Genomic DNA, 57,671 nt, shown 5'->3' on the forward strand with positions numbered 1-57,671 from the left:
ACAAATCGGCCGACGGTTCGGCCGCCAGCAATTCTTCGAGCTCGATGGCGGAGGCGCGGATCGCCTCGACCTCCTTCTGGAGTTCAGGGGAGGCGGCGACGGCTGCTTCGATCTCGCCCGCTTCGACGGGATCGTCGATTTCGCCGAGGGCGAAGGCGGTGAGTCTGGGATCATCTGGAGAAATATTCATCGGTATCCAAAGTTTGGAGATGAGATCTCAATCCCCGGCGGCGGTGAGGCGGGTCCGGAGGGTTTTGAGGGCGGTGTGAAGAAGGAAGCCAACGTTGCCGACCGAGAGCTCGGTGACGTCGGCGATTTCCTTGTAACTGAGTCCGTGCTGGAATTTCAGTCGGACCACGTCGCGTTGGTTTTCCGGGAGCGACTCCATGAAACGGAGCAGGCGTTCGTGGGAGTCGCGGCATTCGGCGGCCCCGGCGGGGGTTTTCCCTTCGTCGGACGGGGCGTCGACGGAACGTGGTTCGAGTGGAGTCATGCGGGATTCCTTTCTGCGATGGTCAATGGCCCGGTTGCGGCAAACCCGGAACAGCCAGGCTTCGAGGCGCCCTTCCAGCGCGGGACGCGGTTCGCGCCAGAGGCGAACGAATGTCTCCTGGACCACGTCGCGGGCCACGTCGCGGTCCCGCAGGATCGACGTGGCGTAACGCAAGAGCGGCGCGGCGTACCGGTCGACGACGCCCCGCAGCCATTCGGCATCCTCTGAATTGGATTCATCGTTCATCCGTGAAAAAGTTGCGGCCGGTTAATCACGAATGGACACGAATGGACACGAATGACTCTTCGAACTGATTCCAAGACATTCTTTATTCCCATCCATTCGTGTCTATTCGTGTCCATTCGTGGTTAAAAAAATTTGCGTGCTCGGAAACTGGCCGATCCGGTCCGTTCAATGAGGAAACGAATGGCGGCTGGTTGTTATTAGGAAAAAAATCGCGGAAAGTGCGATTCGCGAAATTCGCCGGGCCGATTGCGGCGGGGCGAAGGGGCGGATATCTTGGGGGATGGCTGGGGTAAAAGAAGAATTTCGGGTCGCGAACTGGGTGAACATGCTGATCGCCATCTGGTTGATTCTCGCGCCGTTCGCCATGGCGTTCACGGAGCTGGAACTGGCGATGTGGAACAGCGTCGCGGCCGGGGTCCTGATGCTGCTCGTCGCCCTCTTTGGAGTGATCAAACCGCTCCGGAAACCCGCGTTGATCTGGGTGAATTTCATCATCGGGCTGTGGCTGGTGGTCTCCCCCTTCGCCCTCGGGTTCAGCGAATTCATGACGGTGACCTTGAGCCAACTCGCGATGGGAATTCTGGTGGCGATCCTCGCCGCTGGGAGCGCCGTCGGAGCGCGGCGGGGGGAACCATGACCCTGGATCGCGCGGCGCGTCAGAGATTCATCAAACCGAAATCCGGACTGAAGAGACGTTTGTAAAAACGGACCGCGTAGTTGTCGGTCATCCCGGCGAGGAAGTCGCAGAGGAGCCGCATCCGCTGACGTTCGGTCTCGCAGGAGGCCAGTTGGCGAGTGAGGTCGGCGGAGAGGAAATTGATCCCGCCTTTCTGCGAGGGGTCGGCGTGACATTCGCTCAAGACCTCGAACATCCGCTTCAAGATGAAGTCCCCTTTGTATTCGAGGTGACGCAATTTCGGGGACCAGAAGACCAGCTCCCGGGCCAGAGCGGAATAGAGATCGGCCTCCTCCCGCACGACCTCGTCGACGGCGAGAGCGAACCGGTAGCGGTTGGTGCGGTCGCTCATGAAGTTCTTTGGGCGTTCCACCAGACGGCAGGCCTGGATGAATTGCCCGATTTTCCGTCCGAACCGCCCTTCGATCGCGTCGTCGCGCATCGCTTTCAGCAAGTATTCGACGTGGGCCTGTTGCCGCGCGTTCAGCGGGCGCTCGGCCGCCCAGGCCTCGACGTTTTCGAGGGTCAGGAAGCGGGCGCGGATGCCGTCGACGATGTCGTTGAGCGAATAAGCGGTGTCGTCGGCCCAATCCATCACCTGGCATTCGATACTGCGGAAACCGTTGCGGGGCTTTCCGGCCTCGAGTTGGCGATAAGCGGTGTCGTCGCCGAAGACGAAGGCGAGGTAGCGTTCCTGCTCGTCGTAAATGAAATGGTTGTCCGGATCGTCGAGCTCCCGGTGGAGGCTCTTGTACTTGAGAATGCCATCCATGAACCCTCGCGACGGATTCATCCCCCGCTCCCGCCCGTGGCCCGAGTAAATCGTCTCGGTGACGATCCGCAAAGTCTGGGCGTTCCCCTCGAAACCGCCGTGGTCGCTCATCAAGCGGTTGAGCGCCCGTTCCCCGGCGTGGCCGAAGGGCGGATGTCCGAGGTCGTGGGTGAGGCAGATCGATTCGACCAGATCGGCGTCGATGAAAAAGTCATCTTCGAGGACCGACTCCTTTTCCTGGAGAAAATGGCAGATCGACCGCCCGATCTGGGCGACCTCCAGGGAATGGGTCAGGCGGGTCCGGTAAAAGTCGTATTCGCCCGCGAGGAAAACCTGCGTCTTGTTTTGCAGCCGCCGGAACGCGGCCGTGTAGAGGATCCGGTCGCGGTCGATTTGAAACGGAGTCCGATAATCGACCTCCCGATTTCCGTCGAACGTTTCCAAATCGAAGTCGCTGTAAAAGCGGTTTTTCATCCCGACCTACGCTACGCAACCAGCCCCGGCTGTCGAGGAGAGGTTTTCTCGGGCGGAGGATCGTGTTGACCCTCTTTTTTCGGAAAAAACTGTTTCACCCGGTTGCATTTCGGGGGAAGCGGGCGATAGTGATTTCAAGGTTTCCGCAACCGTTTCAAAATCGCGCCGATCACGTAGATCTGAAATGAGTAGGGGTCAGAGGACGACGAAACACCGCTGTTCTGCATCGGAAACCTGTTTTTTTTTGTACGGATTCCGCCTGGTCGAAGTAAGTAGTGGGGTTGGCTTCGCCACCCCATCTTGTGACGTCCGAAACGCCCGGAAAACCCAACACCCCGACCGCGACGACCGACGTCACACTTCGATTTGGAACGGTCCCGCCCGCTGCGGTCGGGCGGCGGAGCCAACCCGACTACGGCAGACTGACGCCGATGGAACATCCGGCGAAAGCCGGTATGCTACAGGTAGCATCGAGTTTTCGCTCGATGACTTCCGTCAGCCCCAAAGGTCCAACTGTTCGGCGCGGCCAGGGACGCGGAAGAGATCGGTCCGCAACTCCGGCGAGGGTTGATTCAACCCGGCCCGGCGGGCGCTGATCTTGAATATCTGCCTGGTTTGCTCGGCGAAGATCCCCTCCCCGCGCATCCGCGTGCCGAAGGTCGAATCGTTGAGTTTTCCTCCCCGCATCCGACGGATCCGGTCGAGGATCTTCTCCTTCTTTCCCGGAAAATGACGCTCCAGCCAATCTTCAAAAAGCGGGGCCACCCCGTAGGGAAGCCGGACCATCGTGAAGGCGGCGGTGCGAGCCCCGGCTTCGGCGGCGGCGCTCAAGATCGCCGGTATTTCCTCGTCGGTCAGACCGGGGACCACGGGAGCCACCATCACGTTGACCGGCACCCCGGCGTCCGCGAGGAGCCGGATCGCCCGGAGGCGGAGTTCCGGACGGGAGGTCCGCGGCTCCAGGATGGCGGTCAACTCCGGCTTGAGGCTGGTCACGGAGATGTTGACTACCGCCAAGCGATGCCGGGCCATTTCCCCCAGCAAGTCGACGTCGCGGGTGATCAAATGATTTTTCGTGATCAGCCCGACCGGATTCCGGAATTCCGCCAGAACCTCCAGACAACGCCGGGTAAGGCCGAGCTTCTTCTCCACCGGCTGGTAGGGATCGGTCACCCCACTCATCACCAAAACCTGCGGTTCCCATTTCCGGGCGGAAAGCTCCTTGCGAAGCAGCTCCGGGGCCCGTTCCTTGACCATGATCCGCGACTCGAAATCGATGCCCGCCGAAAATCCGAGATACTCGTGAGTCGGCCGGGCGTAACAATAGATGCAGCCATGCTCGCACCCCCGGTAAGGATTCAGACTCGTGTTGAAACCGATGTCCGGACTGTTATTCCGGGTGATTACCGACTCCGAACCATCGCGGAGAAAAGAGGTCGGCGGTTTCCCCGGGGTGGCCGCTTCCTCCGGATCGAGTTCCACCCGCATCGGTTCGAACCGGTTGGGCAGGTTCAACGCCGCCCCTCGGCCCCGGATCGACGGCGGCATTGGTTCCTCGTGCATCTCAGAAATGAGTGATCGTTTGATCAGTTTGTCAACGGCGGATCGTTCGGAACGTGGGGGAGGCGGGACGCATCCGTGTGTTGGAGAAGGAAAAGGGGAACTTGGGATCGGCACGGAGGCGGACGCCCCCGCCACTTTGGGCGGTCCGCGCGGTGGAGAAAGGAACCTTTAGATCGGCGCGGAGGCGGGACGCCCCCGGCACAATTCCCCGATGCCGGGGAAATCGGCGGTTTCTTTAGCCCAACGGGCTTTCGCCCTCCAGCCCAGGGTTGAGCCGAGTGCAACGAGGCCTACCCTGGGATCCGCGTGTGCGTTCTCATGAACCGCAACGCGGTTCCGCCCGCTCGGGGGGGTGTTCGGTCGTCTTCCGGGCGCAACCGCCTTCGGGGTTGAATCGTGCGGGGGCGGATCCCCAGGGTAGCGCGTGCCGCGCAACCCTGGGCTGGAGGACGGAACGCCGTTGGCGTTCGCGGAATAGGCCTCGCCTCGACGGCGAGGCCAAAGTGGCGGAGGCGAGACGCCCCCGTGTGTTGCAAAGCGACAGGGAACTTGGGATCGGCACGGAGGCGGACGCCCCCGCCACTTTGGGCGGTCCGCGCGGTGGAGAAAGGAACCTTTAGATCGGCGCGGAGGCGGGACGCCTCCGGGACAATTCCCCGATGCCGGGGAAATCGGCGGTTTCTTTAGCCCAACGGGCTTTCGCCCTCCAGCCCCGGGTTGAGCCGAGTGCAACGAAGCCTACCCTGGGGGCCGCGTGTGCATTCTCGTAAACCGCAACGCGGTTCCGCCCGCTCGGGGGGTGTTCGGTCGTCTTCCGGGCGCAACCGCCTTCGGGGTTGAATCGTCCGGGGGCGGATCCCCAGGGTAGCGCGTGCCGCGCAACCCTGGGCTGGAGGACGGAACGCCGTTGGCGTTCGCGGAATAGGCCTCGCCTCGACGGCGAGGCCAAAGTGGCGAAGGCGGGACGCCTCCGTGGGTTGGCAAAGCATCAGGGAGCTTGGGATCGGCGCTGAGGCGGGACGCCCCCGCCACTTTGGGCGGTCCGCGCGCGGTGGAGAAAGGAACTTGGATCGGCGCGGATGCGGGACGCCTCCGCCACTTTGGGCGGTCCGCGCGGTTGACCGGTGCGCTTTCTTGCGTAACACTCCCCCTTTATGTCAGTGACAAGCCAACAACCAGGTCCGCAATCGGCCAAGCCTTCGGTTCGTCCGCTCAAGGGCGAAGTGATGGTGACCCGGCGGGTGCAATTCTGCGCCGCCCACCGCCTCCACAATCCCGACAAGCCGGAAAACTGGAACCTCGAACGCTACGGCGTTTGCAACAATAACCATTGGCATGGGCACAATTACATCCTGGAGGTGTCGGTAGTCGGAGAACCCGATCCGGAAACGGGTTACACCTTCGACCTGGGGGACCTCAAACGGATCATCCATGAGGAAATCGTGCTGAAATGCGACCACAAGAACTTCAACTCGGACGTCGACTTCATGCAAGGCGTGATCCCGACCACCGAGAACCTCGTTATTGCCTTTTGGAATCAGCTTGAGCCGCGAATCCGGCACGGTAGGCTTCACTCGGTCCGCTTGCGCGAAACCGAAAACAACTCCGCGGAATACCGGGGCGGTGCCGGCTTTTGAGATCGCCCCGGGCGACCAGCGAACGATGAATTCGACCAAGAAAAAACTTTATCTCCACGAGACAGAGGACGGATACGGCCTCCCGCTCAGCCGGGAATACGATCCGGACTTTTCGGTCACACCCGATTACCGGGAGAGCCTGCCCGACATGCAAAACGCCACCGACACCGCCATCCAGGGCGCCCGGGTCGGCATCCAGCAGGTCGGCATTTCCAACTTCCGCCTGCCGCTCCGCTACGAAACGCCGGACGGCCCTCCGGTGACTCTCGAAACCAGCGTCACCGGCACCGTTTCGCTGGAAGCCAACATGAAGGGGATCAACATGTCCCGGATCATGCGCTCCTTCTACGAACACAAGGACGAGGTCTTCACCCTCGGCCTCCTGGAAGAGATCCTCACCTACTACAAGAAGTCGCTCGGCAGCTTCGAGGCCCGGATCAAACTCCACTTCTCCTATCCGACGCTGCAAAAGAGTCTCCGCAGCGGGCTCGAAGGCTACCAATATTACCAATGCGCCTTCGAGGGGACGATCGACCGGGAAAACCGACTCCGGACGTTCATCTATTTCGATTTCGTCTATTCCTCCGCCTGCCCTTGTTCGGCGGAACTGGCGGAACACGCCCGAGATGTCCGTTCGATCTACGCCATTCCGCACTCCCAGCGGAGCAAGGCCCGGGTGGTCGCCCAACTCGCGCCGGGAGCCAAACTTTCCATCGAGGACATCCACCAGCATTGCCTCCGGGCGCTCCAGACCGAGACCCAGGTGATGGTGAAACGGGAGGACGAACAGGCCTTCGCCGAACTGAACGGAGCCTCGATGAAATTCGTCGAGGACGCCGCCCGCCTCCTTTTCGAACAACTCGACGCCGATCCCCGGATCCACGATTTCGAGGTCGCCTGCTCCCACCTCGAATCGCTCCATTCCCACGACGCCATCTCGGTGGTGGCCAAAGGAATCCCCGGCGGCTTCACCGCCAACTTCGACGACTTCGAAAGCCTGATCTGCTGAGTTCTGCAATTGAGATCGCCGCGAAAAAGCACAAAAGGCTCAAGAATAGGAAAAAAAGATCACACGGATCTGAGAAAATCGATCCTCCGGTGAACCAAGCTTTCCTTCAGTTAACGCTCTTTTTTGAGTATTTTGCGATTCTTCGCGGCTAATAACTGTTTTTAGGGTAAACACGAATAGACACGAATAAGAAAGAGCCGGGAAATCAGCCCATGATGGATGGCCGGTCGGAAGGCGGGATTGGTTCGCGCGAGCGTGAGACGACGCGGATGATCAGCCTGTTTTACCTGGCAATGGCGGTCGTCGCCCTCGGGCTCATCTGGTGGCGGGCCGACACGTTCGCCTTCCCTCCCCTCGCCTCACCCGGAACAAACTGGCTCGCCGCCACCGCCGTCACCGTCGGTCTGATCCTCGGCGTCCATCTGCTCAGCCGCTGGGCCTACCGTTGGTTCGCGACATTGCGGCACGGCGTGCGCGACATCCGCCGCTTACTCGGAAACCTCAACACCGCCCAAATCTTGATGGTCGCCCTGGCCAGCGGGATCGGCGAGGAGCTCCTTTTTCGCGGATGGCTGATGCACGAGACCGGCCTTTGGATCTCGTCGCTGATTTTCGGTTTGTTCCACGTCCCGCCCAACCGCAAATGGATTTCCTGGCCGTTCTTCGCCTTCGCAGTCGGCCTCCTCCTCGGCTGGCTTTACCTCTGGAGCGGCTCCCTCCTCTTCCCGATCCTCCTCCACGCCGGCATCAATTTCTTCAACTTGAAAATGATCCTCCGCGCGGACTTCCGCCCCCCTCGCCCTTCATAATTCGTCATTCGAATTTCGCCTCAGACCACCCGCATTTGCACGCTGTCGACCAGGCGTTCCGAGGCGAGAAGGTTGCTGACGACCACCAACCGGTCGTCCTTCTTGATCCGGTTTCGACTCTTCAATACCGCGATCGCCGCTTGAATGGTTTCCTCCGGGTCGGATTTCAAATCGAGCAAGAACGGCTCGACCCCCCAGAGCAGGGTCAACTGCCGCCGCACCATCATCGAATTGGTGAAGGCGAAAATCGGCGACTTGTGCGGCCGGAGCGCGGAAATGACCTGCGCCATGAAACCGCGCCGGGTGAAGACCAGCAATCCGGCGCTTTCCAATTCGTCCGCCATCACCACGGCCGCCCGTAACATCTTCGCTTTGTCCGAACCGAGCTCCAAATCCTCGGCGAATCCGGCGCCGCCGGAGCGCTCGATCCGCCGGGCCACCCGGTCGAGGACTTCCACGCACTCGAGCGGATAAACCCCGACCGTCGTTTCGCCCGACAACATCACGCAATCGCCTTGCTCGTAAACGGCGTTGGCCACGTCGGTGATCTCCGCCCGGGTCGGCATCGGCGCATGGATCATCGATTCAAGCATGTGGGTCGCAATGATCACCGGTCGACCGACCCGCAGGCAGGTTTTCACCGCCCGCCGCTGGATGATCGGCAACTCCTCGTAAGGACACTCGATGCCGAGATCCCCCCGGGCCACCATGAGGCAGTCGGAGGCGACAATGATTTCGTCCAGATTCCGAATCGCCTGCTGGTCTTCGATCTTGGCGATGATCGCCGCCTCCGATTTCAATTCCTCCAGATATTCGCGCAACAGAACGATGTCCGATTTGTCCCGCACGAACGAGAGCGCGATGAAATCGATTCCTTCCTCAACCGCCACCTTCACGTCGGCCCGGTCCTTCTCGGTCAACGGCGGCAAATTCACCCGCACCCCGGGCAGGTTGATGTGACGGCGGCTCCCGAGCGTCCCGGCGGTCAACACCCGGCAACGAATTCGGGCATGGTTCTTCTCCAGAACCTCCATCCGGATCACCCCGTTGTCGACCAACACCGTATCCCCAACCTGGATATCGTTGACCAGGTCCCGGTAATTGACGTCGACCGACCGGACTTCCTCGCCGCTCTCCCCTTTCGTTTCCGGCCGCACCGTGAAATCGAAGACTTCGCCCGGGGTCAATTCGAACGGCGAATCGACGTCGCCGGTCCGCACTTCCGGGCCTTTCACATCCATCATGATCCCGATCTCCCGTCCCGCCCGCTCGCTGGCGGCCCGGATCCGGCGAACGATGGTCCGGGTCCAATCGGCGGTGGCATGGGCCATGTTGATCCGACAAATGTCCACCCCGGCCGCCAACAAACGGTCGAGCATTTCGTCGCTCTCGGTGGCGGGTCCGATGGTGAAAACAATTTTGGTGCGGCGGTGGTCGTAGCGCATGATGATTTTGGTATTTGGTAAATGGTTACAAAGCTTCCGCGAAAAGATCGATGATCGCGTCGGCCTCTTCGGCGCCGACGGAGATGCGGAGCAATTCGGGATGAAGGTTATGCGCCCGCAACTCCCGCCGTCCTTCTTCCGTGGTGACGAGATTGTAATGGGCGAGATAAATGAAGGGACACAAAATCGTAAAGCGCGCCCCGAAACTCGGACCTTTGGGCAGTCGCACCCGGTCGTAGAACTCCGCGACCGGTTTTCGGAGTAGAATGCTGATCACCCCGCCCGGCGCTCCCTCCCGGCGGGCCCGCGCGGCGTAGTTTTTCCCGCCCGCCCCCGAATACGCGCCGTAAACCCGCTCCACCGACGGATGGCCTTCGAGGAATGCGGTCAGAGCCACGGTGTTGGCGTTGATCTTCTCCATCACCGGACGGTAATCCCGGAGCTCCACCGCCAACCGCCGCAACTCGCCGATGTAAGGCGGGATCAATCCCCCGGCCACCGTGCCCCGGAGTTTCTCGGTCCACGCGGAATCGGGATTGAGGACCAGTGCCCCCATCATCACGTCCCCTTCGTTGGCGGCGTATTTGGTCAGACTGTTCACCGCCACGTCGCAAAACGGAAGGACGTCGATGTTGTAAGGCGACGCCAAAGTCGGATCGACCACCAAGGGAATTCCATGGCGCAAGGCCAACTCCCGCAACCGCTCCAAATCGGGCATCTGGATCAACGGATTGGTGGGGGCTTCGGTCACGATCCCGGCGATCCGTCCGCCCCGTTCCCGGAGCAATGTATCCAGTTTTTCCAGATTAAACACATCGGTCAGCAAATGATGCCGCCCGCCGGTGAACTTCCGGAGGATCTCGATCGTGTCGACATAAAGCCAGCCGAGCTGGACCCACTCGTCGCGCCCCTGTTGTTGTTGATGAAGATGCAGGGCGCGGAAAACCGCGTAAAAGGCGTTCATCCCGCTCGAAGCGAGAAATACGTTTTCTTCCGGCGCCCCGAACAACCCGGCCATCTCCCGCCGAATCTCCGTCTCGGCGACCTCCGCCCCGGCCAACTCTTCCTCCTCCGCCGCCGGGATCAAACCGAGGTCGAGCAACCGTCGTTCCGCCAACCGCGACGAAATGCCCCCGCCGGTATGTTGCATGAAAGCCGTGACCTTGGCCACAGCGGGAGAAGCCGCCGGCAGATGCACCGCCCAAAGTCCGTTTTCCTCGACGATGCCCGCCGCCGGCTCTTCCCCGAACTCGACTGCCTGCCGGGCGATTTCCGGAGAAGCGGTGAAAAACAAACGCCGCCCGTCGAGACCAAACCGGCTCCGCCACTGATCCGCCAGTTGGTGGATATAAAAATGGGTGACGAAACGGGGATACCCGGTGGTCATCGCCCGCACCGTCTCCGGATCTTTCTCCTCATAGCCGATCACATCCCGCATCGTCGGGATGCTGCACGTCACGGAATGGACGCTGCCCGGAAGGCGGGTCCCCAACGGCGGAGACCCCAACGGTGATCGGCTGACGCGAAAGTTTTTCATAAAAAAGGAGAAATCAATCGAAGCCGACCATTGAGCGGAAACCCGCCCCGCCGGTCAAATCATTCCTCGCACGTCACCGCCCTCTGTCCGTAGTCGGGTTGGCTCCGCCGCCCGACAGCAGCGGCCGGGACGATCAAACCGAGCTTGATAGCCCACGTCGCGGGCGGGGTGAATCGTCTCCGACGCACCGGACACCCCGGAGATGGGGCGGCGAAGCCAACCCCACTACCCTGAAAAGCGATCACTCACCGCCCTACCGTCGGCGTTCATGCAGGATCCCTACCCCTCGCCGAGGGGCACCTCCCGCAACCGGGAGTAAACCGACCCTCGGCTGGTGAGTCGGCTGGAAAACAGCGAGAAACTCTCCACCCGGAACGGAGCCGTTCCGAAATCGGTCTCCTTTTTTAAGAGCGCCGCCACCGCCGGACCCGCTCCGGGACCGCACCGAGCGATGGTCACGTGCGGTTGATAACGGCGGCGTTCCGGCTCGAAGCCGAGGTCGAGCAGGACCTGTTCGATTTTCCCATGGAGTTGAAACAACAAAGGATCCGCCGGAGCCAACCCGGCCCAAAGCACTTGCGGACGGCCCTTGCGCGGAAAAACTCCGATTCCTTCGAGAGCCAAGAAGAACGGATGGACCTTCACCTCCGGCAACAGTTTCAACAACGCCTCCTGCCGCTCCGGTTCGACCTCTCCCATGAACGCCAGCGTCAGATGCAATTTATCCGAAGCGGTCCAATTTACGCCCGCCGGATTGCCGGTCCGGGCCCGCAATCGTTCCACCGCCTCGATCACGTAATCAGGCAAGGAAATCGCGACGAACAACCGTCCGCTCGAAGGCTGAATGGAATCGCTCTGATCATTCATGGAAGCAAAGTCCCGGGCCGCGTTGGGGGAACAATACGGCATAACAGAGCCGTTTAATGTAGTGGGGATGGCTTTGCCGCCCCACCGTTTGGTGTCCGAAACGTGGGAGCCAATCGATCTCATCGACCACGGATGACATCGAACTTTCGGCCAGCCATCTTCGGCCGCTGCTGTCGGGCGGCGGAGCCAACCCGACTACGGAGACATATTCCCCGCCACTGGGAGGGATGGCATCCTGCCGTCCGCCGTCGACGTCGGTTTCAGAAGGAGAAGGTCGGCTGGAAGCCAACCCTCCGATTTGGCCCGGCAACCGGCATGAACCCAAGAGTTTCATAGAAAAACCCTACTCGCGCCGTCGCGGTTTGAAAAGCCTCCTCCACCAAAGTGGGGGGAGCGTCCCGCTTCCGCGCAGTGGCTACCCCCTCCGACGGAAGCGCTCGCTGGACCGTTCAGACACACGGCCCCGGGACGGCCCCGCCACTTTTTCCAAGGCTCCTTTTCCCCACGGAGCGATCCATGGATCGCCCGATTGCTGACCGGTTGACGCTCTTTTAGAATGAAGAGCACCATTCATGGCTGGCATTCGAACAGAATCATCGAGCGACGCCTCGACCCGTCCGTCGGCGATCCATCCGTCGTCGCCGGTTCGGTTGGCCTTGATCGGTTGCGGAGCGTTGGCGGAACATGGCTACCTTCCGGCCATCCGCGATTCCGAACGGGCCTCGGTCACCCTCCTCGTCGACCCCGACCGCGATCGGACCCGCCGCCTCGCGGATCAATGGCAGATTCCCGGCACCGCGGACAATCCGACCGCCATCGAAGCTTCCGCCGGCGGCGGCGTCGACGCGGCGATCGTCGCGGTTCCCAATCATCTACATGCCCCGGTCGCCGTCGATTTGTTGCGCCGGAAAATCCCGGTCCTGCTCGAAAAGCCGATGGCCCTCAACGTCGCCGAGTGCGACGAAATCCTCCGGGCTTCCCGCGACCATGGGACGACTCTCGGCATCGGCTTCGTCTGCCGCTTCGCCCGCGCGGCCCGGTTGGCCAAACACTTGATTGCCTCCCGAACTTTCGGCCGCGTCCGTTCCTTCCAGGCCGAAAACGGATGGATCTTCTCCTGGCCGCTCGCCTCCGACTACTTGTTCCATCGCGAAAAAGCGGGAGGCGGTGTCCTCATCGATCTCGGCCCCCACCTGCTCGATCTGCTCGGCTGGTGGCTCGGTCCGCTCTCGGTCACAGATCATTTCGACGACAACTGCGGCGGAGTCGAGGCCGACAGTCTCACGCGTCTCGCCACCAAAGACGGATGCAGCGGCTCGGTCCGCTTGAGCCGCACCTGCAATTTAAAGCAACGGATTTTTCTCAAATGCGAGTCCGCCACCCTTGAAGTTCGCCTCGACCGACCTTCCTGCAAAATCGTTCTGCGCGATTGCGGGTTGCGTCTCGATGGAAACATCGCCGAGGCGGACGCCGCTCCCGACGAGCCGGAAACGTTTCCGCAATTGCTGCGGGCGCAGATCGACGATTGGGCCGAAGCCGTGACGAACCACCGCCCTCCGTCGGCCGACGGGAATGCCGGACGGCGAACGATCGCGCTGATCGAGGAGTGTTACACACGCCGTCATACCCTTGAACTTCCGTGGGTCTCACGCTGAACTCGAACCGCCGAAATTAATGTTGTCGCCAAATTCCAATGACGCTATTCCCATGGTCGCCGATCCTCCCTTGAGGGGGAAAACGGTCCTGGTCACCGGCGCCACCGGATTCATCGGCGGGAGGTTGGTGGAGAAGCTTTTCCTCGAACAAGGGGCCAAGGTGCGGGCGTTGGTCCGCGACTTCGGGCGGGCCAGCCGGATCGCCCGGTTTCCGGTTGAAATGATTCAGGGCTCCACCACCGATCCCGAAGCCGTCCGGCGGGCGGTCCAAGGATGTGCCGTCGTTTTCGACTGCGTTTACGGAAACCGGGGCGACGCCCGCGCGCAATGGGAGACCAACGTCCGCGGGGTCGAAGCAATCGCCGACGCGGTCGCCGCCGAACGGGTCGGGCGACTGGTCCACATCGGGAGTTTGGCCGCGTATGGAAAAACTCGTGACGGCGTGATCGACGAAACCGAACCGAAGCGCCGGTGGCACGACGCCTATTCCCGCGGCAAACGGGAAGCCGAGGAACGTCTCATCACCCGGGCCCGCCGAGACGGATTGCCGGTGGTGATCCTCCAGCCCGGCATCGTTTACGGTCCGCACGGCGGGTGGACCGTTTATCCATTCGAATGGCTATCGACCGGGCGGGTGGTCCTGATCGGCGACGGGGGCGGACTCTGCAATTGCGTTTACGTCGACGACCTGGTCGAGGCCCTGATCCTCGCCGCCACCCGCGACGGCGTAACCGGCGAAACGTTTCTGATCGCTTCGGAAAAGCCGGTCACGTGGAAGGAGTTTTTCGGGCATTACGAACGAATGCTCGGCATTCGCTCGACGGTTTGCCTTTCGGCCAACACCTGTTACCGGCGCGCCTGGTGGAATCGTCTGTCGCCCCCGCTCGTCCGCCGGGTGGTGGAGAAACTCCAAGCCCACCCGACGATCCGTTCGGCCTTGGTCAATTGTCGCCCGTTGGGAACACCCGGGTTACGCGCGCTCCGCCAACGGTGGCTCGACGGTGCCCCGCCGCTTCCACCAAACAAGCCGATTCATTGGCCCGACCGAACGCAGATCGACCTCGGCACGATGCGAACGCGTCCAAGTATTCAAAAAGCGGCGACGAAGCTCGGCTACCGCCCCCGGTTCGCTTTGGAGGAAGGGATGCGCCGCACCGAAGAATGGGCGGAATGGGCGAACCTGTTGCCGGAGAAAGCAGAACCGTGACACAGGCATTCCTGCCTGTCCTCTTCCATCCTCCACAGACAGGAATGTGTGCCACGCTGGGGGCAGGAGTGTCCTTACTGGTTTTCCCGACCAGTGGAGCAGCCAACCGCCGATTGAGAACGGAGTGCCGGTTTGGGTATGCTTGATCATCCATGGATCTCAGCGTCATCATCCCTTGTTACAACGCCGCCCCCACGCTCGCCGAACAACTGCGGGCGCTGGCCGCCCAGGAGTTCACCGGCTCATGGGAGGTCATCGTCGTCGACAACGGATCGAGCGACCGAACCATCGCCCTCGCCAAATCGTTCTCCGCCGATTTCCCGGCGTTGTTCGTCATCACCGCTCCGGATCAACGGGGGGCGGCCCACGCCCGCAACCGGGGTGCCCGGATCGCCCGGGGCCGTTCGTTGGTCTTCTGCGATGCCGACGACGTGGTCGCCCCGGGACACTTGCAGGCGATGGCCGATGCGCTGAAGGAACATCCGTGCGTCGCCTGCCGCTTCGACTTCCGCAAACTCAACCGGCACTGGATCACCCGTTGCCACTCCGAACCGCAGGCCCATGGGATCGACAAAGGATTGCTCGGTCCTTACGCCTACGCGGGAGGCGGAAGTCTCGGCGTCCGCAGGATGGCCCACGACGAGATCGGCGGGTTCGATGAAAATCTGCCGGCACTGGAGGACACCGATTATTGCGTGCGGTTGCAACGGGCCGGGTATTCACTCCAATTTGTCCCGGATGCGGTGGTCCATGTCCGATGGCGCCCGACGGTCCGCGCGGCCTTCGCCCAAGCCCGCCGTTGGGGCCGGAGTTTCGTCGGGGTGAAGGCGCGTCACTGGCCGGCCCAGGATGCCCCCGACACTCCAGTCGAATTCGCCAAGCATCTGCTGCGAATCCGCCGGGTCCGCAATCGCGATCAACTCGCCCGTTGGATCTGGGCGACCGGCTGGCAACTCGGTTCGATCGAAGGTTGGCGAGATCTGCAACGACGGACGCCGACCCGCCGCAAGCAGTTGGCGCATTAAGAAAACGGATACGAAAGACGATGAGCTTGATCCTTTCGTTCAAGGAATACGTTTATCTATTGATCGGGCATTTCTGCTGTCGATTGACCCGCGCCCGCAACCGGGCCCAAATCGAGAAGTGGAAGGCGAGCATGGGAAGCGCCGACCCGAGCGCGTTCCTGGAATACCCCTTGAAGATTGCCAATCCGCGATGCATCCACATCGGCCCCGGAGCCCGTGTGTCGTGGGGCGGTTGGCTTTGCGCGATCACCGAATATTATGACCAGCGTTTCAGTCCGGAGATTCGGATCGGCGCGGATTCCTACGTCGGCAACCATTGTCATATCGTGGCCTGCCGCAAGGTGACGATCGGACGGGAAGTCTTGGTGGCCGACCGGGTTTACATTTCCGACAATCTCCACGGCTACCGGGACATCCGCCGCTCGGTGATGAAAAACGACAACGTCTGCCTTGGCGAGGTCCACATCGGCGACCATTCCTGGCTCGGGGAAAACGTCTGCGTCTTCGGCGACGTCAGGATCGGGCGGCATTGCGTGGTCGGAGCCAACTCCGTCCTCAACCGCAGTCTTCCTCCCTATTCCGTCGCGGTCGGCGCTCCCGCCCGCATCGTCAAACGCTACCATTCCGGCCGCCGCGAATGGCTGCCGACCGACCCCGACGGTTGTTTCGTGGAAGACCCCGATTTCGATCCCCCAAAGTGGGGGGAGCGTCCCGCTTCCGCGCAGAGCCCAAGCCCCGGTTCGTGAGCAACGGCTCGTATGCTCCGGCAAACCAAACACACGGAGCCGGGACGGCCCCGGCACTGGGAGGGATGGCATCCTGCCGTCCGCCGTCGGCGTCGGTCTCGGATGAAGGTCGGCTGGAAGCCAACCCTCCGATTTGGCCGGCAACCGGGCATGAACCCAAAAGGTTCATAGATGGCTCAATCGGCGATCCGTAAGCTCCGCAATCGGTTCAACGCGGCGGCGATTTCGTGACGTCGGGGGCGGGAGAAATTGCCCGGGTGGTGGCGGTCTTCACGGGAATCGCGGGCGTGCGGGTCGAGTATTTCAAGGCCTTCGCGGTCCAACAGATCCTCCAACCGATCCAGGATCTCCGGCAACGGATGTCCGTTTGCCATCCACCGACGGGCGGCCAAATGAAGAGCATAGCCGATCGCCCGGGTCTGACTCGATTCGACCAATTGTTCCACCGCCCGGAGATCGATCTCCTGTTCGCCAAAGCGCAACGTTTCCTCGGTCCGCGATTCGATTTTCACCCGTTTTCCCCGAAACCCGGCGTCGACCGAGGCCGCCTGCGGAATCCGCCCTCTGGCTTCCGGCAACGGCCGGGGTTCTACCGTTTGCGGAATGCCCGGAAGCCGGCGGGCGATCTGCTTCGCCTTTTCCGTGGCCTCTTCCGGTCGATAGCCGGACATGACGACCACCTGTCCGGCGGCGTCGAAATATTCCCCCGAGCCTCCCATGATCAGGATGGTGGAAATCCCCTTTTCCTCATACAACTGACGGACCCGCTCCACGAACGGCGTGATCGGCTCCCGGTCCGCCTCGACCAACTCCCGCATCCGGGCGTCCCTGACCATGAAATTGGTGGCCGACGTATCTTCGTCGACCAACAACAGGCGCGCCCCGGCTTCGACCGCTTCCATGATCGTCGCCGCCTGACTGGTGCTTCCGCTCGCTTCATCCGTGCTGAAAACCGTCGTGTCGTCCCCATTCGGAAGGTTGTTAATAAACGGACTTATATTAACTTTTTCAATACGTCTCCGATCTTCCGCTCGAACCTTCACGGCGTCGGGATCTGTCACCACATATTCCCGACCATCGCCCGGCACGTGCGGGTAAACCGACCGCTCCAACGCCCGCAGCAAGGTCGACTTTCCATGGTATCCTCCCCCCGCCACCAGCGTCACGCCGCCCGGAATCCCCATTCCGGAAATCGTCCGCTCCCCTCCGTCGCGCCCGACCGGATGGGGCGTTTCGAAAGTGACCCGCAACGACTCCGGACTCGCGAACGGCACCACCCGGTCGCTCCGGAGCGGGCGGTCGCTCACGCCGGTTTCCCGCGGAAGGATGGCTCCATCGGCGACGAAAGCGACCAACCCGCGCTCCCGCAATTGACCCCGGATCGCCTCTTGGTTTTCCACGGTTTGCCAAAAGAACGCCGCTTCGTCCAAGGATTCCGGTGACAACACCAACGCCTTCCGGACGAGGGCCGGAATCTGATCGATCAACAACCGGGCGGCCTCCCGACCGAGGATCCGCCGACCGGCGGCGGGCAATCCGGCCTCGAGCCGTGCCTCCACCCATTCCGGCCGGAAGGCGACCGCCGACCGCTCCAAGACCTCCTGTCCCCCCGCGTCGACGAAAATCCGCCCGCTCCGTCCACTACCCGCGGCCCCGCCGGCGGGACCCATCTGTTGAATTCCCCTCCGAATTCGACGGGCGAGGAAATCGGCCACGCTGACCCGGCGCACCCTCGGCCCGGCCCACTCCGGGGGAATCTCTGTTTCGGCTGTAGGAAACCGCACTCGAAACTTCGACGGTGACGCGAACGGATCTCCCTGCACGTAGTCGACAAACAAATACAACCCGTCCAAATCGTAACTCCCGGCGATGTCCCGGTAAGCTTTGTAATTGCGTCCATCGATGCGCGAAAGGATGGATTGAAGATCCGCACGATTTCTCATCTCGCCATTTCAACCGGCCAAGCGCGAGGTTTCAACCCCGCAAAGCACGGAGCGACGCGTTTCAGCCTAACGGACGAAGCGAAGCGGAAATGAAAGCCGGAATCCGTCTGCCCGTAGTCGGGTTGGCTTTGCCGCCCGACAGCAGCGGCCGGGATCGTCGGCCGAAGTGTGGCGTCGGTCGTCGTGGTCGCGGGGAATGGGTTTTCGGCGATGCGAACCCCACAAAATGGGGCGGCAAAGCCAACCCCACTACTTGCCGATGCAGGAGCGACGCGCGATCACCCGCCGTCGTTCGCCGCTTTCATTTCGCGGAGGCGGGCGTCGAGTTTCTTCAAGGTCTTGCGGGACATCCGGTCGATGAAGAGGACTCCGTTCAAGTGGTCGACTTCGTGCTGGACGCAACGGGCGAAGAGGCCGTCGCATTCGAGAATGTGGGGGTTTCCGTCCAAATCCTGGTATTTCAACCGAACTGCGTCGGGGCGTTTCACTTCCCCCTGGATTCCGGGAAAGGAGAGACAACCTTCTTCATAAACGCTCGAGGTGCCGTCGAGCAGTTCCAACTCCGGATTGACGATCGCCATCGGCATGATGAGGTCGAGAGGGGGTTGGCGACCGTCGAGCTCGTATTCGAAGTCGGGATCGCATTCGGTCATGTCGACGATGCAGACCTGGAGGGCCTGCCCCACCTGCTGGGCCGCTATTCCGATTCCGTTGGCGGCATTCATGGTTTCGATCATTTCATGGACCAAATCCCGCAGGGATGGGTCGAAGGTGGTGATCTTCTTGCCTTTTGTCCGCAAAATCGGTTCTTCATATAGCGTTATTCGCAATGCCATGGTAGTCAGTAAACGCCAATCGCCAGCTTTGTCTAGCTCGCCGTTGCGCGCACTCCGGTTCGTTCCGGGTCGCGAACGGCGGGGCGGTTTCGCGTTGGTCGGCGTCTTTCTGCTCGGTCTGATCGGCGTGGCGATGCTGGCGGCGGCCATCCTGTTGCCGACCGCCTTGCGGGGGATCGATCCGGCGGTGCTGGCCGAAGCCGGCAAGGGGACGCCCTCGTTCGACCAAGCCGGAAACCCATGGTTCGACGCCGGGAAACCGGGAACGGCGGCGGTTTTCGATTTCGCCCAGACCCGGCTCCACACCACCGGCGGCGTGCTCCCGATCCTCCCGTCCGACGACGGGGAAGGCGACCGGTTCCTCCACCTCTGGGGAGGTCCGGATCCGTTTTTAGAACAAATTTTCGCCACCTATCAACCCCGCTCGAACCACGACAATCCTCCGGTCCTCCCGCTTTTCATCCCCCGGGAATCGCGCCGGACGATCGCCGCGTTTCTCGAAGGGTCCCGCCACCCGGGCGTCCGGGCCGTCCTGAGCAACCGCCAAGTGGAATCGGCGGAACGTTTCATGCCGGTCGATTCCTCGGCCGGGCAACCGCTGGAGGCGACGCTTTATCTCACCGCCCTCCTCCTCCAAGGCAACCATTTCTCCCAAACCGTCGCCGGCGAGATCCGGCAACTGGCGGAAACCGCGACCGCCGAAAACAAACTCGGCCAAGTGGAATCGATCTACCTCGACCTAATGGCGCTCGGCAGCAGGATGCAATGGCAACCGCTAGCCGACCTCCTCCCAATGTTGGCCGACCGCCGGGCGCTCCGGCAAACCGCCCACCTTTCCCGGATCCTCGACGAGGATTGGAGTGTCTTCGCCGCCGCCGCGCTCTGGACCCGCCAACCGGCTGAAATCGCCGCCTACCTGATCGAGACCGGCCAACCGGGCATGGACGACCTGAAACGGTCGATGCGCCTCGGTCGGGGCGCGGTTGAACTCCTGATCGAACGTCAGGCCCCGATCCACGACCCGGCCTGGCGACAACAGATCCCGGCCACCGCGATTCTTCTGCCCGGCCTCTTTGTCGAGCTCCCCGAAGTCGGCGCGGCGCTGAAGGGGGCGTTGGTTTTCCTGGGATTCCTGATCGTTTTCCTGGCGATCAATCTCTTTACCCAATTCTCCGCCGACGGAAAAACGCTCGGGCGACCATTCTTCTTCACCTTGGTGCAGGCCTCCCTGCTGGCGGGCGCCTTCGGTGTGACTTTTTTATTTTTCAGTGAACCTTTGTTGGTTTCCGAGGGTCAGAAATCCGAGTTCCGGCTCCAGCTCCCGTTTACCATTGCCTCTTTCGAGGCCGATTCATCTACTGACAAAGAGCTTAGTATCAACATGGACCAGTTAACTATCATTTCCCTAAGCGGCTTTTTCGGTCTGCAATTGATTACCTACATCGTTTGCTGGATCAAGGTGATGGAAATCCGCCGCCAACCGATCGCCAGCCATTTGAAGCTGAAACTGCTGGAAAACGAGGACCACTTGTTCGACGCGGGTCTCTACATCGGACTCGCCGGCACGGTTGGGGCGCTCATTTTCCTGGCGCTCGGCATCATCGGTCCGAGTTTGATGGCGGCCTACGCCTCGACCCTCTTCGGGATCGTTTTCGTGGCAATGTTCAAGATCTGCCACCTGCGCCCGTATCGCCGTCGCCTGATTATCGAAAGCCAGGCTTACGCCTCCTAACCCGATCCCGGCCGTCGCCGCATGAACCGCGCCCTCCTTCTCGTCATTTGCGATTTCCTCCTCCTGAGCCTGCTGGCTCTGGCGAACTTCGACTCGCCCGGCGAGGAGGATCTGGAGGCGCAGGAGGTCGAGGAGGAGATCATTTTGCCCGACACCGACCAGGATTTGATGGAGGCGTTGAAACTTTCCCTCGAAGAAGAACGGGCCTCGCGGGCGGAGTTGCACGATGACCTGAGCCTCACCCAGCAGGCCCTGCTCGAACGCGAGGAAAGCCTCGCCGAACGGGAAGCCCGGCTCGAAGCGCTCGCGGCCGAACTCGAACGCCGCGAAGCGGAGCGCCTCCGGATGGAGGAAGAACGCCGCCGGATGGAGGAAGAGAAAACCTCCCTGGCGGAAAAAGTGACGTTGGCCGAGGAGAGCATGGAAACATTGAGCCGCGAACGCGCCCGGCAGGAAGAAGAGGCCCGGCGAGCCCGCGAACAAGCCCTCGCGATGGAACGCGAACTCCGCCAACAACTCTCCCAATTGGAAGAGAGCCAACGGACCTTGGCCGTTCTGGAGGAAAACCAACGGCGGGCCGAAGAAGCCAACCGGCGGCTTTCCACCGAACTCGAACTCTCCGAAACCGAGAAACGCCTGATCCGCGAAAACCTCGACCAAGCCCGTACCGAGGTCGTCATGGCCCGCGAGGAACGGGTCCGGATACAGGCCCACGCCGAAGAGTTGGCCCGGGGCGTCAGCCAGATGGCGGAACGTTCCGGCGAATTGGCCCAAGAGGTCCGCCGGAGCCAGCCGAAATCGGCCGCCAGCATCTTCACGGAATTCCAGGAAAACCAGGTCGACTCCCGGTTCACCGCCAACCGAAGCGTCCTCCTCGGTCCGATTAACCGCCGAGAGCAACCACAAACGATTCTCGTGAGCGATGGCCACCAGACCTACGCCGTTTTCCATCTCGACCGGACCGGTCTCGGGTTGCGCGACATCGTCGATTGGGAACGGATTTCCGGCCAGTTGAGCGCCAACGGGGATCGGATGCCGATCACCGAGCTGACCTTCCTCTCGATCGATCCCCGGATCGTGGTGGTCCCAGTTCCCAAAGCCACCGCCGAAAAGTTCGGCAAAAAGGTCTATCCGATCGCCGCCGATCCGTTCCGTTTTTCCGAAGTGGTCCTGGTCAACAGCGGCGGCAAATATTACGGCGAATCGACCTACACCATCGATTCAGACCATTCGCGTTTCCTCCGTCTCCCGACCAGCATCCGCAACCGGCTTTTTGGAGAGTTCTCCCCAAACACCGGCGATCTCGTCTTCAGCAAAACCGGCGAACTGATCGGGATCATGGTCAACAACGAGTATTGCCTCCTCGTCGACAATTTCCTCCCCGCCGGCACGCTCGGCTTCGGGATCGATCTTCCCCCGACCAGCCGGACCCTCGACAGCATGAAACAACGCGTCGACCGACTCCCGCTCCGACTCCGGAATTGAGCGCGGGCTTTTGTGGCGGTGATGGGATCGTGAAACAGACATTCCTGTCTGTTCCTGCGTTGGCCTAGACCACAGACAGGAATGTCTGTTTCACACTTTCCGAGACTGCACCCGCGTGAACACCCGAGCTCTAAATCTAAATGAGCCACAACGGAAGCGCCGGAAAAATCAGCGCGGCATCGCCCCAAAGCCGGGCCGCCTGGTGGCTCATCGCTCCTTGCCAGTGATCGAGCAGGATCAACATCAAACCGCTCACTCCGATCGCCAGCAAAAGTCCGTCGGCCACGTCGGCCGGGCTGACCAGGGCCAAGGCGATTCCGGCCAGGACCATCCCGAGAAAAACCATCCGGAACCATGTTCCGGTAAATCCCGCCAACACCCGCTCCTCTTCCGAATCACCCGACATCGACCCGGCCCAGGACATTTGCAGAGAAAAATAGTAAAACAAAAGCAGCAGGAACAATAATCCGGGCAACAGGAGCTCGGCCAACCCGAACGCGCCGTTGGCCCAGACGAAAAGCATGGCGGCACCCGACAAATACGCGGCCAACGCCAGCTCGCGCGGAAAGAATTCGGCCAGCGCCGTCGGCCGCCAGCCGAGAGCCACCAGATAAGCGCCACCGAGGGAACTCCAAATCAGCATCCCCGCCACCTCTCGCGGCGTCGCCCGCCAAAAGCCGATCAGGACCAAGCCAAGGAGGATCAACAGCCAAATCCGCCCCATTGCCGCCCGCTCTTCTCGCCGATCTGCCGAAATCGTTTTCAGAGGGTCGCCCGTCCCGAAGAAACTGATCCAGCGTTCGGCCGCGATAAAGATCCAGGCGAGCGCGGCCGTCGTGGCGACATGGTAACCTCCGAACCAGACGTAAAATTCGCGGGAGAAAACCGCATACCAAACGATCACCGCGGCCGGGAGGTTGAGACTCCACAACCCGGGCCATTGCCACGGCGCCGGTCCTCCGGCCTTTTCCTCGATTAACACCGCTCCACGTTGCCGCACGACTCTCCCGGGTGGCAAGATTTCGTTTCCTCCAAAAGCGGTGTCCGCCTTGGGAACCGACCAACCGGACCTTGACATCCCGCTGAATTCGAGTCGTTTTGACCAAAGAAAATCGAGCGATGGACCTTCCCGAAATCAACATTTCCTGCCCGGATTGGGTCAAAGATTCCGTCGATTGGACCCGACTCTACCGCACCGATGAGGAAAAGATGCGCCTCGCCATCGAATTATCCCGGCTGAATGTCGCCCGCAAGACCGGAGGACCATTTGGCGCCGCCATCTTCGAAGAAAAATCCGGCCGCCTGGTATCGGTCGGCACCAATCTCGTCGTTCCCGCCAACAACTCCGTCCTCCACGCCGAAATCGTCGCCTTCATGATGGCCCAGGCCAAGGTGCGTCATTACTCCTTGAATACAGGACCCGGCGGGGGCGACTTTCACACCTTGGCCGCTTCGTGCGAACCGTGCGCAATGTGCCTGGGAGCGACCCTCTGGAGTGGAGTGAGTCGCCTCCTGTGTGGCGCCGGGCGGGCGGACGCCCAACGGCTGGATTTCGACGAAGGGCCGGTCTTCGACGCTTCCTACGAATACCTGCGCGAACGTGGTATTGAAATTGTCCGGGAAGTCTGCCGCGCGGAAGCCGCCGCCGTGCTGGAAAACTACCGCGCGGGCGGTGGTCGGATTTACAACCGCTGAGACCAGGAGGGTTGCCCCCGGACGATTTCACCGACGTCCTGTCGTTCCTCTTCCGGCAGGACCGTTCGGATCGCGTCGATCAAATTTCGCTGGGTGAACGGCTTGTCCAGCAGCGTGCAATTCCCCAACGCTTCCAACTGGCGCGCCTCCCGCTCCAGCAAACGGCCCGACACCACCACGATTCCGAGGTTCGGCAAGGTCCGCCGCACCGCCCGGGCCAACGTCAATCCGTCCATGTCAGGCATGTGAAGATCCGTAATCAATAACCCCAGATCCTCCCGCCGCTTCACCAATTCGACGAATCCTTCCAACGGATCGCCGGTGGTGACCACCTCGAAATTCATCGCGGTCAACAAGGCTTCCAGCATCTGGCGGACGGCCTGGTCGTCGTCGACCACCAAAATCGTCCTGCCATTTCCATTACAACTCGTCCCAAAGCTTTCCCGCTGCTTCTCCGATTCAATCCGATTCGTCGAAGTCGCGGCAGCCACCGGAAAATGCACCGCAAATACCGCTCCTTGATCCGGAACGGAATACACTTCCACGAATCCGCCATGGTTTTTCACAATCCCGATCACGGTCGAAAGACCGAGACCGGTTCCCTTTTCCGGGCTCTTGGTGCTGAAGAACGGTTCGAACATCCGCTCCTTCACTTCAGGCGGAATGCCGACGCCGGTATCCGTCACCCGAAAGATTAAATACTGTCCGGCCTGGGCATGCGGATGGTTGGCGGCATAAGCTTCGTCGATACTGGCGCACTCGACCTCAAGAGTGAGCCGACCGCCGTCCGGCATCGCGTCCCGGGCATTGACGCATAGGTTCACCAGGACCTGGTGCATTTGGGTCGGGTCGCCGTTGACCTGCGGCAAATCCCGCCCGGTTTCCGATCGCAATTCGATGTTCTTCGGAAAAGTGTTCTCCACGATCCGGACGACCTCGTTCAAAAGACGTTCCGGCTGCACCGCCAATCGTTTCGCCCCCTCCCCGTCCGCCCCTTTCGCGAACGTCAACAGTTGCCGGACCATTTCCGCGCCGCGGACCGCACTCGATTCCATCGCGGCCAGCACTCCTTTTTCATCGGGGTAACTCTGTTTCAGATAATCGACCGCCATCAGAATCGGAGCCAAGGCGTTGTTCAAATCGTGGGCGATACCGCCGGCCAGGGTGCCGATACTTTCCAACCGCTGGCTCCGCAGGAGATTCTCCGCGAACTCCTTCTTCTCCGTGATGTCGGTGTTAATGGCCAGGATCGATTCGATTTCCCCGGCGGAGTCGCGGACCAGCGTCATCCGCGATTCGACAATCAACTTCGCTCCCTCCTTGGTCACGTGCCGGACCTCCCCGCTCCATTCCCCCCGCTCCACGACCCAATCGACCAATTGCCGATGCCGTCCCGGCACCCTTCCTTGATCGAAAAGACGGGAGGCTTCGCGGCCCATCACTTCGTCCGCTGTCCATCCATACAATCGTTGCGCGCCTTCATTCCAGAAAGTGATTCGGCCCTGCGCGTCCTGCACCCAAATCGCGTCGCGGGCCTTGTTCAACAAGTCCGCTTGCTTGCGGATTTGCTCCTCCGCCTTGAGCCGTTTTCTCTGCTCTTCCGCATTGGCCAGCGCCTGGCCGACCGCCTTCGGCAGCCGGTCGAGCCGTTGTTTGAGCAAATAGTCGGTAGCTCCGGCCCGCAGGCAACGGACAGCGTCCTCTTCCCGCAACTCCCCGGAGATAACAATCACCGGCACCCTCGGACGCCGCTTCCGAACGAATTCCAAAGCCGAAACGCCATCGTAACCCGGAAGGTTGAAATCGACCAAAACAATGTCGAATTTGCCGCGCTCGATCGCCGCTTCAAAGCCCGGTCGGTCCGCCACCTGGGTGACGTCCAGCCTCATCCCTTCATTGGCCAGGATATCCTGGACCCACTCGGCGTCGCGCGAGCTGTCTTCCAGGTATAGTAGCCTGATGGGATGGTCGGATTCGGTCATGGGCGCACCTCCTGCGGCCCTCCCGCGTTCGCCGCGGCACGGGTCGCCGGTCCCGAAGGATATTCGTTCAGCAAACCCCAGAAGCCGCCGATTTGTTTCACCGCTTCCACAAAATCAAAAAACTCGACCGGCTTCACGACATAGGCATTGACCCCGAGTTCGTAACTTCCCACCAAGTCTTTTTCCTCGCGCGACGAAGTCATCACCACCACCGGAATCCGCTTCAGCATCGGATCTCCCTTGATCCGCCGCAGCACCTCCAAACCGTCGATTCTCGGCATCTTCAAATCAAGGAGGATCACCGCCGGATCGGCCTCGTCGCGCGATGCGTACTCACCACGTCGATACAAATAATCCAACGCTTCGACGCCGTCGCGAAGCGTGATCACTTCGTTGACGAGGTTGTTTGATTCAAGCGCGTCGAGCACCAGTTCAGTATCCCGGGGACTGTCGTCCACGAGGAGAATTCGTTTCAATGGGTTCATGGAGATCCTTACGTTTTCTGCAATCGCAGGGTTAGATAAAATACGGCGCCCCGGCCGACTTCCCCGTCGGCCCAAGTCTCGCCCCCGTGCCGCGAAACGATCCGGCGCACATTGGCCAAACCGATCCCGGTCCCTTCAAATTCGTCCGCTCGATGCAATCGCTGGAAAACCCCGAAGAGCTTGTCCGCGTATTCCATATCGAACCCGGCTCCGTTATCCCGCACGAACAAAATCGCCCGGTCTCCCCGCCGCCCTTCGCAGCCGACTTCGATCACTGCCGGATCCCGCCCCCGGGTGTATTTGACGGCGTTTTCCAGGAGGTTGACCCACGCCTGCCGGAGCAACGCGCGATCACCGGCGACTCGAGGCAACTTGGCGATCGTCCATTCGATGTTTCGATCGCGCGTGGCCGCTTCAAGACCGTCGATGACCTGCCGCACCAGTTCGTTCAAATCGACTTCCGACTCCGTCATCTCCGCCCGCCCCATGCGCGAGAAAGAGAGAAGATCGTCGATCAACTGGCCCATCTCCGAACTGGCATCCTCGATGATCCGAAGGTAGCGGGTGGGCTTTTCCTCCAAACTTCCTTCGGTCGCTCGCTTCAACATTTGGACGTATCCATGGACATGACGCAATGGAGCTCGGAGATCATGAGAAACCGAATACGAGAACGACTCCAGCTCCTGATTGGCGCCTTCCAACTGAGTCGCCCGAAGGTGGAGATCCCGATTCAATCGCCGATTCGCGGCCTCCATCGCGGCCCGGTTCCGATCCCCCCGATAAAGCGACCAGGCGATCCATCCGATCAGAAAACAGACGATCACGATCACCGCAAGGGTGTAGAGCGTTACCCCGATCTCATCGCCATACAACCCCCGGCGTTGTCCCTCCAACCGCAGCCACCCCAGCCCCCCCACCACCAGAATCATCGAGGGCAGCAACCGCCGGGCGACCACTCCTCCGGGAGTTTCGCTGTTCACGATTTTCATCATCCCCTCGTTCGGCCTCGCCCAGAGGATCGCCGCCGCCAGCAAGCCGAACAGGACGGCGGTGTGCGCCGCCATCGGGATAAAGGCGCTCATGCCGTACAGCGCATCCACCCGGTAGGCGTATCCGAGCAGGGCCACCAATGACACCAGCCCCACCAAAAACGCGCAACACTCCCGCACCACCGACCGGGTTCCCGCGGGACTTCCCAACAGTAGCAAAGCCCCGCCGATCAAAACGAAGCCGAGCGCCGTATTCGGCGCCATCCGATTCGGGAACATCGCTCCTTCATAACTGAGTTTCGAGGAAAACAATATCCGGTCCAGTCCGGCATCCCATCCCGTCAGGATTCTCAACAGGACGGTCGCCCCGGCGATGAGAACGACCCAGGCGCAAACCCCGGGAACCCACCTCCTCCATTCCGTCCGAGCCCCGGAGGAATCCTGCCTCCAAGTCAGGATGGCGGTCCCCCCTAAAACAAAGCAAATCGCCGTCAATGGATTCATCGCGACGAACCCCGGAACAACCCGTTTCAACATTTCGATTCCGGCCGCCCAACCGATGAGCACCAGGAGCGCCCCGGCAACGACCACCGCGCCGAGGATATTCGACAACCGGATCAGACTGGCATCGCGGATCGGCAGGGAACCGCTCCCATCCTCGGAATCGCCGCCATCGTTTAGGTCCTCAATCGATCCAGGTAAATCGGAGGAGACGTCGAACTTGGTCTCTAGGGGAGCAGTTATCATTGAATCACTGGCTTAGTATAAGGGAAACCGCCCGCTCCCGGCAATGAGGCCATAGCCCTAGGGCTTTCCACTAGAGAAACTCTGAGTTGAGTGGAAACCGTAGCCCACCGGCACGCACCGTAGTCGGGTTGGGTTCGCCGCCCGACGGCAGCGGCTGAAACCGTTCGCCGCAGTTCGATGTCCCGCGTCGCTTGGGCAGGACGGATCGGTTCCCGGCAGTTCGAACGCAATGGAATGTGGGGCGGCGGAGCCAACCCCACTACTTGCGAAGCCAGCGACCCGTGGGCGAATGTCCCTCGGCGTTCACCCGTAGTCGGGTTGGCTTTGCCGCCCGACGGCAGCGGCCGGAATCGTTCGCCGCAGTTCGATGTCCCGCGTCGCGTGGGCAGGACGGATCGGTTCCCGGCAGTTCGAACGCAATGGAATGTGAAGCCAGCGACCCGTGGGCGAATGTCCCTCGGCGTTCACCCGTAGTCGGGTTGGCTTCGCCGCCCGACGGCAGCGGCTGAAACCGTTCGCCGCAGTTCGATGTCCCGCGTCGCTTGGGCAGGACGGATCGGTTCCCGGCATTTCGAACGCAATGGAATGCGAAGCCAGCGACCCGTGGGCGAATGTCCCTCGGCGTTCACCCGTAGTCGGGTTGGCTTCGCCGCCCGACAGCAGCGGCTGGAACCGTTCGCCGCAGTTCGATGTCCCGCGTCGCCTGGGCGGGACGGATCGGTTCCCGGCAGTTCGAACGCAATGGAATGTGGGGCGGCGGAGCCAACCCCACTACTTGCGAAGCCAGCGACCCGTGGGCGAATGTCCCTCGGCGTTCACCCGTAGTCGGGTTGGCTTCGCCGCCCGACAGCAGCGGCTGGAACCGTTCGCCGCAGTTCGATGTCCCGCGTCGCTTGGGCAGGACGGATCGGTTCCCGGCAGTTCGAACGCAATGGAATGCGAAGCCAGCGACCCGTGGGCGAATGTCCCTCGGCGTTCACCCGTAGTCGGGTTGGCTTCGCCGCCCGACGGCAGCGGCTGAAACCGTTCGCCGCAGTTCGATGTCCCGCGTCGCTTTGGCAGGACGGATCGGTTCCCGGCAGTTCGAACGCAATGGAATGTGGGGCGGCGAAGCCAACCCCACTACATTCGTGGCACACGCAGCCGATGCGCGCTTTCTCCTTTTCCGTTTTGCCGGAACGTGGCAAGGTGGCACCTTTCAGGCATCGTTTATGGAGGGAATCGATTTCATTCAAGACTTGGGGATCGTGCTGCTGGTGGCGGGAGCGGTCGGTTGGATTTTCCATCGATTGGGGCTCTCGGTGGTCGTCGGCTACCTCTTGGCCGGGATCGTCGTCGGCCCCTTCACCCCGCCTTTTCCTTTGGTGGAAGACCTCGCCCGTATTCAAACTTTAGCCAACGTCGGCCTGGTGTTCCTGATGTTCTCGATCGGGATGGGACTCAGTATTACCCGCCTGCGACGGCTCGGTTTTCCCATCGTCCTCGCCACAGCCTTGATCGCGTTTTTGCTGTTCGGTTTATGGCAGGCGCTCGGCTCCGCGTTCGGCCTCACCTATGTGCAAAGCCTATTCTTCGCCGGATTGTGGGTGAGCTCCAGCTCCGCCATCATCGGCAAGGTTTTACAGGAACGCGGCTTGACCCACCAACGAAACGGACAACTCGCGCTCGGGGTCACTGTCCTGGAAGACATCGTGGCGATCGTCGTGCTGACGATTCTCCTCTCCTACGTCGGACTCGGCCACGAGGAAGACCCGGCGACGGTCGCTCAGACTCTCGGAATCTTCGGCGCGTTCGTGATTTTCATGGCGATCACCGGGTTGTTGGTGGTGCCGCGGTTGCTCCGCTCGCTGGCTCAACGGGCCGGATCCGAACTACAAACCGTCATTGTCGGGGCGTTGCTGATGCTGCTCGCGGTCTTCGCCCAACGGGCCGGTTACTCGCTGGCGTTCGGGGCGTTCCTGCTCGGAGCGATCGTCGCGGAGACCGCCCAACGGGGCCAGGTGGAAAACGCCTTCGCCGGACTGCGCCACGTCTTCAGCGCGGTCTTTTTCGTGGCAATCGGAATGATGATCGATGTGACGATCGTCGGGCAAATCTGGCTCCACATCCTGTTGATTGCGTTTCTGGTGATCCTCGGGCGAATCGCGGTGGCCTATTTCGTATTGATTCTGATCGGCGCATCGACCCGGGACGCGGTGCGGGCCGGCCTCGCCCTGACGCCGATGGGGGAGTTTGGTTTCATCATCGCCCAAGCGGGGATCACCGCCGCGGTCGTTCCCCCGGCTTTTTATCCGCTGGCGGTCGGAGTCTCGTTCCTGACCGCGTTGGCCTGCCCCCTGCTCGTCGGGCGGGCGGATGCGATCGCCCGTTTGGTCGACCGCATGGAGCCTCGGTTTTTGCGAAACGGGATCGCCTATTACCAAAACTGGCTGGAACGGATCGCAAACCTCCCCGCCGGAAACAGGCTCTGGATTCTGATCAAGAAGCGTTTGCTGCAAATCTCCATCACCATCCTGTTCGTCAGCGGCCTCCTGATCGTGGCGGCTCCGATTTTTTTCTGGCTGATCGAAGGCTTCGGCGAGGACTTCCTTTTCCCGTATGGAACGGCGGTTCTTTTCTGGGGCGCCATCGGAGGAGTCGCGATCTTCCCATTGTTCGCAACCTGGCGAAACATCTCCGCCGTGGCGATGATGCTGGCGGAGGCGACCGCCCGCGGACGACATGAAAAAGTCCTCCCGTTCATCGTGGAACGGGCCATCAAGGCTGCGGCCCTCCTGGCCCTGCTGGTCTGGCTTTGGTGGCTTCTTCCCCTCGGTCCGGCCGCCATCTGGGGTTTCGCCGCGGTCGTGCTGCTCGCGATTGTCATGATCGTTCTCTTCCGCCGGCGTCTCGTTCTCGTGCACAGCCAAGTCGAAGTCGAACTGCGCGACCTGATGAGCGAAGGTTACCGGAAGTCCTCCCGCGAACTCCCCCCATGGCTCCAGGAACACCAGGATTTTCACCTGAATATCTCGGAGTGCTCCATTCCGGATAATGCCGTCTGCGGCGGCCAAACCGTCGGCGAACTGGAACTCCGCAGCCGGTTCGGGTGCTCGATTGTCGGCATCGACCGCCAGGGTTTCGTCATCGGCAGCCCGGGCCCGACCACCATCCTTTATCCCCGCGACCGTCTGCTCCTCCTCGGCAGCGCCGAACAAATCGAGCCGGCCCAGCGGGTCCTCACCGCGGTCCGCCAGGAAGACCGGCGCAAGGCGGTCGCGCTCGACGAAGTCCAAATGGAGACCATCGCCGTTCCCCTCGATTCCCCGCGAGTAGGCAAAACGTTGGCCGAATTGAACATCCGCCAGGTCACCGGGGTGCAGGTCGCCGGAGTCCAACGGCAAAACCGCCTCCAAATCAATCCCGGCGGCAACGAACGGATCAACGGCGCCGACGAACTCCTCGTCCTCGGATCCCCGGATGAAGTCCGGAAATTCCGCCGCTGGCTGATGCCGCCCAGCGAAGAGGAGAAAACAGAGCGATCCACTTCGCGGTAAACGAGGGTAAATTTGGACGATACACGGCGCAAAAAAACCCCATGGGTCCCATTTGACCGGCCCCGACTTTGCCGTTAACCTAGTCCCTTCGGTCAATCGAAGAGGAGTCGCGAGCATGGGTATGAATATGTCTTCTGCAAGAACCCGCACGGAGGGATTTGTTTATCTCGTCCGGCCCAAGGGTGATTCTGCATCTTCTTTTGCCGCCGACCTCGAAGCAGCCGGATGGCAAATCGTCTCCTGCGAGGCAACCGCACTCCCGCCCCCTCCCGCGCAACCGGAAAAGAATCCCCTCCCGCAGGTCTTTTTGATCATCGATCCGGCTCCCGGCGACGACCCGGTCGCTCTCGTCCGCACCCTCCGATCCCAACCCTCCACCGAAAAAGCGGCCCTCGCCCTGATGGCCAATCCCGCCCGCTGCTCGGAATCCTTCGCCGAGGAGGCGATCCGAGCGGGGGCCGACCATGTGCTGGTGGAGGAACCGACGGAAGAACGGCTCCAGGCTCTCCTCCAAACCTGCGCCGGCCTCGCAAAACTGCGGCTCGGTGGCCCCGGGAAACCCTCCTCAACCGGCTCGAATAACAACGACCACTTCCGCTTGCTCCAGGAGCGCCTTCAAGATCGCGAGGAAGAACTCCGCCAGGCCAAGGAACGACTCCGGTTGATCATGGATAGTTCGACCGACTTCGCCATTTTCACCATGGATCTCGAAGGTCGAATCATGGACTGGAATTCCGGAGCCCGCAGTTTGCTCGGCTACACGGCCGACGAGATCTGTGGCGAACACTTCCATCGTATCTTCACCGAAAAGGATATCGAATCGGGAGCGCCGGACGCGGAATTGCGGAACGCTCTCGAGACCGGCCGGGGAGAGGATCAGCGTTGGCACGTCCGGAAAGACAAAAGTTTATTCTGGGCGGACGGCTTTGTGATGCCCCTGCGGGGCTCCGATTCCCATGCCTGCGGTTTCCTGAAAATCGTCCGTGATTATACCTCCCAGAAACAGGCGGTGGACGACCTGAAGGCGATGAAAGAAGAACTCGAAATCCGCGTTCGGGACCGCACCCGCGCTTTGGAAAAGAGCCGCAGCCGTCTGCGGGAGTTAGTTTTCGAACTCAACAAGGGCGAACAAATGGAACGCGAACGAATCGCTGCCGAGATCCACGGCAACCTCGCCCAACTCCTGACCGCCGCCCAAATGTATTGCAACGCCGCGATCCGCGAGTCGGCCGATTCCACCGTATTGAAGGATTTGCAGAAGATCATCGCCGACTCGACCCTCGCCGCCCGGGGATTGATGAGCGAACTCAGCGGCCCGCCCCTCCAACTCGATCACGATTTGGTTTCCATCATGCAATGGGTAGTCGACCGGGCCAAGAAGGCCGGATTGACGGTCGACTTCACCCATAACGAACCCTCGATTCCCCTCGAGCACGATATCCTCCTGCTCGTCTCGCAATCGGTCCGGGAGTTATTGCTCAACATCCAAAAGTACGCCGGCACCGACCGGGCGACCCTTCAGGTGGAACATTCCGGTGAAACCGTTGAAGTAGTGGTGACCGATAAAGGGAACGGCTTTGACACCTCTCAAAAACTCGGCGCCGACCACCCGGGCGGTTTCGGATTACTCAACATCGAGGAACGCCTCCGATGGCTCGGCGGCAACCTCCAGATCGAGTCGGCCTTCGGCCAAGGAACATGCGCCCGCATTCGACTTCCCCTAAAACCGGAAAACGAGTTCCGCGAAGGCTGAACCCGGGAACTTCAACAAATCGGCCCGGCCTGCGGTGGCGCCAAGATGCGGATGCACGTTGGAGTCCCGCATTCATGCGGTCCGGGCGTCCGGAAAAGACCGGCTGAAGCCGGAACTCCAACGAATCAGCCCGGCCTCCGCAGCTCGATTCGCTCTTGCCTCGACCCCGGTTTCCGCGCTCATACTCTCTCCCAAATGACCGCCAACCAATCTCCGGACAACGCCTCCGTCGAACATCCCCCCGTCCACCCATCATTTTTCGAAGCACTCCTCGTTTGGGTTAAGATCGGCCTGCTCAGTTTCGGAGGACCGACCGGCCAAATCGGTTTGATGCATCGGGAACTCGTCGAACGACGCCGTTGGATCAGCGACAACCGCTTCCTCCACGCGCTCAACTATTGCATGCTCCTTCCCGGACCCGAAGCCCAACAACTGGCGATTTACACCGGGTGGCTGCTCCATCGGATCCGCGGAGGCCTCCTCGCCGGGGTCCTCTTCGTCCTTCCCGGAGCCTTGTTCATGTGGTTGATTGCCTATGTGTATTTGGTTTATGGCGACATCCCGCTCATCGACGCCCTCTTCTACGGCTTGAAGCCCGCGGTGATGGCCATCGTCGCCGCCGCTGTCCTTCGGATCGGCAGGAAGGTCCTGAAGAACGGCGTCATGTGGACCATCGCCGCTCTCGCCTTTGCCGGCATCTTTTTCCTCGGACTTCCCTTCCCCCTGATCATCATCTCCTCGCTTCTCGTCGGTTTGATCGGTGGACGGATCTTCCCGGACGCGTTCGACCTGACCGTAGGCCATGCCGGGAATGCTTCCTCCGGCGAAACAGGCTACGTGATCAACGACTCCACCTCGAACCGCCTCGGCAAACCGAAATGGACAAGGGTTTTGAGAACCACCGCGGTCTGGGCGGGAGTCTGGGCGGCGCCCGTCATTCTCTGTTGGTGGTTCCTCGGACGCGGCCATGTATTGACCGAACAAGGACTGTTTTTCAGCCGCGCCGCGCTCGTCACTTTCGGCGGAGCCTATGCCGTGCTCCCCTATGTCGCCCAACAAGCGGTCGAAGCCCACCAATGGCTTTCCCCCACCCAAATGATGGATGGCCTCGGTCTCGCCGAAACCACTCCCGGACCACTGATCCTCGTCCTGCAATTCGTCGGTTTCCTTGGGGGGTGGCATGAACCGGGCGCCCTGTCACCGCTCATGATGGCGACCCTCGCCGCCATCGTTACCAGTTGGGTCACCTTCATGCCCGGCTTTCTTTTCATCTTCGCCGGCGCCCCGTTCGTGGAAAGCCATCGCGACAATCTACGCTTCAACACCGCCTTGTCAGCCGTCACCGCCGGAGTGGTGGGGGTCATTCTCAACCTCGCGGTCTGGTTCGCCTGGCACGTCGTCGTTCCGGAACCAGGGAGGATCGACCTCTTCCCGATCCTCTCAGGCCTTCTCTTTCTCCTCCTGCTCCACCGCTTCAAATGGGACGTTCTTTGGGTGATCGCCGCGGGCGGAGCCGCCGGAATCGCCGCCCGCCTGCTTTTCAATTTTTAAAATCCCGGTTGCAGAATGAAATCGTTCCGGCGGCGAAACAGGTCAGATTGAAAGTCCAGAGCCACAACAACGACTCAAGGAGCCGGGGCCAAGGAATAAACTCGCGAAAGGTCAGCGACCAACTGCTGATGTGGTGAGCCAGGAAATATTGCTCATAGGCCGCGAAATACGGCAGGTTGTGCATCACGAAATCGGCGAATAACAACGCCAGGGTCAGAATCGTCGCCGCCGCCGGCTTCATCGACAGACAAGAGAAAAAGAACCCGATCGAACTGACCGTGCTCATCACCAACCCAAGCCAGATCACCGCCAAACCCAACCGGAACATTCCTTCACCCGGCGAGAAAACCGCGAAGACTCCTTGCAGCGGCGCATAGACGAACAGATTGCCCCATCCCCGGTACAAAAGACCGCACAACAGACTGGTCCCGCCAATGAAAGCCAACAGGATAAAGGTGTAAGCCAGACAGGACATCCACTTGACCAACAATACCCGGAATCTGGATACAGGCCGGTTCAAAATCATCCGCATCGTGCCGTCCTCGACTTCCTTGGCCACAATATCGCCGGCCACCAGAGCGAGAAACAACGAGCCAAGAAAAAAGACCGAAGTGGTGATGATCACAACCGCCATGGTCAATCCGCTAAAGTATTCATTGAACAAATACCCGTTGCTCTCCAATAGCGCCCGATACGATTCCCGCGCCCGCGGCAATTGCAACAGAAAGAGCAACAGCAATTCGAAGAACACAAAAATCCCGAAACCAATGTAGGTCCTCGGCCGGGCGAAAAGCTTCAACACCTCGTAGCCGAGTTGCCGGAGAAACAGGCGGCCTCCATGCCCCGCTCCGTTCATGCCGACCTCCCTTCCGTCCGACGCCCGCGCAACACCGAAAGGTAAAACGCCTCCAAAGTCGCGACCGGACGACCACACCCGTGGACCCGGATACCGCAGCCAACCAGAAAGTCGACACAGTCGGCGGGGGCCGCACCCGCAGCCAATTCGATTTCGAGAACGCCCCTCCCCCCCGTCGTGCCGTCAACCGGCTCCCCCGTGCCAGCCTCCCTTTCGGTTTCGACCGTCAGCTTTCGCTCGGCCAACAGCTGCCGGCAACTCGCGGGATCGTCCACTTCCAACCGCACGTGTCGTTCGAGTTCCAACTCCTTTCGCCAATCCCCGCTGTAAAGCAGATCCCCTTCCGAAAGAATTCCAATCCGGTCGCAGAGTTGCTCGACTTCCCCCAGCAAATGGGACGACAGCAAAATGGTCAGGCCCCGCTCCCGATGTAGTCGTTGCACCAGCATCCGCATTTCCCGGATTCCTTCCGGATCAAGCCCATCGGTCGGCTCATCGAGGATCAAAACCGAGGGAGCCGGCAACAACGCCTGGGCGATGGCCAACCGCTGCCGCATTCCATGCGAGTAACGCGCCACCTTGTCACCGATCCTTCGCTCCAAACCGACCAAGGCGATCACTTCCTCCAACTCCCGCGAACCGATGTTTCCAGAATAAGCACCGAAAATCTCCAGGTTCCGCCGTCCACTCAAATACGGGTAAAAAGCCGGGGCCTCAAACATCGCGCCAACTTCCCGAATGGCGGCCGCCCGGTTTTCCTGCACCGAAATCCCTCCGATCCGCGTCTCCCCGGCATCGGGGGCAAGGTGCCCCAGCAACATCCCGATGGTCGTGCTCTTTCCGGCCCCATTGTGACCGAGCAATCCGAAAATCGTGCCCGACCTCACCTCCAAGTTGAGATCCCGGACCGCCGTCCGCGCGCCGAACCGTTTGGTGAGTTGTTTGATTTGCAGGTCGGACATCGATATTCGAATCAATCAACGAAAAATCGGACATTCCGTTCGGCGTGGCCATCCGCGTATAGAAATTGCACCGGACGCTCACCGGGCCGATGGAAACTTTCCTTGTCCGCCACCACCGGGATACGGGTGAGATCACGTTCCAACAGGAAATTCAGACTGCCGAACCTCTGTCCGTTGAGGGCGCTGTTCCAATAATAGCTTGTGCCGCTAACCTGAAACAAACCACGGTCGTCCGCCGGACAACGAAACGCCTCCGCATCCCCCAGGTAGGACGCCAACACCGTATCCAAAGCTTCCTGCGGATCTTCGGCCGACTCCCGGACCGCCACCATCGTCGGAAAAACATCGTGATGATCGAGAAGGTAAAGTTGCAGGGCCGCCCCGATCTGACGGAGATTCGACAAACAGGCGGAAGCTCGGGCGCCAGACCGCACGTGCGACAAAACCGGAATCAAAATCGCCACCAGGATCGCGATCACCGCGAGTGCGCCGAGCAACTCCACCAAAGAAAATCCGTTTGTTCGGCGAGTTCTCATCAATTCACCCGCTGGAGCCGTTGCTGCATGTGCTCGATTAAAGGAGCGACCTCCAATTTCGTCTCCGCGCTCGCCACATCAAAGTAGGCCTTCAATCCTTCTTCGACGATCATCCGGGCATGGTCATCCTCCAACTCCCGGGATATTTCCTCGGGTGAAGCCTCGCGCAAACTCCGCATGGCGCGGTCCACCACCCGGCGCCGCTCGTCCACCGACATGTCATTCAGCGCCTCCATCATCTGCCGCATCCCCGTCGGTAAAGTCGCCTCGACGAATGCCAGCTTTTCCGCCTCGGTGAGATTTTCGAACAACGTATCCAAAACCTCCGCACGCCGAAGCCGGGTCCGTTCGTCGAGGTCGAGCCGGTTCACTTCCCGGGCCAGACCGTCCAGAAAATCCCGCCGTTGGACGGCAGAGAGCTCGTTCAACGAAGTCGACTCCACCCGGACGATCACTCGGTCGGCCGTCGCGGTCATCGTCCGTAAGCCCTGAACCGCGGCAAACGTCCCAAGCCAAATGCCGGCTACCGCCAAGACGCCTATTCCCCAGCGCCGAACCGCCCGGCGGCGCGATTGTGACTCATACTTCGCTCGCATCGCCCTCCTTCACCTCAATCCGTCGCGAACCAGCGGGGCGCCATCGACTGGACGAAGTCCCTGGCCATGGCGGCGTCCCGGCTCAGATATTCGTATTCATTCATCACATACACAGCGGCCGCGCCATGAAAGTGGTTTTCGAGCAATTCGGGAGATTCCAGATACAACCGATAATCGAACCAGAACGATTCCGCCTGCCCGACGCCCGCCACTTGCTCCGGACCCGTTGGGTCGGTGCCTTTCCATCCACCCGGAAGAACGAAAAAAGCCAGCGCCGCAGCCACCGCGCCGGCCGCAGCCATCCGGAATACCAGGGGAACCGGAAATCCCGGACGAACCTTTCCCTCCGCTTCCGCGGCAACCGCCCGCATCACTCTCGCGTGGAATCCGCTCGGAGCCCGTCTCTCGGAGGCCGCCCTCGCCTCAGCCTTCAATCTCTCCTCCAGGAGATCCGCATTCCGCTCAATTGAATTTTTCATAAAGTAACCTCCGGATAAAAGGATTTGCGATATTTTTGCCCATTCTCCTCCTTCATCAATTCGGTGGCCAAGCGGCCTCTTGCCCGGTGCAACATCACTTTGACGTTACCGGGACTTTTTCGCAACACCGCCGCGATCTCGACGACCGGCATCTCTTCGGCGTAAAACAACCACAAGGCAGTGTGCTGGGATTTGCTCAACGTTGTCCGCGCGATCCGCCAAAGAACCGAACTCTCCTCGCGGCCCTCGACTCCCCGGGCGGGATCAAAGATCTCGTTCCGATCCTCGCCCAAGGTCGCCACGTTCTCGTGCAGGCGTTTCCGCCGGAAGAAGCTCCGGAAATGGCCAATCGCCTGCCGGTGGGCGATGGTGAACAACCACGCCCCGAAACGATCCTGCGATTGGTAGCGGGAGAGCTTCCGGTAGGCCGTGACGAAGGTCATCTGGGCCAGATCCTCGGCATCGTGACGGTTGCCGGTTTTCTGCAGGAGAAACCGGAATAACCGGTCCTGATGACGCTCGACCAGGCGGGAAAAGGCATCGCGGGATCCGTCCCGGGCGGCGAGCGCCAGTTCTTCGTCCGACGCCGACTCCTCGCCTGAACGCCGCTCTTCCGCGGATTGGGTCATTCCGTGCCTGATGCCTTCCGATCCTAGCGGATTAAAGGTGCCGATCGAGGAGTTTTTCCAATCGACTCACCGGGGCGTCGAGGGAGAAGTGCAATCGGTTCCCGTCGCGGATGATCGTGGCCGCCAACAACCAATCCGGCAAACCGGCCCAATCTCCCGAGGAACGCAATAAGGCATAGGCCTGGAATCCATAAAGGACCGCCACCATTTGCCGGGCCGATTCCAGATCGCGCGCCTCGACCATCATCCGCAACCGCATGGATTCTCCGCTTTCGCCGAGCGACACAACCACTCGCTCCGAATGGCGGAGCAAAGCCGCTTCCGGACGTAGGTCGCCCAAACCACTCAGATCACCGAAGGCTTGAAAGAACGGTTCCCCCTGATCCGGAGGGACCGGCATCGCCCGGCTGGCCGACTCCCGGTCGAGAAGATCGAGTCCTTCCCTCACACCTTCCGGCGAGACCGACAACACCGCGAACCCGGCCGGATGGAAGGCGATCGAGCCCGGTTCGGCGAACAGCACCCGGCGTTTTCCGTCATCGCCCCATTGGACGATCGAATGTTCCCGGTGCGGATGCTCTGAGATCGCCTGCCGCTGCTTCAAGTAGCCTACGATCCGGCTTGAGTCGAAATTACCCCGGGCCACCAGGACGGCCCGGGTCCGGTCTTTATCCGGACCGAACAACGTGAGCGCGTGCAGGTCCCGGTGAAAGTCGAAGCCGAGAACTTCGATGGCGGACGTGATCGCCGCCTCCTTTTTCGCGCATTCGGTCCGTTTTTCCACCTCATTCCCGACAGCCGTGGACCTGAATCCGTCCAGATTCCAATGAATCGCCCAATTGGCCGATTCCGGAATCAAAATATCATCCCCCGCCGCGCCGAGCGTAAAATGCCCCCCGAGACCGGTCAGGAACAGGGAGCCGAGCAAAACGTGCAAATTTTTTCGAGTCATGGTTTTCATCTGTTGGTGGTTTCTTTTCGAAGATCCATAACGCCCGCCGACCGGAAAAGGTTACATCCGAATCGTCAACCGGTGGCCGGGTCATCGGCCGGACGGACGGCCACCGCCCATCGCGACCCTTCAGATCGCCGCCAAATGGCGTTTCGGCGTTTCCGAACCCCGCCGGTCAATTACAGGCCCGAAGGGCCGGCATCCTATAGCCCAGCCTGTAAGGGCTGGGTCCCACGTGCGTAAGTTTTCCGCGGCCTGAAGGGTCGCCATTCCAACGTTCCCCAATCATCGGAACGCCCCCGCCCATTGCGACCTTTCAGGCCGCCGCCATACGGCGCTTTAAAACCCAGCCCTGCAGGCTGGGCTGGTGGATTCCGACCCTTCGGGCCTCCAGAACCGGGAAACCCACCTTCGGGCCTCCGGATCCGAGCTTAAAACGCGATGCGGAATCCGGTCGAGGCGACGTGCTGGTTCGAGACCTGGAAATCGTAATCGGCGAAGATCGAAACGTTGTCCCAACGGCCGGGGGCGATCATCACGCCGGTTCCAATGGAGAACTGGCCACTGCCGACTTCCGCGCCGCGGGTCGCAAAACGCGTCTGGGCGTTGTCCTGGACCAACCTCCCCGAAAACGTTCCTTCACGATCCAACAGGGTATGGGTATACCCCAAACGCACTTCCGGGGCCACGAATCCGTTGCGGGTCGTCCGGTGCTGTCCCATCACCCGCAACCCGACCAGCGCGCTCAGCGTATTCATTTCAAAACTACTTCCGTCGATCGCCCAGTCACCGGACTCCCGAAATCCGTCCTGCCGGAAATGGGTGAAATCCAGACCGGCCACGGGCAAGACCGCCACCCCTTCCAGCTCCAAGGGCAGGGTGGCCTGCAACGCGGCGTTGAACTCGTGGGCCCCAAATCCAGCGGTCAAGGCCTCGCCGGCTGGTTGAACCACCCGACGGCTGTTCATATCATGGTAACCATAACCGAGAATGCCGTCATACACCAAAACCCCTCCAGTCCGACTGCCGTAAAGCGCCACTTGAAAGGCATCGGAATCGACCCGATCCGCCCCCCGCGATACCCGGGCATCTCCATACCCGACAGCAATCCCGGTGCGTGATTCTTTTGTGGATACAAAGTCGTACCCCAGGAGGATCCCATGCGTCCGATAATCGACACTGCCGCCACCTTGACGGTCAAGATCGCCCCGCACCGCCAGGACCCGTGTCCAAAAACCGCGGGCAGGAGTCACCGGGCGAGGTTCCGGCTCCGAACCCGGGGGGCGAGTCTGGTAACGGGGCAACGTTTCCGGACGGTGGTGAATTGTATTGAAAATCGTCTGACGAACTCCCCGGCCCAACGAAATCGCTCCCGCCGCGCCGCTGGCAATGATTTCGCCGCTCATCGTGTCAACCAACCCTCCGTAGGTCTCCTGGTCGGCGGCATGGAAAAACTGCTGGAAACCCGGCAGCAAACCGGCCGAGGGGTCGAGGTTGGCCAAGACCCGGGCCATTTCCCGCTGGTTATGAGTCTGGGCGGCGCCCGCCAAAGCCTCTCCGTCGGCGATCACATTGGCCGACACCCCGGTCGGACCGTATTCAAGGACTGGCAGGAGAAACGGGCGGAACCCAGCGGTTTCCTCATTCAAGAAGCGTCCGGTCAATCCTCCCTGGGCCTCCACGATCTGAAAATTATCCCCCCAATTCGACTCGGTCAGATTGACCACCACCGTCGAACCGGCGGAATCGGTCGCATCGTCGATCACCACCGCCCCGGTCGTCTCCAACCAGGTCGCGCCGGCGATGACATTGAGTTCCGAACCTTCCCGAAAAGTCGCGCTGCCATCGATCAACATCGGCCCGGTCTCCTCCGGAGCGATCAGGAATCTGTCGTCAGCCAGATCACCGATGGCCACCACCCCAAAAACGTCGAGGTCGCCGGTCAAACGCGGAAGGCCATCCGCCCGGGCCGAGCCGAGCAGAACCCCGTTTTCCCGAACCACCATCGGATCGACGGTCAGGGTGAGTCCGCCTTCCAGACGCAACACCCCGGTGAGCACTTCGGCTCCTTCGTATTGCTGGTCGCCGGTCAACCGCCAGTGGGTGTTCTCAGCGTCGACCAAGAGTTCGTCGAACCCAACATATTCGCCGCCGTATTCGCCCGGGCCGGTGCCATCGTGGCCTAGTTCCAAAACATTACGTCCGCCCCCGACGTCGACGGTCCCATCGAGTTCGTGGCCAGGGGTGATAACCAAGGTCGCGTCGCTATCCCCGAGGTAAACATCGCCGATAATGATCCCCGCGTTGCGCAGCCGGCCGCCGTTCTCCAGATTCACCGCGAGATCGCCTTCGCCTACTTCGATCCGGCCGGTGTTATCGACCTCCGCCCGTCGGCCCGGATCCTCTTCGTCAAGCGTCGTGTCACGTCGGATCGTAATGCCGGTCGCGGCTCCGCCGTCCCGGTCGTTGATGACGCGGATCTCACCTTGGTTGCGAACGATCCCCCCGTCTTCAAACACAATCCCATGCAACGTCCCCGCATCGCCGGTGACTTCGATCAAGCCTCCATTGGTGAAGTCCCCGTCACCGTTCTCCACCCGGACACCTACTCCGCTTTCAAAGGGGGCCGTTTCGACCGGCTCTCCGTCGTCGCTGTTTCCGGCCCCTTCCAGGAGTAGGCCCCCGACAACGATCGATCCGGGGTTGGTCAACGTCAGGTTCCCATCGCTCCAGACACCGGTGGCGATCCCGTCCTCGCCGGCCCGAACCACCAGAGTCCCACTGTTCGAAACATCGGACCGGGGGGGCGCGGGTGTTCCGGAATCCCCGTTTTCGTCGGCTTCCGGGGCCTCCTCTTCTTCGATCTGACCGAGACGGATGCCGGTCGCGCGCCCCCCCGCCAATTCATTGCGAACCTCGATCTCACCGCGGTTTTCGATCGATCCACCTTGGTTCCCGAGAACCCCGGTGGCTTGGCTTTCCGATGGATCGCCCCCGAGCCCTTCTTCCAAAATCGCCTCGATCCTGCCTTCGTTTCCGAGCGTCAAGAACCCTTCGCTAACCACACCGGTCACGGCCAACTCAGCTCCCGTGGCCGTCCCAGTCGCCGAGATCCGGGCGCTAACCACGCCATCGCCGTAGTTCCATAGATCCCCCGCTTCTTCGGTGCGGATGCCGGACACTTCCACCCGATTGGCCGCGGCGGAACCAATATTTCCTTCGAAGACGGCCTCGATCCGTCCGTGGTTGTCGATCCATTCCGGACCGTCGATCCGAACCCCGGTGACGCGCAACACATTGTCGCTGCCGACTCCATCGAGTCCGCCGCTGAATTGGCTCCCGATTTCGCCGCGGTTGGTGAATGTGAGCGGATCGCGGTCCTCTCCCTCCTCCGCGTCGGCCCGGGCACCGAGATGAACCGCCGAAAATTCGAGCGTCGACCCGGTCCCGGTCAACGACATGTCATGGGTTGCATCCAGCCGAATCTCTCCCCAATTGGTCGCGTCTCGGCTCCACGATTCGAGGTAAACCGAGGAAAACCGCGTGGTCTCCCCGTCACCGAGCGAATAGTCCGCCCCGCTCTCCCAAAGAATCCGTCCCGCCACCGGTTCAGCGTCGTCTCCCTCCCCGGCCGCCGGAATCCGATTGAAGAAGGTTCCGTCATTCAGGTGGACCGTGGCCCGGGCCTCGCCGGTTTGCCGGAGAAGGCCGGAGTTATCAACGGTCCAATTTTGCCCTTCCCCGCGGATCGCTGGTTCATCGACGGCCAAAATCGTGCCGTCGGCGGTTACCGTCACGGTGACGTCATCCCGGTCGTCGTTCACCGGAGCCCCATCCCCCTCGATTTCGATGACCGGGGGCGATTCCGGTTCCGCCGGCGGATCGTCGGCAAATACCAGAGAACCGAAACCGAAGATTCCCAACGCCAACCAGCCCGCGGCGGCCGGAAAATTTTTCTGCAGGGAAGGCGAAATCGAACGAAGCGTCTTTTTTCTCATGAGCATTATCCACGAAGGGGAAAGGCCCCAGACTACACGTCGTCCCGCCCCCCGAGGCAAGATCAATTGGACTCATCTTCGACTGCCAAGCGCGAAAGAGCGACACTCCTCCGCGTGGCGGCCTCGGTGGCCAATCGACGGATCGTTGCGATCAGGTCTTTCGATTTCCCGCTCTTGGTCAGATAACCGGCAGCCCCGGCTTCCATCATCGCACCCGCCCGGTCCGCTTTTTCATACATCGAGAGTCCGATGATGACGATCTCCGGATCCTCCGCGGCAATGACTCGGGTAGCCTCCACGCCATCCAGTTTCGGCATCGAGCAATCCATCAATATCACGTCCGGGCGCAATCGCCGGGCCGCCTCAACCGCTTCTTCACCGTCCGACGCCTCGCCCACGATCACCAGATCAGGCTCGGCCCCCAACAAAACCGACAATCCCTGCCTCATCACCGCATGATCGTCCGCCAACAATAAACGGATCCGGCCATCGCCCGCAGCCATCTTTCCGGCGGGATTCACCAACAGGTCGGACGGCATCTCGATCGCCTGGCGCTCTTGCGGCGCCCCCGCCTCCTCCACCAGACCCGCGACCTTCCGTCCCCCGGACGGACCGATCAAGGTGATCCGCGTTCCGTCGCCCGGCGCGCTTTCGACCTGAAAACATCCTCCCAACAGGTGCAACCGCTCCCGGATACTGAACAATCCGAATCCTCCGACCAATTCCCTCCGCCCGCGGATCCGTGCGGGATCGAATCCGGCCCCCCGGTCACTCACCGTCACCGCGTAACCCCCTCCCTCGCGACGAACCAACTCGATTCCCGCCCGGCCGACTCGAGCGTATTTCGATACGTTGACCAGCAACTCCCGGACCGCCTGGAACATCAGGATCCGCACGTCCTCCCGCTCCTCGACCACCGTTTCATCGAGGTCCATCTCCACCTCCAAACCGAGCTTCGTCCGCGCCCAACGAATCAGCCAACAAAGCGCTTCCGCCAATCCACCCTCATGCAAAATCGGCGGCGAAAGCTCCACCGTCAACGATCGCGACGCCTCGATCGCTTCATCCAACGTCTCTTCGATCCGGCTGACTTCCCTCCCATCCGCAACCGGCGATTTCCGTCCCAAAACCGTCAGCCCGAACTTCGCCCCGACCAACAACTGCTGAAGGTGATCGTGCAACATCTGGGCCAACCGCCCCTTTTCCCGCTGCTCGGTCAGGGTCAACTCCGAGGTCAGTCGGGCCAGTTGATCCGCCCGGTCCTGCAACTCCGCCGTCCGCTCCGCCACCCGGTTTTCCAATTCGTCCCGGGTTTTCAACAACGCCAGTTCCTGTCTTTTCCGCTCGGTGATGTCGCGGATGGCGAAGAACTGCAGCGTTCTCCCGTGGCGGTGCAAGGTGCGGCCCCGGACTTCCACCGGGATCGGACTCCCATCCGAACCGTGCAACGCCGATTCCACCACCCCTGACATTGCCGGATCGATCGCTTCCCCGTCCGGGATAATCGCCGAAACCGGTTTGCCCAACAGATCCTCCCGCCCGCATCCGAGGAGCCGGGCGATCTGGTCGTTGGCGTCCACCACGATTCCGTTGTCGGTGCTGACGATCCCCTCGAACGTCGCTTCCGCGAGGGTGCGAAACCGTTGCCTGCTGCTCTCCAAAGCCTCATGCAACAGCGCCTCCCAATCCCCCGACCGGCGGCAGGCGATCATCACCGCTCCCAACAACACCAGGCAACCGGCGTATTGGGCGATCCGGCCCAACCAGCCGACCGGATTCCCGATCGATCCCGGCACCAGGATTCCCAACAAACCAACTGCTACCAGCGCCAAACTCAATGCATACCCTCTCGCAAAAACCGGACTCCGGCTCCAGGCCCCCGCCAGGACCAACGCCGAAGCCACACCAAACATAGTGGCCGCCGAAAGGAGAGCCCAGAAACGCAGCGGTGTAACCCCGCCGCCCGGCTGGAGAAAAACCGGGGTAAGTCCCTCCATCGCCAAATAGGTCAACGCCAGGAGAACGGTCAACACTCCGGCATAACCGGCGCTGACCACCAACCGCGCGCTTTTGACCATTCGTCCGCCGAAGGAAAATCCCAACGCCGTCCCGGCCAAATGACAAACCCCGGCCATCCAAACCCCAACCGTGTAGACTGTCAGCCCCGGATTGATCACGTCGAACATCACCGCCAGCCCGGAAACGAGACTCGCGAACCCCAGGAACAGCGCCCCCATCCCCAGGCCCAACACCGGCAACGAACCGCTCCGCGAAAAGCTCCGGCCGGCCAGGTAAGCGATGAACACACAGGGGGCTGTGCGAAAAACGAGATTCAGAATCGGCAGCAGAAATAGCGGTTCGAAGACAACTTCCCCGGTTCCCGCCACCCACAACACCGCCATTCCACCCAGGAACAACGGAATCATCCACCATCCGAAACCAAACAATCGTCGGATCCTCCCCGCCGCAGCGTCGGCCCGGGCGGAAGGTTCCTGGTCGGACCCCGCCGCTTTGGCGCCTGCCTTGTTGATTGCGAAGTCCCGACTCATCTTTAAAGGTGCGCGAAGATACCCCACCTCCCCTCCCCCGGGCAAACGAATTTCCCACGCCCCCTCGAAGCCATGTAATCAGAAGCGGTGGGATCACCGTCGTGTCATTGCGAGGAGGCTCCGCCGACGAAGCAATCCACGAAACAGCGACCCGCGCCCCCCTTTACCGGAACGTGGATTGCCGCGGCAGTCGTTCCACCTTCCTCGCAATGACAGACGGTTGCCTCTTTTTCCCACCACATTCAATCGCGCCCCTCAAAGCCGACATCCCGATCTTCCCGCACAAACAGGTTCTCTGCCTGCCCCGTCGCTCGCACAGAACGGAGGCTCGGGGCCATGTGCCACCTTTTCGTCAAAGCGGTTGCGACTTTCCCACGCCTCGGATATTTTTATTCGATCCGATGATCGTTTGCCTCCACGAACGCTGGTTTCGCCGGTGCAAAATTTTCGTCCGCGGCGCCTGCCTGCTGACGGTCGGATGCGGGGCGCTGCTCTTCCTGGCTTGGATTTTCGGTCGCCAGGGTGTGAAATTCGCCGTCGACCTCACCCCAACCGCCCCCAACGCCGCGCTCGGACTTATTTTTCTCGGGCTCGGCTTATGGCTGGTCCGCGATCCCGTTTTCCGAAAGCGACGACGACGATTTGCTTATGGGATCGCCGGAGCAGTCATCGTCCTCGGAGCGACCGCCCTGGTCGATTTTGCCATGGCCTGGGATTTCAGCCTCGACCTCATGCTTCATCCGGAGAGCCTCTCCAACGGCGTCGTCCCCGTCGAATATCTGATCGCGCCCGCCACCGCCGTCAGTTTCATCCTCCTGGGGTTCGCCCTGCTGACGATCGATTCCACCAACCGCAAGGGTCGCTCTCCGTCCCAGGGATTCGCAATGGTTGCCGCCATGATCGGGCTTTTGGCTTCCGCCGGATATTTCTTCGGACCCGACGAACTACAGATGGTGGCCGCCTTCACGATTTCCACCATGCCCGGGGTCGCCCTCACCCTCCTTCTTTCGGTCGCCATCCTGTTCGCCCGGCCCGATCAGGGCATCGCGCGCACCTTCGCCAGCGACCATCCCGGGGGCATCCTGATGCGGCGTTTGCTCCCAATTACCATTTTGGCGCCCCTGCTGATCGGTTGGTTTCGGATGATCGGCCAACAGCTGGGCTTTTTCCACGTCGCTTTCGGTATGGCGTTATTCGCCACCGCACTGAGCCTATGCTTCATCGCCCTGCTTTGGTGGTCCGCCCTCGAACTGAACCGGCTCGACCTCCTTGCCCGGAAAGCCCGGGAACGCCTCGACCGGGCGAACGACCAACTGCAACGCGACATGTCGTTCTTCCGCGGCATCGCCGAAACCGTCCCCGGTTTCCTTTTCTCCTGGAAAGCCGATGGCCGCAACACCTTCGCCTGCCCCAACTTCTACGACTCCACCGGTCTTTCCCCCGGGTCGGCCGAAGGCCACGGCTGGCTCCGGGCGCTCCACCCCGACGACCGCCGGACCACCATCCGATCCTGGAGGAACGCCCTCCGCACCAAAACGTTTCTCGACATCAAGCACCGCCTCCGCACGGCCGAAGGCGACTTCCACTGGGTGATCACCCGAGCCCGGCCGGTGTTCAACGACATCGGACAACCCCGCGCCTGGTTCGGCTTCAGCACCGACATCGAAGAAGAGAAACGCAATGAAACTCAACTCGAGGCTCTCGTGGCCGAACGGACCGCGGAGCTGGAGAACCGCGCCCGCCAACTAACCCTCCTCGCTTCCGAATTAACTCTCACCGAACAACGCGAACGCCGCCGTCTCGCCCAGGTATTGCACGACAATTTGCAGCAGCTCCTCGTCGGCGCCCGTTTCAAACTCGATCTCCTCCGCCGGCGAGCCCCCGATCCCGAAAAGGGTATTGTCGAAGAAGTCGAAATGCTGCTGCGGGAATCGATCTCGGTTTCCCGATCGCTGACCGTCGAACTTTCCCCTCCGATTCTCCACGACGCGGGTCTCGTCGCCGCGATGGAATGGCTCGCCCGCTGGCTCAAGGAAAAACAGGGACTGGAAATCCAACTCGAACTCGAACCCGCCTTGATCATCGAACGGGAGGAATTGCGCATCCTGATTTTCGAAACCATCCGCGAACTCCTTCTCAACGTCACCAAACATGCCCAAGTCGACACCGCCCGGATCACGGCCCGGAAGATCGGCGGCGGAAAAACCATCGAAGTCATCGTCGAAGACAAAGGCGCCGGTTTCGACCCCAAGGCGGTCCGAGCCGCCACCGGCGAAGTGACCGGAGGCTTCGGCCTTTTCAACGTCCGGGAACGGCTCCAATTGATCGGCGGAGAATTCATCGTTGAAAGCGCGCCCGGACACGGCACCCGCGCCCGCATCCTGGTCCCGGCCGAATCTTCCCACACCCCCCCAAGACCCGCGCCCTCCCAAACGCCCGCGGCGGCCCCGAATGGCAACGGCACCCACCCGCCTCCCGCCCAAAGCCAGTCGGCCGGCGGCGCGATCCGCCTGCTCCTGGTCGACGACCATGCGGTGGTCCGACAAGGCTTGTCCTCCTTGCTCGCCGCCGAACACGACCTTCAAATCATCGGCGAAGCGGAGGATGGCGAGATGGCGGTCGAGATGGCCCGCCAATTGCATCCAGATGTCATCCTGATGGATTTCTCCATGCCGAAACTCGACGGCGTCCAAGCCACCCGGATCATCCATGCCGAATGCGCCCTGACCCACGTCATCGGCCTTTCGATGTACCACGAAGAAGACCGGGCTCGCGCCATGATCGAAGCCGGAGCCGACACCTATCTCTGCAAAGCCGGTGCCGCCGATTCCCTCGTCCGGGCCATCCGCACCATCGCCCGAAGACCGACCCACCACTCCTGATGCCCATGAATCAGTCCCTGGATTCTCTCCATATTCATTTACCCCCCCGAACCTTCCTTGCTGTCCCACCAGGATGAAATTCCGGATTATCAGACGAACCATCGTCGTCACCACCATCGTCGTCCTCCTGCTCGCGATCGCGGGAATGGTCTTCTTCGCCAATGTTTTTCCAAAGGAAAAACGGGTGACCGTCCTTCCTGAAGACGTCCCCGCCGTGGACGATCCGGCCTTCGCCCGCGCCCTCGTCCATCTCCTCGGCCGGGGGCTATACGAGGGCAATGAGATCGAGGTGTTCCGCAACGGCGACGAGATTTTCCCCGCCAAACTGGAGGCGATCCGCAACGCCAACCATTCCATCACCGTGGAAACCTACGAATTCTGGGGCGAGACCCTTCCCCCAAAGTTGGGGGCCGCCCTGATCGAACGGGCTCGGGCCGGAGTGCCGGTGCATTTCATCATGGATTTCGTCGGATCGGTCGGAGCCGACCAAACCGACGTCGACCGGATGGAGGAGGGCGGGGTCGACGTGGTCCGATGGCGAAAACCTTCCTGGTATCAGAGCACCCGATTCAATCACCGCACCCATCGAAAAATCCTGGTCATCGACGGCCAGGTCGCTTTCACCGGCGGGGCCAATCTGGCCGACGCCTGGCTCGCCCCGGAAGAGGAGGGCGGCATGCGGGACAACCATTTCCGGCTGACCGGGCCGATCGTCGGTGAATTGCAGGGAGCCTTCATGGACAACTGGCTCAAGGCGACCGGGGAGATCCTCCTCGGCGACGCCTACTTCCCGCCCCTCGAACCGGTCGGTGATCTCGCCACCCAGGCGGTGGTCAGTTCCCCCCGGGAAGGCACCCACTACATCCGTCCCCTCTACCTCCTCGCCATCGCCGCCGCCCGCGAGCATCTGCGGTTTTCCACCGCCTATTTTTATCCCGACCCAATGGTCGAAGAGGCTCTTATCCGCGCCCGCGAAAGGGGGGTGACGGTCGAAATCCTCGCCCCGGGCGAAGAGACCGAAAAAACCTGGGTCCGCTACGCCTCCCGCAACCGCTGGGGCAACTTACTCGAAGCCGGTGTCAGAATTTACGAATACACGGGACCGATGTATCACGCCAAAGCTTTAATCGTCGACGATCATTTCATCACCATCGGATCGGCCAATTTCGACAACCGCTCCTTCCGAATCAACGACGAGGCGAACGTCAACGTTTTCGATTCAGGATTCACCCGCAAGATGATCGAAAACTTCGAGCGGGATCTCGAATCCACCGTCGAATACGACCTTGCGAAATGGGAAGCCCGCGGCTTCCGCGAACGGGCGATCGGTTGGCTCGGCAACCTGATCGGCCCGCATTTGTGAAGAAATCATTTCGCTTGGCTGCGCCACTTCGCCAAGGCCTTGCCGGAATCCCTGGCGAGATCCTGGCGCCCGTCGCGGGTGATCAGATTTCCGTTCGAATCGACAATGATCAAAGCCGGGATCCCGCGAATGGAAAACTTCTCCGCCAATTTCCGCCGGTCAGCGGACCCATGCTCGAGCGCCAGGAAATCCATTTTGTAATTCTTCATGTAGGTGGCCTGCGCCTCCGGAGTCCGGTCGCTGCTCACGAAAACGACCTCGAAAGCCCCTTGGTTCTGGTTCCGGAACTCGACGAGCGTCGGGGTGAACGCCCGGCACGGCGGGCACCATTCCGCTGAAAAATAAAGCCCGACGATTTTCCCGGCCAAGGCATCCCGGGAAACCGGATTCCCTTCCGCATCCAGCAACGTCGCAGGCAACAATTTATCGAGCGAACCGAACGCGGAAATCGCAAAGGAACCGAGCAGGGCAAAGGTAAGAAGAATCTTTTTCATCATCATAATGGATATTTGGATCGAGGTTCAGGGATGTTTCAACCGCCACCGAGCGGCCAACCCAATCATCCTATCCAATTCCCAACAATGGACACAAGACCAAAGCCCATCGTCTTTCGTCGACTGACCTACAAGTGAACCGGTCTATGCGCGCAAAGGGCGCCCTCACGCGGCCGGCCGATTGCGAGGATCGTGGTTGAACGCGGTCAATTCGATGATCGTCGCGATCATCCGGTCGGCGTCCCCCCCTTTCGACAAGAAAGCCTCCGCCCCGGCGGCCCGCATCGATTGGGCGGTGATGTCGTCGTGCTGGACCGACAGCCCGATCACATGCACTTCCGGCCACTGCCGATGGATCTCCCGAGTCGCTTCGATGCCGTTCATCCGAGGCATGTTCAAATCCATCAACACCACGTTCGGATGCTGCCGTCCGACCGCCTCGATCGCTTCCAAACCATTCGCCACTTCTCCGACCACCTCGATCCGGCCGTCGCTCCGCAAAATATTCGCGAGGCCCTGCCGGACCATCGCATGGTCGTCCACCACCAAAACCCGAATCATCCGCTCATTGACCTCCCCGGCCTCCGCCTTCTCCGGCACGAGCTTCGTTTCATTCGGCACCGCTCCCTGAGCCGAATCCCCGGGCCTCGCCACCGACAAGGGAATCGTCAGCGTGATTCGCGTTCCCCGCCCCGACCGGGAGTCAATCTCCATCGTGCAACCCAAGGCCGTGAGGCGCTCGCGAATGCTGAATAACCCAAACCCTTCCTCCGACTTCGTCCGTGCCTTCGTCTCAATGTCAAAGCCGCGCCCCTGGTCTTCGACGATCACGCAGAGCGAGTCGTCCCGTTCATACAAGCGCACCACGGCCTTCTCCACCCGGGCATGTTTGACAACGTTGAATAGCAACTCCCGAACACAGTCGAAGAGCAACGCCTTCATGTCATCGCTCAGTGGCCGGGGAAACTCAGGACTATCGATCCGCACCGAAAGCTTGTGCAGTTTCCACATGCGGGAGGCGAGCCATTGCAACGCGGCCGGCAACCCGTCCTCGTAAAGGGCCGGAGGACGCAATTCGTGGGTGAGATCCCGCGCCGAGTCCGCGACCGTATCGATCCACTCCCCGACCTCCCGCAACGTTTCCTTCACCAGTTCGTCCGCCACCCGCCGACTGATTCCTTTCAGCCGCATGTTGGCCGCGACCAACAGTTGCTGGAGGTCGTCGTGCAACAACGCCGCCAACCGTTTCCGCTCTCGTTGCTCGGCGGAGGTCAACTGCGCCGCCAGATCCCTCAACCGCTTGGTTTGATCCTGCAACACCACCGTTCCTTCCCCCAACTTCCGGTTGAGATTACGGTTTTTCTCGTTGGCCCGCCAGAGCCCAACCATCACCACCGCCGCCGCCAAAGCAAGGATCGCGCCCGCCCCTCCGATGTTCCAAGCGATCGTCCGGATCGGGGCATACGCCTCCGCCCTCGGCTGCTGCGCCACCAACAACCACTCCCGCGAGGTGATCGAAACCGGTAAGAACGTCGCCACCATCTCCTCGCCGGTCAACGGATCCCGGAACCCGTCCGCGAAACGGCCGCCGCGCGCGTCCGCTTCAAGCGTTTCCCGCACCACTTCCAAATTCCGAAAGTCATCATATAACTGGTTCCGCAAATCCAGATTCGGATGCCCCGCCACGATGCCGTTCGGATCGAGCAGATAGACCGACCCGGATTCCCCCAGCCGGACATGGCGAAGACCGGCGCTAATGCTCCCCAACCGGCACTGGGTCACCAGAATTCCGATCACCTCCTGGTCGTCGTCGAAAATCGGCACCGCCATCGCCACCACCTTCATTTGAGGGTCGGCATCCCGGAGATACACTTCCGAGACATACGGTTCCCAATTGAGCGAGACCCCCTGATACCAATCCCTTTCCAAATAACTCTTTCCCAACAGCTCCGGGCGTTCGGGAAAATTACTCCACACTTCTCCGTCGACACTATGGACGAACCCCCGATCGATCGGCGGATAAAAGAGAATGATCGACCGCAGCCGCGCGCGCACCTCCTCCTCGTCGCGGTCTCTCACCGCCGCGACAAACCCCGGCGATTCCGCGATGGAAAGGGTCAGGCTAAGGCTCCGGTAAAGGTCGTCGCGGACGAAATCGGCCCCGATCATCGCCGCCGCGAGACTGCTGGTTCTCACATAGTCGTTGACCGACCGGGAAGCGGTTTGAAATGCGAAGAGGCTCAAGAGACCCACGGGCAGCAACGCCAGCACGATCCAGAAAGCCCACTTCGCGACCGTGGCCGCCCCCATATGGCTTGCGGTGGTCTTCATGAAATTTGCGGCATCATATCACCCTGCCCCCGAATATAATCCGGGAGGCCCCGTTTTTCAAACGAACCCGAGGGAGGACGATGATCGCGTCATCCCGGCGGTTACCTATGTCTTGATCGCGCCCGCGCCAATCTATCGCCTATCGTCTATTTGCTATCCTCTATCTTCGCCCCGTCGCCTTCCACGAGATTCCCCCGTGCATAGCCGATCCCTTCGACGTCCAGCCCACTGGTGCCTCCCAAGAAACGATTACCCACCAAATTCACCTTCGCCCCAGGAGCCAGGTCGAACCGCGCGTCCTCGAAGGTGCAATCCATGAAGGTCACCGACTCGCTGGTCGATCTCACTTCACCGATCGGCCCACTGTTACGCACGTAAACCGGGCCGTAACTCCCACCCGCAAAACCGGTTCCGATCGCCGGAAACATCAACCGCCCCGGCTCCTCCAACCGCACGTTTTCAATCAAGACCTGGGCCGGCACCCGGACCGGATAAACATAATCGAATCCGGGCGCGATCAGGTGCGAAAAAACCCGCACGTCCCCCTGGTTCCGGCGCACCGTGATGTCCCGCAACACGATCCGTCCATAAAGGTCCCCCACGTCGCTCCGGGCGACAAAGATCCCCCCGGCCGCGCCGTCGATCACACAATTTTCGATGTGCATGTTTTTACCCGCAAACCCCAACGGTCGCCGCTGGACGAAATGCCAGGCGTCGAGATCGGCCTCGGGAGTACTGTCGCCCGGCACCCGCACCGATTGCCCGCTCAGAACAGCATCCCGCACCGTGAAGTTTCGCCCGTAATGATCCTCGATCACGTTGTAATATCCTCCGACGATCCAAACGTTTTTGGCGTGACGGCCGTCCATCCCTTTCCGGCTGTTGGTCGACACGCAGTGGTTAAACCGCACGTTCGCGACGTTGGTATTGAGGATGTTGTAACCGAGATGAGCGCTCGTCGCCCCGGAGAAATAGCTGTTGTTGAACTCCAGGTTGACCGCGTCACGCGACTGCAGCAACCGGGCCATCGTCGCCTCCCGGTCGCGCACCGAGACGTGAAGGTTGTTGAAGGTCATGTTGCTCCGGTTCACCACCATCGCCCCGGCCGCCAACCGCTTGGTCCGGCCGTCGTGCCCTTCCAACCGCACCTCGATCCGCAGGGCGTTGACGGTCAACGGCACGTCTTCCGGACGATACCAGACCCGAGTCTCCACCAGGCGCCAGACCCGCATTTCGTCCTCGACCCCTTCCTCATACCGAAGCGGCGTCACCGTGGTGGCCGAACGCGCCTGCGGTTCCACTGCTCCGATATCCGTCCATCCCAAATGCGGATGACGGTGCCGTGTCTCCGGACCCGATGCGAACGTCGCCTTGAAGGCCGCCCCGGCGTGCGTCACGTAGGCCCCTTTGCCATACGTCTCCTCCGGACTCCACGCCGCCGCCGCGGGCGGTTCGGCGTAGTCGAAGGCGAATTCCGGAAAAACATCCCCGCGCCCGGACACCAACTGGACGATGTCGTTGCGGTCATACCAATGGTCCCCCTGCCGGACCTGCCGGGATTTGAAGAAATCGGTCGAAAAGAATCGCAAGGTTCCCCCTTCCGCCAAATCAACCGTCCCACTCCCGTCGGCCAAAGGAACTTTCCGATAGACCGGTACCGCCATGTCGCCTTCCTCAATCCCCAAAAACGAATCCACCACTAATTCCACTTCGGGATGATCCGACATGAAACGGATCTCCGGATTCCGAACCGGATAATGTGTCGGCAGATACAAACTGTAGGAAAACCGGGTCCGCTCCTCGTCGACCCGCATCTCCTTGATCAACCGCCCCCGGCTTTCCACATGGGAACGAAACTCGATATCGCTCCTGAAAAGATAATCTCCTTCAGGCAGGAACAAGGTCCGTCCCATCGCGGTGGCCGCCAAATCCGCCGCCCGCTGGATCGCCGGACCGTCGTCATGAATCCCGTCGCCCCGCGCGCCGAACCATTGCGGATAGACGTAACGATTCTTCACCGCTCCCGTCACCGTTCCTTCTCCGCCGAAGACCGTAACGATCCCTGCTTCGATTGTCCCGTTGATTTCGAATCGGGCTCCTTCCGCCACCACCAATTTCCCGCCTCCGCGAAAACTCAAGGTGATCCCCTCCGGCAAAACGAGATCCCCCACCAGAAACCTCCCTCGGGTCACCAACAACGTCGCCGGACCCTCCCCCGCCTCCTCGAGAGCCGCCAGGAACGCCCCGCTGTCGTCGGTCGCCCCATCCCCAGTCGCCCCGAACGCCCGCACGTCAAAGAAACCGTCCGCCGCCCCCCACTCCGCCGCCGCGGCCGCAATCCCAGACCCGACCATGACCACCACCACCGCCAACACCCCGTATCCTATTCGCGCCGACCCAAAGAAGAACTTCATAATCGACCGCGATTGTATCACCCCTGGCGATCATGACCAGCCCAACAGGCTCACGAAGCCAAGGCAAAATCATGAATGACAAAATGATTTCCCAGCCCACTGCTCTCCTGCCCAGCAATAATTCTGCCACCAATGATTTTGCCCCAAACCCCGTCTCCCCAGCCTCCTTTCCTGAAGCCAAGGCAAAATCATGGGTGGCAAAATGATTTCCCAGTCCATTGCCCTCCTGCTCAGCCATGATTCTGCCACCAATGATTCTGCCCAAACCCCGCCTCCCCAGCCTCCTTTCCTGAATCCGAGACAAAATCATAGACGACAAAATGATTTCCCAGCCCACCGCCCTCCTGCTCAGCCATGATTCTGCCACCAATGATTCTGCCCAAACCCCGTCTCCCCAGCCTCCCTTCCTGAATCCGAGACAAAATCATAGACGACAAAATGATTTCCCAGCCCACCGCCCTCCTGCTCAGCCATGATTCTGCCACCAATGATTCTGCCCAAACCCCGCCTCCCCAGCCTCCTTTCCTGAATCCGAGACAAAATCATAGACGACAAAATGATTTCCCAGTCCACCGCCCTCCTGCTCAGCCATGATTCTGCCACCAATGATTTTGTCCAAAGCATTGCGGTAACGCGCTCCATCTCCCGATTCAGGCGACCCCTCATACTTTAAACAGGGAAGCGCCCGATCCATCGGGAACGCAGAATCTGCTATCTTCGGATCCGGGCGCTCGTTTCGTTCTCCGGAACATCGCCGCCAACCTGGATGTCTTTATTCTCTCAACCGATTTCTTGACCGTGAACAAATTCGCCACTCCCGACGAATACGCTCACTTCAGCCAGCGATTCTTATTTTGCCTGATGGCAACGCTGCTCGACGGCCTTGGGACCGTGATCCATCTCGGACGCGGAGCCCGGGAGGTCAATCCGATCTGGGTTTGGTTAATCGACCACGTCGGCGTTTTTCAGGCGATGGGTTTTCGCATGCTGATCGGCGTCATTCTGCTGAGTTTCCTGGTCGTTGTCTGGCCACGTCCCTCGGCGGGCACCGGACTCAACATCATGGTCGCGGTCTTCACCCCTCTGACCCTCTACCACCTAGCTCTCCTGATTTACCTGCCGATCGCGGCCTGAAACCGGCGCTTTCCCCCGGAAAAGGCTTCCCACGAAAAAGACAGGGACGCCCCCGACCGGACTGATCCCGTGATTCCGGTTCAGTTTTTCTGCCCGTCGAAAATCACCCCATGGACGCCATCGCCCCGGATGGTATGGGCGAAATGCTTGGCTTTAAGAAAACGTTCGTTGTTTTCCCGGATGCGCTGGCAAAGGAAACGGTTCATCGCCAGCAGGAACGGCGCGGCGATCTGGGGCTGGTTCGCCACGATGTCGACCAGGTCCCGCTTGGCGAGCCGAAGGATGGTGCAACGCTGGTTGGCGATCACGCTGGCGGAACGGACCCCGTCGTCCCACATCGCCATCTCCCCGACGAAATCCCCGGGGCCGATCACCTTCAGCATTTCCTCTTTCCCTTCCAACGGCATCGAGATCCGCGCCTCCCCGTCCAGGATGATAAAAAGCGAATTGGACTTGGTGCCGTATTTGACGATCGGCGCGAACGCCTCGATCGAGAACTGCTCCATTCGCCCGATGAATTGAACGATTTGCTCGTCGCTCATTTCGGCGAAAAGCGGGCAGCGGCGGAGCTGGTTTGGACGAACCCTGGTGGGAGCGGCAG

General features: G+C 61.0%; 44 protein-coding genes (2 of these 44 running past the window's edge). 17 read left to right on the forward strand and 27 right to left on the reverse strand.

What is annotated here, in order from left to right; translation table 11 throughout:
• A protein-coding gene (locus ACWUI2_RS04855; RefSeq protein ID WP_486981738.1) for a YfbK domain-containing protein crosses the window boundary here: on the reverse strand, positions 1 to 190 show its beginning. It extends 2,003 nt beyond the left edge of the window; 190 of the gene's 2,193 nt are visible here — the first part of the coding sequence; the start codon lies at positions 188 to 190; its stop codon lies off the left edge, out of view.
• A 27-nt stretch (positions 191 to 217) separates the two neighbouring features.
• Complete coding sequence (locus ACWUI2_RS04860) at positions 218 to 739, reverse strand: RNA polymerase sigma factor (protein ID WP_486981739.1); 522 nt, start codon at positions 737 to 739, stop codon at positions 218 to 220.
• A 280-nt stretch (positions 740 to 1,019) separates the two neighbouring features.
• Here ACWUI2_RS04860 and ACWUI2_RS04865 point away from each other — a divergent pair, with 280 nt between their 5' ends.
• Positions 1,020 to 1,376 (forward strand): SPW repeat protein, encoded by a 357-nt coding sequence (locus tag ACWUI2_RS04865; protein ID WP_486981740.1) that lies wholly within the window; start codon positions 1,020 to 1,022, stop codon positions 1,374 to 1,376.
• Between the two features lie 19 nt (positions 1,377 to 1,395).
• Here the strand turns inward: ACWUI2_RS04865 and dgt are convergent, their stop codons facing one another.
• Positions 1,396 to 2,661 carry a dGTP triphosphohydrolase gene (dgt, locus tag ACWUI2_RS04870; protein WP_486981741.1) on the reverse strand — a complete coding sequence of 422 codons (1,266 nt, stop codon included), beginning with the start codon at positions 2,659 to 2,661 and terminating at the stop codon, positions 1,396 to 1,398.
• Positions 2,662 to 3,156: 495 nt separating this feature from the next.
• The gene (locus tag ACWUI2_RS04875) at positions 3,157 to 4,224 is read right to left on the reverse strand and encodes a PA0069 family radical SAM protein (RefSeq protein ID WP_486981742.1); all 1,068 of its coding nucleotides are present in this window, start codon (positions 4,222 to 4,224) and stop codon (positions 3,157 to 3,159) included.
• Between the two features lie 1,154 nt (positions 4,225 to 5,378).
• Between ACWUI2_RS04875 and ACWUI2_RS04880 the strand changes: the two genes are divergently transcribed.
• The 3 genes from ACWUI2_RS04880 (at position 5,379) to ACWUI2_RS04890 (ending at position 7,679) form a co-directional block, all read left to right on the forward strand.
• Complete coding sequence (locus tag ACWUI2_RS04880; protein ID WP_486981743.1) at positions 5,379 to 5,861, forward strand: 6-pyruvoyl trahydropterin synthase family protein; 483 nt, start codon at positions 5,379 to 5,381, stop codon at positions 5,859 to 5,861.
• A 25-nt stretch (positions 5,862 to 5,886) separates the two neighbouring features.
• On the forward strand, positions 5,887 to 6,870 hold the full coding sequence (gene folE2 / locus ACWUI2_RS04885; RefSeq protein ID WP_486981744.1) for a GTP cyclohydrolase FolE2: 984 nt from the start codon (positions 5,887 to 5,889) through the stop codon (positions 6,868 to 6,870).
• 269 nt (positions 6,871 to 7,139) lie between these two features.
• Positions 7,140 to 7,679 carry a CPBP family intramembrane glutamic endopeptidase gene (locus tag ACWUI2_RS04890; RefSeq protein WP_486981745.1) on the forward strand — a complete coding sequence of 180 codons (540 nt, stop codon included), beginning with the start codon at positions 7,140 to 7,142 and terminating at the stop codon, positions 7,677 to 7,679.
• A gap of 20 nt (positions 7,680 to 7,699) precedes the next feature.
• Here ACWUI2_RS04890 and pyk read toward each other — a convergent pair whose 3' ends face one another.
• From pyk to ACWUI2_RS04910, 4 genes are all read right to left on the reverse strand, one after another.
• Positions 7,700 to 9,124: a pyruvate kinase gene (gene pyk / locus ACWUI2_RS04895; protein ID WP_486981746.1), complete on the reverse strand. Its 1,425-nt coding sequence runs from the start codon at positions 9,122 to 9,124 to the stop codon at positions 7,700 to 7,702.
• A 25-nt stretch (positions 9,125 to 9,149) separates the two neighbouring features.
• Positions 9,150 to 10,661 carry a PLP-dependent transferase gene (locus ACWUI2_RS04900; protein ID WP_486981747.1) on the reverse strand — a complete coding sequence of 504 codons (1,512 nt, stop codon included), beginning with the start codon at positions 10,659 to 10,661 and terminating at the stop codon, positions 9,150 to 9,152.
• Positions 10,662 to 10,940: 279 nt separating this feature from the next.
• Positions 10,941 to 11,528, reverse strand: coding sequence for an RNA 2',3'-cyclic phosphodiesterase (gene thpR, locus ACWUI2_RS04905; RefSeq protein WP_486981748.1), 588 nt, complete (start codon positions 11,526 to 11,528; stop codon positions 10,941 to 10,943).
• On the reverse strand, positions 11,521 to 11,862 hold the full coding sequence (locus ACWUI2_RS04910) for a hypothetical protein (RefSeq protein ID WP_486981749.1): 342 nt from the start codon (positions 11,860 to 11,862) through the stop codon (positions 11,521 to 11,523). Before ACWUI2_RS04910 ends, thpR begins: the two co-directional genes overlap by 8 nt.
• 238 nt (positions 11,863 to 12,100) lie before the next feature.
• On the opposite strand from ACWUI2_RS04910, the gene ACWUI2_RS04915 reads away from it, so the two are divergent.
• The 4 genes from ACWUI2_RS04915 to ACWUI2_RS04930 all read left to right on the forward strand — a co-directional run bounded on the left by ACWUI2_RS04915 (position 12,101) and on the right by ACWUI2_RS04930 (position 16,161).
• Positions 12,101 to 13,183, forward strand: a complete 1,083-nt coding sequence (locus ACWUI2_RS04915) for a Gfo/Idh/MocA family protein (protein ID WP_486981750.1) — start codon at positions 12,101 to 12,103, stop codon at positions 13,181 to 13,183.
• A 52-nt stretch (positions 13,184 to 13,235) separates the two neighbouring features.
• The gene (locus ACWUI2_RS04920) at positions 13,236 to 14,390 is read left to right on the forward strand and encodes an NAD-dependent epimerase/dehydratase family protein (RefSeq protein ID WP_486981751.1); all 1,155 of its coding nucleotides are present in this window, start codon (positions 13,236 to 13,238) and stop codon (positions 14,388 to 14,390) included.
• 152 nt (positions 14,391 to 14,542) lie between these two features.
• Positions 14,543 to 15,415 carry a glycosyltransferase family 2 protein gene (locus ACWUI2_RS04925; protein WP_486981752.1) on the forward strand — a complete coding sequence of 291 codons (873 nt, stop codon included), beginning with the start codon at positions 14,543 to 14,545 and terminating at the stop codon, positions 15,413 to 15,415.
• 20 nt (positions 15,416 to 15,435) lie between these two features.
• On the forward strand, positions 15,436 to 16,161 hold the full coding sequence (locus ACWUI2_RS04930) for an acyltransferase (protein WP_486981753.1): 726 nt from the start codon (positions 15,436 to 15,438) through the stop codon (positions 16,159 to 16,161).
• A gap of 176 nt (positions 16,162 to 16,337) precedes the next feature.
• On the opposite strand, the gene ACWUI2_RS04935 is transcribed toward ACWUI2_RS04930, so the two are convergent.
• The gene (locus ACWUI2_RS04935; RefSeq protein WP_486981754.1) at positions 16,338 to 18,104 is read right to left on the reverse strand and encodes an ABC-ATPase domain-containing protein; all 1,767 of its coding nucleotides are present in this window, start codon (positions 18,102 to 18,104) and stop codon (positions 16,338 to 16,340) included.
• 278 nt (positions 18,105 to 18,382) lie between these two features.
• Entirely contained in the window at positions 18,383 to 18,940 is a 558-nt protein-coding gene (gene def, locus ACWUI2_RS04940) for a peptide deformylase (protein ID WP_486981755.1), read from the reverse strand.
• 28 nt (positions 18,941 to 18,968) lie between these two features.
• Between def and ACWUI2_RS04945 the strand changes: the two genes are divergently transcribed.
• Positions 18,969 to 20,672, forward strand: a complete 1,704-nt coding sequence (locus ACWUI2_RS04945; protein WP_486981756.1) for a hypothetical protein — start codon at positions 18,969 to 18,971, stop codon at positions 20,670 to 20,672.
• Positions 20,673 to 20,693: 21 nt separating this feature from the next.
• Complete coding sequence (locus ACWUI2_RS04950; RefSeq protein WP_486981757.1) at positions 20,694 to 22,157, forward strand: hypothetical protein; 1,464 nt, start codon at positions 20,694 to 20,696, stop codon at positions 22,155 to 22,157.
• 136 nt (positions 22,158 to 22,293) lie between these two features.
• On the opposite strand, the gene ACWUI2_RS04955 is transcribed toward ACWUI2_RS04950, so the two are convergent.
• Positions 22,294 to 23,175 carry a hypothetical protein gene (locus ACWUI2_RS04955; RefSeq protein WP_486981758.1) on the reverse strand — a complete coding sequence of 294 codons (882 nt, stop codon included), beginning with the start codon at positions 23,173 to 23,175 and terminating at the stop codon, positions 22,294 to 22,296.
• 101 nt (positions 23,176 to 23,276) lie between these two features.
• Between ACWUI2_RS04955 and ACWUI2_RS04960 the strand changes: the two genes are divergently transcribed.
• On the forward strand, positions 23,277 to 23,852 hold the full coding sequence (locus ACWUI2_RS04960; RefSeq protein ID WP_486981759.1) for a nucleoside deaminase: 576 nt from the start codon (positions 23,277 to 23,279) through the stop codon (positions 23,850 to 23,852).
• Here ACWUI2_RS04960 and ACWUI2_RS04965 read toward each other — a convergent pair.
• The 3 genes from ACWUI2_RS04965 to ACWUI2_RS04975 are packed head-to-tail and all read right to left on the reverse strand — an operon-like array spanning position 23,840 to position 28,055.
• Positions 23,840 to 25,834 (reverse strand): hybrid sensor histidine kinase/response regulator, encoded by a 1,995-nt coding sequence (locus ACWUI2_RS04965; RefSeq protein WP_486981760.1) that lies wholly within the window; start codon positions 25,832 to 25,834, stop codon positions 23,840 to 23,842. The two genes, ACWUI2_RS04960 and ACWUI2_RS04965, sit on opposite strands and share 13 nt — an antisense overlap.
• Complete coding sequence (locus ACWUI2_RS04970; RefSeq protein WP_486981761.1) at positions 25,831 to 26,319, reverse strand: response regulator; 489 nt, start codon at positions 26,317 to 26,319, stop codon at positions 25,831 to 25,833. The genes ACWUI2_RS04965 and ACWUI2_RS04970 overlap by 4 nt, the downstream gene beginning before the upstream one ends.
• Positions 26,320 to 26,327: 8 nt before the next feature.
• On the reverse strand, positions 26,328 to 28,055 hold the full coding sequence (locus tag ACWUI2_RS04975) for a sensor histidine kinase (RefSeq protein WP_486981762.1): 1,728 nt from the start codon (positions 28,053 to 28,055) through the stop codon (positions 26,328 to 26,330).
• A 1,130-nt stretch (positions 28,056 to 29,185) separates the two neighbouring features.
• Between ACWUI2_RS04975 and ACWUI2_RS04980 the strand changes: the two genes are divergently transcribed.
• The 3 genes from ACWUI2_RS04980 to chrA all read left to right on the forward strand — a co-directional run bounded on the left by ACWUI2_RS04980 (position 29,186) and on the right by chrA (position 34,895).
• Complete coding sequence (locus ACWUI2_RS04980; protein WP_486981763.1) at positions 29,186 to 31,591, forward strand: cation:proton antiporter domain-containing protein; 2,406 nt, start codon at positions 29,186 to 29,188, stop codon at positions 31,589 to 31,591.
• A gap of 127 nt (positions 31,592 to 31,718) precedes the next feature.
• Positions 31,719 to 33,344: a PAS domain-containing sensor histidine kinase gene (locus tag ACWUI2_RS04985; protein WP_486981764.1), complete on the forward strand. Its 1,626-nt coding sequence runs from the start codon at positions 31,719 to 31,721 to the stop codon at positions 33,342 to 33,344.
• 195 nt (positions 33,345 to 33,539) lie between these two features.
• Complete coding sequence (chrA, locus tag ACWUI2_RS04990; protein ID WP_486981765.1) at positions 33,540 to 34,895, forward strand: chromate efflux transporter; 1,356 nt, start codon at positions 33,540 to 33,542, stop codon at positions 34,893 to 34,895.
• Here chrA and ACWUI2_RS04995 read toward each other — a convergent pair.
• From ACWUI2_RS04995 to ACWUI2_RS05035, 9 genes are all read right to left on the reverse strand, one after another.
• Positions 34,885 to 35,751, reverse strand: a complete 867-nt coding sequence (locus ACWUI2_RS04995) for an ABC transporter permease (RefSeq protein WP_486981766.1) — start codon at positions 35,749 to 35,751, stop codon at positions 34,885 to 34,887. The two genes, chrA and ACWUI2_RS04995, sit on opposite strands and share 11 nt — an antisense overlap.
• On the reverse strand, positions 35,748 to 36,713 hold the full coding sequence (locus tag ACWUI2_RS05000) for an ABC transporter ATP-binding protein (protein ID WP_486981767.1): 966 nt from the start codon (positions 36,711 to 36,713) through the stop codon (positions 35,748 to 35,750). The genes ACWUI2_RS04995 and ACWUI2_RS05000 overlap by 4 nt, the downstream gene beginning before the upstream one ends.
• An 11-nt stretch (positions 36,714 to 36,724) precedes the next feature.
• The gene (locus ACWUI2_RS05005) at positions 36,725 to 37,249 is read right to left on the reverse strand and encodes a type II secretion system protein (protein WP_486981768.1); all 525 of its coding nucleotides are present in this window, start codon (positions 37,247 to 37,249) and stop codon (positions 36,725 to 36,727) included.
• Positions 37,249 to 37,725 (reverse strand): hypothetical protein, encoded by a 477-nt coding sequence (locus ACWUI2_RS05010; protein ID WP_486981769.1) that lies wholly within the window; start codon positions 37,723 to 37,725, stop codon positions 37,249 to 37,251. Before ACWUI2_RS05010 ends, ACWUI2_RS05005 begins: the two co-directional genes overlap by 1 nt.
• 134 nt (positions 37,726 to 37,859) lie before the next feature.
• Positions 37,860 to 38,324, reverse strand: coding sequence for a hypothetical protein (locus ACWUI2_RS05015; RefSeq protein WP_486981770.1), 465 nt, complete (start codon positions 38,322 to 38,324; stop codon positions 37,860 to 37,862).
• Positions 38,321 to 38,953, reverse strand: coding sequence for an RNA polymerase sigma factor (locus tag ACWUI2_RS05020; protein ID WP_486981771.1), 633 nt, complete (start codon positions 38,951 to 38,953; stop codon positions 38,321 to 38,323). Before ACWUI2_RS05020 ends, ACWUI2_RS05015 begins: the two co-directional genes overlap by 4 nt.
• A 31-nt stretch (positions 38,954 to 38,984) precedes the next feature.
• Complete coding sequence (locus ACWUI2_RS05025) at positions 38,985 to 39,905, reverse strand: hypothetical protein (protein ID WP_486981772.1); 921 nt, start codon at positions 39,903 to 39,905, stop codon at positions 38,985 to 38,987.
• Positions 39,906 to 40,336: 431 nt separating this feature from the next.
• Positions 40,337 to 43,903 (reverse strand): autotransporter outer membrane beta-barrel domain-containing protein, encoded by a 3,567-nt coding sequence (locus tag ACWUI2_RS05030; RefSeq protein ID WP_486981773.1) that lies wholly within the window; start codon positions 43,901 to 43,903, stop codon positions 40,337 to 40,339.
• Between the two features lie 62 nt (positions 43,904 to 43,965).
• Positions 43,966 to 46,452: a response regulator gene (locus tag ACWUI2_RS05035; protein ID WP_486981774.1), complete on the reverse strand. Its 2,487-nt coding sequence runs from the start codon at positions 46,450 to 46,452 to the stop codon at positions 43,966 to 43,968.
• 401 nt (positions 46,453 to 46,853) lie between these two features.
• On the opposite strand from ACWUI2_RS05035, the gene ACWUI2_RS05040 reads away from it, so the two are divergent.
• Both ACWUI2_RS05040 and ACWUI2_RS05045 read left to right on the forward strand, forming a co-directional pair.
• Complete coding sequence (locus ACWUI2_RS05040; protein WP_486981775.1) at positions 46,854 to 49,334, forward strand: response regulator; 2,481 nt, start codon at positions 46,854 to 46,856, stop codon at positions 49,332 to 49,334.
• 73 nt (positions 49,335 to 49,407) lie between these two features.
• On the forward strand, positions 49,408 to 50,697 hold the full coding sequence (locus ACWUI2_RS05045) for a phospholipase D-like domain-containing protein (protein WP_486981776.1): 1,290 nt from the start codon (positions 49,408 to 49,410) through the stop codon (positions 50,695 to 50,697).
• A 5-nt stretch (positions 50,698 to 50,702) separates the two neighbouring features.
• Here ACWUI2_RS05045 and ACWUI2_RS05050 read toward each other — a convergent pair whose 3' ends face one another.
• The 3 genes from ACWUI2_RS05050 to ACWUI2_RS05060 all read right to left on the reverse strand — a co-directional run bounded on the left by ACWUI2_RS05050 (position 50,703) and on the right by ACWUI2_RS05060 (position 55,936).
• Positions 50,703 to 51,197, reverse strand: coding sequence for a thioredoxin family protein (locus tag ACWUI2_RS05050; protein ID WP_486981777.1), 495 nt, complete (start codon positions 51,195 to 51,197; stop codon positions 50,703 to 50,705).
• 159 nt (positions 51,198 to 51,356) lie between these two features.
• On the reverse strand, positions 51,357 to 53,522 hold the full coding sequence (locus ACWUI2_RS05055) for a response regulator (protein WP_486981778.1): 2,166 nt from the start codon (positions 53,520 to 53,522) through the stop codon (positions 51,357 to 51,359).
• 146 nt (positions 53,523 to 53,668) lie between these two features.
• A complete protein-coding gene (locus tag ACWUI2_RS05060; protein WP_486981779.1) occupies positions 53,669 to 55,936 on the reverse strand; it encodes a glycosyl hydrolase family 28-related protein in 2,268 nt (755 codons plus the stop codon).
• 798 nt (positions 55,937 to 56,734) lie between these two features.
• On the opposite strand from ACWUI2_RS05060, the gene ACWUI2_RS05065 reads away from it, so the two are divergent.
• A complete protein-coding gene (locus ACWUI2_RS05065) occupies positions 56,735 to 57,070 on the forward strand; it encodes a hypothetical protein (RefSeq protein ID WP_486981780.1) in 336 nt (111 codons plus the stop codon).
• Positions 57,071 to 57,150: 80 nt separating this feature from the next.
• Here the strand turns inward: ACWUI2_RS05065 and ACWUI2_RS05070 are convergent, their stop codons facing one another.
• Positions 57,151 to 57,671 carry the 3' portion of a cyclic nucleotide-binding domain-containing protein gene (locus ACWUI2_RS05070; protein ID WP_486981781.1) on the reverse strand. 202 nt of this gene lie beyond the right edge of the window, so the window shows 521 of its 723 coding nt (coding positions 203-723); its start codon lies off the right edge, out of view; its stop codon occupies positions 57,151 to 57,153.

This window comes from Verruconatronum alginivorum, assembly GCF_056590205.1.

What these genes read in the sequence shown, in the direction of transcription:
- ACWUI2_RS04860 (WP_486981739.1), bottom strand. Translation starts at nt 739, where the DNA reads ATGAACGATGAATCCAATTCAGAGGATGCCGAATGGCTGCGGGGCGTC.
- ACWUI2_RS04865 (WP_486981740.1), top strand. Translation starts at nt 1,020, where the DNA reads ATGGCTGGGGTAAAAGAAGAATTTCGGGTCGCGAACTGGGTGAACATG.
- dgt (WP_486981741.1), bottom strand. Translation starts at nt 2,661, where the DNA reads ATGAAAAACCGCTTTTACAGCGACTTCGATTTGGAAACGTTCGACGGA.
- ACWUI2_RS04875 (WP_486981742.1), bottom strand. Translation starts at nt 4,224, where the DNA reads ATGCACGAGGAACCAATGCCGCCGTCGATCCGGGGCCGAGGGGCGGCG.
- ACWUI2_RS04880 (WP_486981743.1), top strand. Translation starts at nt 5,379, where the DNA reads ATGTCAGTGACAAGCCAACAACCAGGTCCGCAATCGGCCAAGCCTTCG.
- folE2 (WP_486981744.1), top strand. Translation starts at nt 5,887, where the DNA reads ATGAATTCGACCAAGAAAAAACTTTATCTCCACGAGACAGAGGACGGA.
- ACWUI2_RS04890 (WP_486981745.1), top strand. Translation starts at nt 7,140, where the DNA reads ATGATCAGCCTGTTTTACCTGGCAATGGCGGTCGTCGCCCTCGGGCTC.
- pyk (WP_486981746.1), bottom strand. Translation starts at nt 9,124, where the DNA reads ATGCGCTACGACCACCGCCGCACCAAAATTGTTTTCACCATCGGACCC.
- ACWUI2_RS04900 (WP_486981747.1), bottom strand. Translation starts at nt 10,661, where the DNA reads ATGAAAAACTTTCGCGTCAGCCGATCACCGTTGGGGTCTCCGCCGTTG.
- thpR (WP_486981748.1), bottom strand. Translation starts at nt 11,528, where the DNA reads ATGAATGATCAGAGCGATTCCATTCAGCCTTCGAGCGGACGGTTGTTC.
- ACWUI2_RS04910 (WP_486981749.1), bottom strand. Translation starts at nt 11,862, where the DNA reads ATGAAACTCTTGGGTTCATGCCGGTTGCCGGGCCAAATCGGAGGGTTG.
- ACWUI2_RS04915 (WP_486981750.1), top strand. Translation starts at nt 12,101, where the DNA reads ATGGCTGGCATTCGAACAGAATCATCGAGCGACGCCTCGACCCGTCCG.
- ACWUI2_RS04920 (WP_486981751.1), top strand. Translation starts at nt 13,236, where the DNA reads ATGGTCGCCGATCCTCCCTTGAGGGGGAAAACGGTCCTGGTCACCGGC.
- ACWUI2_RS04925 (WP_486981752.1), top strand. Translation starts at nt 14,543, where the DNA reads ATGGATCTCAGCGTCATCATCCCTTGTTACAACGCCGCCCCCACGCTC.
- ACWUI2_RS04930 (WP_486981753.1), top strand. Translation starts at nt 15,436, where the DNA reads ATGAGCTTGATCCTTTCGTTCAAGGAATACGTTTATCTATTGATCGGG.
- ACWUI2_RS04935 (WP_486981754.1), bottom strand. Translation starts at nt 18,104, where the DNA reads ATGAGAAATCGTGCGGATCTTCAATCCATCCTTTCGCGCATCGATGGA.
- def (WP_486981755.1), bottom strand. Translation starts at nt 18,940, where the DNA reads ATGGCATTGCGAATAACGCTATATGAAGAACCGATTTTGCGGACAAAA.
- ACWUI2_RS04950 (WP_486981757.1), top strand. Translation starts at nt 20,694, where the DNA reads ATGAACCGCGCCCTCCTTCTCGTCATTTGCGATTTCCTCCTCCTGAGC.
- ACWUI2_RS04960 (WP_486981759.1), top strand. Translation starts at nt 23,277, where the DNA reads ATGGACCTTCCCGAAATCAACATTTCCTGCCCGGATTGGGTCAAAGAT.
- ACWUI2_RS04965 (WP_486981760.1), bottom strand. Translation starts at nt 25,834, where the DNA reads ATGACCGAATCCGACCATCCCATCAGGCTACTATACCTGGAAGACAGC.
- ACWUI2_RS04970 (WP_486981761.1), bottom strand. Translation starts at nt 26,319, where the DNA reads ATGAACCCATTGAAACGAATTCTCCTCGTGGACGACAGTCCCCGGGAT.
- ACWUI2_RS04975 (WP_486981762.1), bottom strand. Translation starts at nt 28,055, where the DNA reads ATGATAACTGCTCCCCTAGAGACCAAGTTCGACGTCTCCTCCGATTTA.
- ACWUI2_RS04985 (WP_486981764.1), top strand. Translation starts at nt 31,719, where the DNA reads ATGTCTTCTGCAAGAACCCGCACGGAGGGATTTGTTTATCTCGTCCGG.
- chrA (WP_486981765.1), top strand. Translation starts at nt 33,540, where the DNA reads ATGACCGCCAACCAATCTCCGGACAACGCCTCCGTCGAACATCCCCCC.
- ACWUI2_RS04995 (WP_486981766.1), bottom strand. Translation starts at nt 35,751, where the DNA reads ATGAACGGAGCGGGGCATGGAGGCCGCCTGTTTCTCCGGCAACTCGGC.
- ACWUI2_RS05000 (WP_486981767.1), bottom strand. Translation starts at nt 36,713, where the DNA reads ATGTCCGACCTGCAAATCAAACAACTCACCAAACGGTTCGGCGCGCGG.
- ACWUI2_RS05005 (WP_486981768.1), bottom strand. Translation starts at nt 37,249, where the DNA reads ATGAGAACTCGCCGAACAAACGGATTTTCTTTGGTGGAGTTGCTCGGC.
- ACWUI2_RS05010 (WP_486981769.1), bottom strand. Translation starts at nt 37,725, where the DNA reads ATGACCGCGACGGCCGACCGAGTGATCGTCCGGGTGGAGTCGACTTCG.
- ACWUI2_RS05015 (WP_486981770.1), bottom strand. Translation starts at nt 38,324, where the DNA reads ATGAAAAATTCAATTGAGCGGAATGCGGATCTCCTGGAGGAGAGATTG.
- ACWUI2_RS05020 (WP_486981771.1), bottom strand. Translation starts at nt 38,953, where the DNA reads ATGACCCAATCCGCGGAAGAGCGGCGTTCAGGCGAGGAGTCGGCGTCG.
- ACWUI2_RS05025 (WP_486981772.1), bottom strand. Translation starts at nt 39,905, where the DNA reads ATGACTCGAAAAAATTTGCACGTTTTGCTCGGCTCCCTGTTCCTGACC.
- ACWUI2_RS05030 (WP_486981773.1), bottom strand. Translation starts at nt 43,903, where the DNA reads ATGAGAAAAAAGACGCTTCGTTCGATTTCGCCTTCCCTGCAGAAAAAT.
- ACWUI2_RS05035 (WP_486981774.1), bottom strand. Translation starts at nt 46,452, where the DNA reads ATGAGTCGGGACTTCGCAATCAACAAGGCAGGCGCCAAAGCGGCGGGG.
- ACWUI2_RS05040 (WP_486981775.1), top strand. Translation starts at nt 46,854, where the DNA reads ATGATCGTTTGCCTCCACGAACGCTGGTTTCGCCGGTGCAAAATTTTC.
- ACWUI2_RS05045 (WP_486981776.1), top strand. Translation starts at nt 49,408, where the DNA reads ATGAAATTCCGGATTATCAGACGAACCATCGTCGTCACCACCATCGTC.
- ACWUI2_RS05050 (WP_486981777.1), bottom strand. Translation starts at nt 51,197, where the DNA reads ATGATGATGAAAAAGATTCTTCTTACCTTTGCCCTGCTCGGTTCCTTT.
- ACWUI2_RS05055 (WP_486981778.1), bottom strand. Translation starts at nt 53,522, where the DNA reads ATGAAGACCACCGCAAGCCATATGGGGGCGGCCACGGTCGCGAAGTGG.
- ACWUI2_RS05060 (WP_486981779.1), bottom strand. Translation starts at nt 55,936, where the DNA reads ATGAAGTTCTTCTTTGGGTCGGCGCGAATAGGATACGGGGTGTTGGCG.